This window comes from Halomonas rhizosphaerae (assembly GCF_030010555.1).
Lineage (GTDB): Bacteria > Pseudomonadota > Gammaproteobacteria > Pseudomonadales > Halomonadaceae > Halomonas > Halomonas rhizosphaerae.
Genome location: NZ_JASCQP010000046.1, coordinates 1 through 57,318, shown reverse-complemented (window position 1 = coordinate 57,318; position 57,318 = coordinate 1). Strand labels below are relative to the sequence as shown.

The window sequence follows — 57,318 nt, the reverse complement described above, 5'->3', positions numbered from 1 at the left end:
GCCGGTATCTCACAGGCCCAGGCCCAGTTCGCGCGCAGCGAGCGCTTCGTCGATGCCGACGGCGACCTGGTGGCCGACATTCCCGAGGATGCGTCCCAGTGGCTCGACCCGGACACTCTGGTCTTCGCCTACACCCCGGTAGAAGATCCCGCCGTCTATGCCGAGGTATGGGACGGTTTCCTCGAGCACATGGAAGAGGTCACCGGTAAGGAGGTGCAGTTCTTCCCGGTCCAGTCCAATTCTGCCCAGATCGAGGCCATGCGGGCCGGGCGTCTCCACGTGGCTGGCTTCAATACCGGTTCCAACCCCCTGGCCGTGGCCTGTGCGGGCTATCGTCCCTTCACCATGATGGCCGCCGAGGACGGCAGCTTCGGCTACGAGATGGAAATCATCACCCACCCGGGTTCCGGCATCGAGGAGGTCGAGGATATCCGCGGACGCACCCTGACCCACACCTCCGAGACCTCCAACTCCGGCTTCAAGGCGCCCACCGCCCTGATGGCCTCGGAGTTCAGCATGGTCTCCGGCGAGGACTACGAGGTGGACTTCTCGGGCAAGCACGACAACTCCGTGCTGGGCGTGGCCAACCAGGACTACGCGGTGGCCACCGTCGCCAACTCCGTGAAGTGGCGTATGGTCGATCGTGGCGTGGTCGACGCCGACCAGCTCGAGGTGATCTACCAGTCGGACACCTTCCCCACCACCAGCTATGGCACCGTCCACAACCTGGCCCCTGAGCTGCAGGAGGCCATTCAGGAAGCCTTCTTCTCCTTCGAATGGGAAGGCAGCGCGCTCGAGGAGGAGTTCGGGCGCAACGGGGAGGAGCAGTTCATCCCCATCACCTTCGAGGAGCACTGGGCGGTGATTCGCCAGATCGATGAGGCCAACGGGGTCGAATACGACTGCAACTAAGCGTCGTGCCATGGAAGGTGCGGGCGACATGTCGCCCGCGCCTTCGCGTCGTTGAGACGTATTCGAGACGTAGGAGAGAACCTGCAACGTGCTTACCATCGACCAGCTGACCAAGACCTATGCAGCCGGCGACACCGCCCTGCGTGATGTCACCTTTCGGGTACCACAGGGCCAGGTCGTGGGCTTGATCGGCCCTTCGGGAGCCGGCAAGTCGACCCTGATTCGCTGCATCAACCGCCTGGTGGAACCCTCCAGCGGCACGATTCATCTGGGCGAGACCGACCTGGTCAACCTGGGCAGTCGCAAACTGCGCCAGGCGCGGCGGCGCATCGGCATGATCTTCCAGGAGTATGCCCTGGTGGAGCGGCTGACCGTGATGGAGAACGTGCTCTCCGGGCGGCTGGGCTATGTGCCCTTCTGGCGCAGTTTCACGCGGCGCTTCCCGGGCCGCGACATCGAGAACGCCTACCGCCTGCTCGACCGGGTGGGCCTGATCGATCACGCCGACAAGCGTGCCGACGCCCTCTCGGGCGGCCAGCGACAGCGCGTCGGCATCGCCCGAGCCCTGGCGCAGGAGCCGGAACTGCTGCTGGTCGACGAGCCCACAGCGAGCCTCGATCCCAGGACCAGCCGTCAGATCATGCGACTGATCACCGAGATCTGCGCCGAGCGCCAGCTGCCCGCCATCGTCAACATCCATGATGTTCCGCTGGCCCAGCAGTTTGTCGACCGCCTGATAGGCCTGCGCGCCGGCCGCATGGTCGTCGACGATGCCCCGGAGCGCCTCGACGAGGCCATGCTGACCGAGATCTACGGTGCCGAGGACTGGAGCGCCACCGACCAGGACGACGACGACCCTGATCCCGACGGCGAGGCACAGGGCACATTGCGGCTGGTAGGGACAGCGACATGACGCCGAATGCTTCCTATCCGCGCCGCTGGAAACGCCCGCCGCAGCTGGTCACGACCCGACGCTGGCGACTGGCCCTGCCGCTGCTGATACTGGCCTACCTGATCCTGGCCGTCGGCTCACTGGAGGTCGACGTCAACCGCGTTGTCGAGGGCCTGGAACGGGGTGCGCGCTTCGTCCAGGGATTCCTGCAGCCGGACTTCACCAGCCGCTGGGGCGACATCCGCCAGGGGCTGATCGAGAGCCTGACCATGACCCTGACCGCCACCGTGGTGGGCGTGCTGATCTCGATCCCCATCGGCATCGGGGCGGCGCGCAACCTGTCACCCCGACCGGTCTATCTGGTGTGCCGGGCGATCGTCGCCGTCAGCCGTTCGCTGCAGGAGATCATCATCGCCATCTTCCTGGTGGCCATGTTCGGTTTCGGCCCCTTCGCCGGCTTTCTTACCCTGGCATTCGCCTCCATCGGTTTTCTCGCCAAGCTGCTGGCCGACGACATCGAGGAAGCCAACGCCAGCCAGATCGAAGCGATCCGGGCCACGGGCGCCAGCGGGTGGCAGCTGATCCACTACGCCGTGCAGCCCCAGGTCATGCCGCGGTTGATCGGCCTGTCGCTCTATCGTCTGGACATCAACTTCCGCGAGAGCTCGGTGATCGGCATCGTCGGCGCCGGGGGCATCGGTGCCACCCTCAATACCGCGATCGACCGCTACGAGTACGACAGCGCCGGCGCCATCCTGCTGATCGTCATCGCCATAGTGATGCTGACGGAATACGGCTCCAGCTATCTGAGGAAATTCCTGCAATGAGTGCTCTCGACACACGCTCCGGCGAGCCGACCCACTATTCACAGATCTGGACCTTTCGCACACCGCGTGCGCGCCTGGCACTGTGGGCCGGCTGGCTGGCCCTGGTGGCACTTTTCGTGTGGTGCTGGCAGGTGATGAACGAAGGCACGCTGTGGATCTTCGTCGCCGATGCACCCGACCAGGCCGTGGACATCGGCAGCCGCATGTTTCCGCCAAAGCTGGCCTACCTCCCCGAGCTGCTGATGCCGCTGTGGGACACCCTCAACATCGCCACCCTGGGGACTCTGGGCGGCGTCATCCTGGCGGTGCCGGTGGCCTTCCTGGCGGCGCGGAACACCACGCCATCAGCGCTGCTGGTTCGCCCCGTGGCGCTGTTCGTCATCGTGACCTCGCGCTCGATCAACTCGCTGATCTGGGCCCTGCTGCTGGTGGCGATCATCGGCCCGGGGCTGTTGGCCGGCATCGTCGCCATCGCCCTGCGTTCCATCGGCTTCGTCGGCAAGCTGTTGTATGAAGCCATCGAGGAGACCGAGGCGGGTCAGGTCGAGGCGGTGACCGCCACCGGCGCCGGCCGGGCCCAGGTGATCCACTACGCCGTCGTGCCGCAGGTGCTGCCCGCCTTCTGGGGCATCTCGATGTTCCGCTGGGACATCAATATCCGCGAGAGCACCATCCTGGGGCTGGTCGGCGCAGGCGGCATCGGCATGAAGCTGCAGTCCTCCATCGACACCCTGGCCTGGTCCCAGGTGGCCACCATCCTGATCCTGATCCTGGGCACGGTAGTGGTCAGCGAAGTGCTCTCGGCGCGGGTGCGACGCGCGCTGATCTGACCCGCGAGACCTCCATGGCAGGGATGCCAGCAGGCTCGCTCTCCTGAGGTGACTGCTATAGCGTGGCGGCATCATCCGATCACGCCTGAGGAGGTCAAACCATGTCCCATTTCCTGGTGTTCCTGGGCACCGCCCGCGACAGTACCCCGCCCGCACCCGCCCGTCTCGGCCTGCGGGTGGCGCGCGCCTGTGTGCGGCTGCTCGAGGCCGACGGCGCCACGGTCGAGCTGATCGACCCGCTGGACATCGAACTGGGCGCCGTCTTCAAGCCGCACTTCGCCTACACGAAATCCCAGGTTCCTGAGCCATTGGACGCCCTTGCCGAGAAGGTCGCGGCCGCCGACGGCTACGTGATGGTCAGCCCGGAGTACAACCACGCCATGAGCCCGGCACTTGCCCACCTCCTCAACCACTTCGGCAGCTCGCTCTACGCCTTCAAGCCCAGTGCCATCGTCACCTACTCGGCCGGCCAGTGGGGTGGCGGCCGCGCGGCGGTCAACCTGCGTACCTTCCTTTCGGAACTGGGCTGCCTGCCGGTCTCGGCAATGGTCCACGTACCGAAGGCCCAGGAGGCCCTCGACGAGGACGGCCGCTTCCACGAGGACCCGGACCGCTGGGCCGGCTACTTCGGGCGCACCCTGGGCCAGCTCGGCTGGTGGGCCGAGGCCGCCGCACGCCATCGCGACGTCCAGGACCCGACCCGGGTATCGCCGGCCTTCCAGCGTGCGCCCACCCAGCGCAATGCGCCCGGCCGGGAATAAACGGCCGCCGCGCAGTGGCCAGACCCCGTCGTTACCCTTAAAATATACGCAATTCCATATATTTTCCGGCCAAAGGGACGAGGTTCATGACCGCACACCAGGACGCTACGTCGCCCGACCACGCCGAGGGCATGGGGCTTTTCGAACGCTTTCTCTCGCTGTGGGTGGCGCTGGCCATGGTCGCCGGGGTGCTGCTCGGCCAGTTCGCCCCGGCGGTGCCCGAGACGCTGTCGCGCTTCGAATACGCCCAGGTGTCGATCCCGGTGGCGATCCTGATCTGGGCGATGATATTTCCCATGATGGCGCAGATCGACTTTTCCGCCGTGCTCGGTGTGCGGCGCCAACCCAAGGGGCTGATCATCACCACCACGGTGAACTGGCTGATCAAGCCTTTCACCATGTTCGCCATCGCCTGGTTCTTCCTGATGGTGGTGTTCCAGCCCCTGATCCCCGAGCCCCTGGCCAGCCAGTACCTTGCCGGTGCCATCCTGCTCGGCGCCGCACCCTGCACCGCCATGGTCTTCGTGTGGAGCTACCTGACCCGCGGCGATGCCGCCTACACCCTGGTGCAGGTGGCGCTCAACGACCTGATCATGCTGTTCGCCTTCGCGCCCATCGTGGTCTTCCTGCTCGGCGTCTCCAACATCCCGATACCCTGGGATACCGTCGCGCTGTCGGTGGTGCTCTACATCGTCATCCCGCTCACCGCGGGCTACCTGACCCGGCGAACCCTGATCGCCCGCCGCGGCAGCGAGTGGTACGACAACGTCTTCATGAAAAAGGTGGGACCGATCACGCCCATCGGCCTGATCATCACCCTGGTGCTGCTGTTCGCCTTCCAGGGCGAGGTGATCCTGGAGGCGCCGCTGCATATCGTACTGATCGCCATCCCGCTGATTCTCCAGACCTTCCTGATCTTCTTCATCGCCTACGGCTGGGCCAAGGCGTGGAAGGTGCCCCACAACGTCGCCGCCCCGGGGGCGATGATCGGCGCCAGCAACTTCTTCGAGCTCGCCGTGGCCGCCGCCATCGCCCTGTTCGGCCTGCAGTCCGGCGCGGCGCTGGCCACGGTGGTGGGCGTACTGGTGGAGGTGCCGCTGATGCTGGCGCTGGTGCGCATCGCCAACAACACCCGTGATCACTTCCCGGCGGCCGGCCCCGAGGCCAGGGGCTGAGTCATGGCCATCGACGTCACGCCCCGGGCCCGTGAGTGGCTGCGCAGGAAGGGAGGCGTCGTTACGCTGCGGCTCTCGCCCCGCCACGGCTGCTGCGGCGGGGGAGCCGATGTCACGGTGGCCGAAGCGAGGGCACCGGATGAACCCGAGCGCTATACACGCCTCGAATTCGAAGACGTGACGCTGCATATCGACCCGAGCCTGGTCGACCAGGAGCTGAGGGTCGACGTCGACGGCTTCCTCGGCCTCAGGCATCTCTTCGTGGAGGGTACCTCCCCTACCCGTGCCAGGAAGTAAGGGCAAGATCAGGCAGTGTGGGGTTCCGCACGAGTCGCCTCTCCTGAGCCGAGACAACGCCCATGACGATCAATGCTCGAGAGGGAGACCTGCCATGCGCGAGGAGATGGAACGTTACCAGTCCTGGATCTACCTGCTGTGCATCGTGGCGGGACTGGGGCTCGGCCTCGCCACCCCCGACCTTGCCAGCCTGCTCGAGGGTAGCCTCTGGCCGCTGCTGGGAGGGCTGCTGTATGCCACCTTCGCCCAGATTCCGCTGGTCCGCATCGCCGACGGCTTTCGGGACTGGCGTTTCCTCTCCGCCCTGCTGATCGGGAACTTCCTGGTGATCCCGCTGGCAGTAGGCGGGGTGGTATCGGGACTGCCGCTGACGCCGGCCATCCAGGCCGGGATATTGCTGGTGCTGCTGGTGCCCTGTACCGACTGGTTCATCAGTTTTACCCACCTCGGCAAGGGAGATGCCGCCCGGGCCATCACTGCCGCGCCCCTGCTGCTCCTGGGCCAGCTGCTTGCCCTGCCGCTCTACCTGTGGCTGTTCCTCGGGGACGCCTGGCTGCAGCTTGCCGTCGGCTCCCACTTGATCAGCGCCTTCGCCGGCCTCATCCTCGCCCCCCTGCTGATGGCATGGGTCACCGAGCGCCTGGCCGCACGGCACCGGCAGGCGAGGCGACTGATCCATGGCCTTGGCGTCCTGCCGGTGCCGCTTCTGGCCCTGGTGGTGCTGGTGATTGCGGCCTCGCAGATATCCTCCGTGATCGAGCTCTCGGACGTCCTGCTTCAGGTCCTGGCGGTGTTCGCTGCCTACCTGCTCTTCGCGGCCTGCCTGGGCAAGCTCCTCGGCCAGCTGTTTCGGGTCGAGGTCTTCCAGGCCCGCACCCTGGCCTTCAGCTTCGGCACCCGCAACTCCTTCGTTATGCTGCCGCTGGCCCTGACGCTGCCGGATGCCCTGCAGGCCGCGGTGGTGGTCATCGTCTTCCAGTCGCTGGTCGAGCTGTTCGGCATGGTGGCCTACCTGGCCTGGGTGCCGAGCAAGCTGATGCCGGAGCCCCCTGGTGCATGACGGAACCAGCTTCCGTTTATACACCCCACCTTGCCAGGGAGCGCGAAGACAGCAACCCTAGCGGAATGACTCGTCTCCTGCAGCGCCATCCCCTGGTCGTCATCGTCCTTGCCCAGCTGTGCGGCACGTCGCTGTGGTTCTCCGTCAACGGCGTAGGGCTGTCACTGTCGCGCAACCTGGGCCTCTCCGAGGCCGACCTGGGCCGTCTGACCCTGACCGTGCAGGCAGGCTTCATCGCCGGCACCCTGTTCATCGCCACCACCGGCCTGGCCGACCGCTTCCGCGCCAGCCGAATCTTCGCTGTCTCCTGCCTCGCCGGCGCCCTGGCCAATGCCATCTTCGTGCTGGCAGCGGCTCATCCTCCCCTCGACCTGCTGCTGCGCTTCGCCACCGGGCTCTGTCTCGCCGGCATCTATCCGCTGGGCATGAAGCTGGTGATCGGCTGGACACCCCGGCATACCGGTGCGGCACTGGCCTGGCTGGTGGGCATGCTCACCCTGGGCACCGCCCTGCCCCACCTCCTTCGCGGCACTACCCTGGGCCTGCCCTGGGAGTGGTCGCTGCTGGGCGCCTCCGTCCTTGCCCTAGTCGGCGGGCTGATCATCGTCGTCCTGGGCGATGGCCCGCACCTGCCACCGTCGAGCGGCAAGGCACGGCTGCTCGACGGGCTGGCCGCCTTGCGTGAGCCCCGCTTCCGTGCCGTGGCCGGTGGCTACTTCGGCCACTGCTGGGAACTCTATGCCTTCTGGACGCTCACCCCCTTCCTGGTGGCTCGCGAAGTGGCTCGACTCGACGCCCCCGAAGCCTGGATTCCCTGGCTGTCATTCTTCGTCATCGCGCTGGGGCTGGCGGGCTGCGTGGGCGGCGGCAGGTTGAGCCGCCGACTGGGCAGCCTCTGGGTCGCACGTCGAGCCCTGACCGCCTCTGGCCTGATCTGCCTGGCCTACCCGCTGGCGACCTGGCTGCCGCCTGCTGTGCTGCTGGGACTGCTGGCCCTCTGGGGGATGACCGTCATCGCCGACTCGCCTCAGTTCTCGGCGCTGGCCGCGGCCAGCGCTCCCCGGGAACGCGTGGGCTCGACCCTGGCGGTCATGAACGCCGTGGGCTTCGCGCTCACCATCCCGGCCATTTCGCTCACCACCGCACTATGGTCACTCCAGGCCACCTGGGTGGTGTGGTGGCTGCTGCCCGGGCCGCTGCTGGGCCTCTGGGCAATGCGCGGCGTATCCACCGCACCGCCCGACACGCACGAAGCTCCGCAATCTCCGCGACTACGGAAGACGGGCGCCATTCGTCCCCCCTCTTCCTGATCCTCCCGATACGAGACCTCGCATGTCGGCCTCCAGGCCAGCTTCCCCCTCTTCTATCGCTCGCTTGCGGGACCTCACCAGGCGAGAGCGCTGGAGTCCGGGCTTCACCTCATATCGACCCGGCGCTGGTTGGCCAGGGAGTCGAGAACCGATGTCGAGGCCATCGCCTGCGCTGCCCACTGCCCCGCGCTGTTGGTTCCCGAGGCATAGGCTTTACAGCGGCGAACACCCATGTTCGATGCCTATCAGGGACGCATCGCCAACTCCGTGCTATAGGTGACATGACCCGAAGGGTGGCCAATTCCGCCACCTGTCCGCACGACAAGAGGAGAACACTCATGTCAACCCGCGACGTTGTCATCTGCCATCCCGTTCGTACCGCCATCGGCACCTATGGCGGCAGCCTCAAGGACACCCCTGCAACCGACCTGGGCGCGCGGGTCATTCAGGAAACCCTGTCTCGATCCGGCCTCGCCGCCGACAAGGTGCAGTCGCTGGTGATGGGTCACGTCATCCAGGCAGGCTGCCGCATGAACTCCGCCCGTCAGGCCGGCATCGGCGGCGGGCTGCCGGTGGAGGTTCCGGCGCTCACCATCAACCGGGTGTGCGGTTCGGGCGCCCAAGCCGTGGCCAGCACCGCTCTGGAGATCTGGAGCGGCATGGCCGACTGCGCCATCGCCGGCGGCATGGAGAACATGGACCGCGCCCCCTATGTGCTCCCCCAGGGCCGCTGGGGCGCCCGCATGGGCGATGTGACCATGTTCGACAGCATGCTGCTCGATGGTCTCAACGACGCCTTCAGCAACAAGCATGCGGGCTGGCACACCGAGGACCTGGTCGCACGCTACAACGTCTCCAGGGACGATCAGGACGCCTGGGCGCTGCGCTCCCAGCTGAACTTCTCCAAGGCCCAGGAGGCCGGCCACTTCGACGCCGAGATCGCCGGCGTGGAGCTCACCAGCCGCAAGGGCACCACGACCTTCGCCCGCGACGAGCACAACCGCGGCGACACCACCCCGGAGTCCCTCGCGAAGCTCAAGCCCGCCTTCCGCAAGGAGGGCACCATCACCGCGGGTAATGCGCCGGGGCTCAACAGCGGTGCCTCGGCGATGATCGTCGCCGAGCGCGACTGGGCCGAAAGGCAGGGCCTCGCGCCCATGGCAAGGCTGGTGGCCTTCGGCGTCGGTGCCGTGGACCCCGACTACTTCGGCATCGGCCCGGTGCCGGCGGTCAGGCAGGCGCTCGAGCGCGCCGGCTGGTCGGTGGGCGACCTGGATCGGGTGGAGATCAACGAGGCCTTCGCCGCCATCGCCCTGGCCTGCCAGCGCGAACTCGGGCTGCCGGAAGAGATCGTCAACGTGGAGGGCGGCGCCATCGCCCACGGCCACCCCATCGGCGCCAGCGGGGCGGTGCTGACCACCCGCCTGCTGCATGCCATGCAGCGCAACGGCGAGCGCCGTGGCATCGTCACCCTGTGCATCGGCGGCGGCCAGGGCATCGCCCTGGCGCTGGAAACCCTCTGACTCCACCCCGCCCAACCTCCTGCAACGTCCTCCAGCCGCCGGGAACTTGATGCCTCTCAAGCTCTCGGCGCATTGAGGTAGATAACATATGGATAAGCATATATTCTGATCGACAAATCTCCTCCTGCTTGTCGCGAGGCTTTCCATGTCGGAATCCAACCCCGCTTCCTCCTCCTTCTCCGGACGCCTGATCGACCTTGCCAGGGAGCACCCCGACCAGATTCGCTGGCTCGGTGCCGTAGTGGGCATCTTCCTGCTGATCTACTTCCTGCCGGCCGGCACGGCGCGCTTCGACAACGCCGTGCTGGAGGGCATCCGGCTGACCCACTGGTACGCCCAGGAGCATGTGATCCTCTGCCTGCTGCCGGCCTTCCTGATCGCCGGCGCCATGGCCGCCTACCTGAGCCAGGGCGCGGTGATGCGCTACCTGGGCCCGGCGGCGCCCAAGCCGGTGGCCTTCGGCATGGCCTCGGTGTCGGGGATGCTGCTGGCGGTCTGCTCCTGCACCGTGCTGCCGCTGTTCGGTGGCATCTACCGGCGCGGCGCGGGCCTGGGACCGGCGGTGGCCTTCCTCTACTCGGGGCCGGCGATCAACGTCATGGCGGTGGTGGTCACCGCCAAGGTACTGGGCCTGGAACTGGGCCTGGCGAGGGCCATCGGCGCCATCGTCTTCGCGGTGGTGATCGGCGTGATCATGCACCTGATCTATCGCCGCGAGGAGCTGGCGCGCAGCCAGCAAAATGCTCGCGGCTTCGACGCCGACGACGACGGTCGCCCGCTGGGCCAGGTAGTGGCCTTCTTCGGCCTGATGATAGGCATCCTGGTATTCGCCAACTGGGCCGCGGCCGACAGCCCTACCTGGATGGCTATCCACGCCTGGAAGTGGCAGATCACCGCGGTGCTTGGCGGGCTCTTCGCCCTGCTGCTGATGCGCCGCTGGGGCTGGCCGCTGCGCCAGGTGGCGGTGCTGGTCGGCGCCGTGGTGCTGGCCGCCCTGCTGGTGCCCAACGTACCGGAGCTGGCCTTCGCGGTGGGCATCATCGGCATCATGCTGATCGCCACCCTGCGCGACGACGACCGCGAGTGGGCCGAGCAGAGCTGGGACTTCACCAAGCAGATCATGCCGCTGCTGCTGGTCGGTGTGTTCGTGGCCGGCCTGCTGCTGGGGCGTCCCGGCGAGGAGGGACTGATCCCCTCCGAGTGGGTGGTGATGGCGGTGGGCGACAACGGTTTCCCGTCCACCTTCCTGGCCTCGCTGCTGGGCGGCTTCATGTACTTCTCGACCCTCACCGAGGTGCCGATCGTCCAGGGGCTGATCGGCAACGGCATGGGCAAAGGCCCGGCGCTGGCGCTACTGCTGGCCGGCCCCGCGCTGTCGCTGCCCAACATGCTGGTCATCCGTACCATCATGGGTACCCAGAAGACCCTGGTCTACTGCACGCTGGTGGTGGTCATGGCGACCCTGACCGGCTATCTCTACGGCCAGCTGTGGCCTTGACGCCCAGCATTCCCCAACTCGACGACTCCCGCAGGAGAGCACCATGAAACTGAGCATCTACGGCAAGGGCTGCAAGAAGTGCGAGCAGCTGACCGCCAACGCCCAGCAGGCCGCCGAGGCCCTGGGCCTCGCGGTGGAGATCGAGAAGGTCACCGACATGAACGCCATCATCGACAAGGGGGTGATGCGCACCCCGGCACTGGGCATCGACGGCGAGGTGGTACTCGAAGGCAAGGTCGCCAGCCCCGAGGAGCTCGAGGCACTGCTGAAGGCCTGAGCCCGCTAGCCTTCGAGAATCGACCGGCAGCGGACTGCCTGACCTGTGTGAGGTGCCGGCCCCTTGACCCGGGCGGCGGCGCCATCTCACCTTTCAGGCGGTGCTGGGTCATCCACCAGTCCCGCGGCCCGCAGCCGCTCCCTCAGGCGCTGGTTCTCCTCGATCAGGTCGGCGGCCAGGGCGGCGAGTTCGGGCGCTGCCTCGAAGTCACGTTCCAGCTGACGCATCCGTCGGGCACGGGTCAGGTCACGACTGGTAAAGCGCCAACTCGCCACATAGGGCGAACCATCGGCCAGCAGGCCGCTCTCGATGCGCTCGACCACCCAATCGGTTTCCACCGAGCAGGCGCGCGCCAGGTCCTCGAGGGTCAGGGTCGCCTCGTCGATCAGTTCGCCGCTGACGATACGCTGCTGCGCCATCTCCTAGCCTCCCCTCCGTTGGCGCGGATCGAACGCGAGTTCATGCGCCATGGTCTTGTAGAGTTCCCGTGCCTTGTCGGTATCGGCCGGGGGCAGCACCACCTCGAGCTCCACATACAGATCCCCCGGCTCCGGCCCAGGAATACCCCGCCCCTTCAGGCGCAAGCGGCGACCGGTCTGTGACCCGGCAGGCACCTTGAGCTTCACCGCCCCCGAGGGAGTCGGGGTTTCGATGCTGGCTCCCAGAGCGGCCTCCCAGGGGGTCACCGGCACCGTTTGATACACATCCCGCCCCTCGACCCGATAACGCGAATCCGGCGTGAAGTGGATCTCCAGATAGAGGTCACCCGCCGGGCCACCGCCGACACCCGGGCTGCCCTGCCCCGAGAGGCGGATGTGCTGGCCCTCCTTCACGCCCCTGGGGATACGCACGCTCAGGGTGTGGTCCCGGGAGACCACACGTCCTTGCGCGTCGACCTGGGGCACTTGCAGGGTGATCGCCCGGGTCGCGCCCTGGAAGGCGTCCGCCAGGTCGATGAAGACCTTGGCGTGGCGATCCTCCCCGCGCATCTGATAGCCGCGTCTGCCTCGCCCTGCCCGGCCACCCTGGCCGAACAGGTTGGCGAAGAAGTCGCTGAACTCACCGAGGTCGGCCTCCTCGAAACCACGACCGCTGTATTCGAAGCCCGCATCCCAGTCCGGCGGCGGCTGGAAATCCTGGCCCGACCGATACTGCTGAGCCAACTGGTCATAGGCGAGACGCTTCTCCGGATCGGTCAGCACCGCCTTGGCCTCATTAATCTCCTGCATACGCTGTTCGGCTTCGGGCTCCTTGCTGACATCGGGATGAAACTTGCGCGCCAGCTTGCGGTAGGCCTTCTTGATTTCCTCGGCCGTCGCGGTCTTCGCCACCCCGAGCACCTGGTAGTAATCCTTGAATTCCACTGATGAAAGCTCCGACAGATGCCATGACCTTTCACAAGCGCGATGACACGGGGGTCACACTTGAAAGGCTCCAGCAGTATGATGCAAGGCTAGTCGAAAATGGCCGAGAAAAATGGAAAGCCCGTCGTGGAAGGAAGAGTGAACGCCGGCTTCGCCTCAACACATGGCCAGGCGACGATCGGGCCGATTGCCCATGCCGGCCAGACGATGCTGTAAAAGGGCCAGGCGATCGGCGTGGCCCTGCTGAGCGGCCTTCAGCACGTTCTCTATCCAGTCGGGCAGCGCCGACGCCAGGCGGTAGTAGACCCACTGACCTTCTCGGCGGTCGCTGAGCAGGCCGCAGTTACGCAATTGGGCCAGGTGACGCGATACCTTGGGCTGGGATTCCTCCAGGGCATGGGTCATCTCGCAGACGCACAGTTCCTCCTCGCAGCGAATCAGCAGCGTCAGCGTCAGGCGGGTGTCGTCGCCCAGGCACTTGAACAATCGAGCAGGATCAAGCTGAGTCAATGGCGTTATCCTTCGTGATCAAAACCCTACTCACTTTACGTCAAAGCGCAGCATGTCGACAGCGGCCGGGGGCTGGGTGGTCCCCAGCGTCAGGGTCAACCCGCGCAGGGGATATCGGCGCCTCATCACCTCACCGTCCCGTCGCCTCCCGCGGCAGCGCCAGGGCCATCAGCGCGCTGGCCGCCACCAGGGCGGACGAGATCCACAGGCAGGCGGTCAGGCCGTAGACCTGATAGACCCAGCCGGAGAGCAGGGTCCCCAGCAGGCGCCCCATGGCGTTGGCCATGTAGTAGAAGCCCACGTCCATGGAAACGCCGTCGGCGCGCGCGTAGTGAACAATCAGGTAGCTGTGCCAGCTGGAGTTGATGGCGAACAGCACGCCGAAGGCCAGCAGGCCCGCCACCAGCCAGCCGACCTCGGCCAGGGGCAGCAGCGCCAGCAGCGCCGGCAGGCCGGCAAGCGCCAGGGCCCAGGCCACAGTGACGCCCCGTGCCCCGCCCTTGACCAGGCCGGTGAGGCGCGGCGCCTGGGTCTGCACGCCGCCGTAGCCGATCACCCACACGGCCAGCAGGCCGCCCACCGTCCAGTGGCTCCAGCCGTGCTGGTCGTAGAGAAACACCGGCAGCGCCACCACGAACCAGACGTCCCGTGAGGCGAACAGGCACAGCCTTGCCGCCGAGAGCACGTTGATGGCCCGCGACTTCGAGAACACCTCGCTGAACCTGGGCTTGCGCTTCTGGCGGCCCAGGTCGGCCTTGAGCCGGGCCAGCGACAGGGCGAGTACCGCCACCAGCATCACCGCCATGGCGATCACCGCACCACGGAAGCCGATCAGCGACAGCAACACCCCGCCGAGGAAGAAGCCCGCCCCCTTGAGGGCGTTCTTGGACCCGGTGAGGATCGCCACCCAGCGGTAGAGGGCACTGCCGGCGCTGGGACTGTCCCTGGGCACCAGCACCTTGACCGCGCTCTTGGCGCTCATCTTGTTGAGGTCCTTGGCAATGCCCGAGAGTGCCTGGGCCGCCATCACCCAGGGCACGGTCAGCGCCGCGGCGGGCACCATCAGCATGCAAAGCGCCACGATCTGCAGCGCAAGCCCCGCGTTCATGGTGCGGTTGAGCCCCAGGCGGGCGCCCAGCCACCCCCCCACCAGGTTGGTGACCACCCCGAAGGCCTCGTAGAAGAGGAACAGCAGCGCCACCTCGAGCGGCGAGTAGCCCAGCTGGTGGAAGTGGAGCACCACCAGCATGCGCAGGGCGCCGTCGGTCAGGGTGAAGGCCCAGTAATTGCCGGTGATCAGCAGGTACTGACGTACCTCGAAGGGCAGCGACTTGAGTCGTGTGCTGAGCGATTCAACCACGCCCCACCTTCATGGCCAGCTCGGCGGTGCGGTTGGCGTAGCCCCATTCGTTGTCGTACCAGGCGTAGAGCTTGAGCTGGGTGCCGTTGATCACCATGGTGGAGAGCGCATCGATGATCGCGCTGCGCGGGTCGGTGCGGTAGTCGATGGAGACCAGCGGGCGCTCTTCATAGCCCAGGATGCCGGCAAGCTCGCCCTCGGCGGCGGCCTTGAGCGTCGCGTTGACCTCCTCCACGGTCACCTCACGCTCGAGCTCGAAGACCATGTCGGTGAGCGAGGCGTTGGCCAGCGGCACGCGGATGGCGTGGCCATTCAGTTTGCCAGTAAGCTCCGGGAAGATGGCGGTGATCGCCTTGGCCGAGCCGGTGGTGGTGGGGATCAGGCTCATGCCGCAGGCGCGGGCCCGGCGCAGGTCCTTGTGCGGGGCATCGAGGATCGTCTGGGTGTTGGTGATGTCGTGCACCGTGGTCATGGAGCCGTGGCGGATGCCGTAGGTCTCGTGGATCACCTTGACCACCGGGGCCAGGCAGTTGGTGGTGCAACTTGCGGCGGTGACGATGCGATGGAGGTCCGGGTCGTACTTGTCGTCGTTGACGCCCACCACCACGTTGAGCACGCCCTCCTCCTTCACCGGCGCGCTGACCACCACCCGCTCGACGCCCTGGTCCAGGTAGGCCTGAAGCGCCTCCGTTGTCTTCATCTTGCCGGAGCACTCGATGGCCACCTGACAGCCGGACCAGTCGCCCTCGTCCAGCGCCCTGTGCGCGCTGAAGGCGATGCGGTGGCCATCGATGACGATGGCATCGGCCTCGGCCTGGATGCCCTGCCCCGGCGACCACTGGCCGTGGACCGAGTCAAACTCCAGCAGGTGGGCGAAGGTGGCGGCATCACCGCCCGGGTCATTGATGCGCGAAAGCTCGACCTCGCCCGCCGCGACGCGGGGCCAGAGGCTGCGCAGCACCAGGCGGCCGATGCGCCCGAAGCCGTTGATGCCGATACGTAGGGTCATGTTGCTCTCCGGATGAAAGAAAATGGGGGGGTTGCCGACCCCTCAGGCCTGATCGTCGCGGGCCTTGATCTGCAGCCACAGCGAGAGGCGGTGACGAATCTCGTTGAGGGCCTGCTCGTAGGCATCGGCACGACCGATCAGGCGCGGGTCGCGAATATCCCAGTAGAGGTGCTCGTCGCTTTCGCCCTGCCAGTCGCGGCAGGCCTGCTGGGCCTTGTCGCACAGCACGACGACGGCGTTGAAATGTTCGCCGGCGAAGTCGTCCAGTGACTGGCTGGCCAGCCCCTCGGTGGAAATCCCCTGCTTCTTCAATGCCGCCAGGGTCATCGCGGCGGGGGTATCAGGCTCACTGCCCGCGCTGTAAGCCTCGAACCGGTCGCCGGCCATATGGCGCAGCAGCGCCTCGCCCATCAGCGAGCGGGCAGCATTGGCATTGCAGAGAAAGAGCACGCGCTGTTTGGCCATGGAAGAGGCTCCTGAATATATGGAATTTCATATATAACAGCGCCAGATGTCAATCTGGTGACAGCCATCAAGGGGCGATAAAGACGCCCGACACGGCCAGCAGCGCCACCACGGCCCAGGCGGGCAGCTGCCAGCGCACCAGCAGCAGGAAGCCAGCCAGGGCCAGGGCGAACTGCTCGGGCCCGAGGATGACGCCGGTCCAGAGCGGGTCGTAGAGCGCGACGCCCAGGATGCCCACCACGGCGGCATTGGCGCCGCGCATCGCCGATTGGGCGCTAGCCCGGTGGCGCAAGGTCTCCCAGAACGGCATCACGGCCACCAGCAACAGCAATCCCGGCACGAAGATGGTGACCAGTGCCAGGGCGGCGCCAGGGAGCCCGCCGGGTCCGACGCCCATCACGCTGCCCAGATAGGCCGCGAAGGTGAACAAGGGGCCAGGCACCGCCTGGGCGGCGCCATAACCGGCCAGGAAGGACGCCGGCGAGACCCAGCCCGACTGCACCACCTCGGCCTCGAGCAGCGGCAGCACCACGTGCCCCCCGCCGAACACCAGGGCCCCGGCCCGGTAGAAGGCATCCAGCAGGTCGAGCGTCGACGAGGCGGTGGCGAGGGCCAGCAGCGGCAATCCCCCCAGCAGCAACAGGAAGACCACCAGGGCAAGGCCACCGACCCGATGGGACACCGGCAGCGCCAGCGGCGCTGGAGGAGTATCCCCGCCGCCGCGGCGACACAGCGCCAGGCCGGCCAGCGCCCCCGCCAGGATCGCCATCACCTGGCCCAGGGGACCACCCACCAGCACCACGCTGAAGACCGCGGCCAGCGCGATGCCCGCGCGACGCCGGTCCGGGCAGAGGCCCTGCGCCATGCCCCAGACGGCCTGGGCGACGATGGCCACCGCCGCCACCTTAAGGCCGTGGACCAGCCCCGCGCCAACGGGGCCGTCGAACAGGCTCGCGCCCAGGGCGAAGGCCACCAGCAGCAACGCCGACGGGAGGGTGAAGGCCAGCCAGGCCAGGGCGGCGCCCCAGGGCCCGGCCCGCAGCAGGCCGAGGGCGAAACCCACCTGGCTGCTGGCCGGCCCGGGCAAGAACTGGCAGAGCGCCACCAGGTCGGCATAGTCCCGCTGGCCGAGCCAGTGCCGACGCGTCACGAACTCGTGGCGAAAGTAGCCCAGGTGCGCGACGGGGCCACCGAACGAGGTCAGGCCCAGCAGCAGGAAGGCCTGGAAGACCTCCCGGCGTCGGCCTCCATGGGCTGGCGAGCGGGTCATGGCCGGGGCTCGTCCACGCTCAGCCGTAGCGGCCGGTGATGTAGTCTTCCGCCTTCTTGGTGGCCGGGTTGGCGAACATCGTCCGGGTGTCGTTGTACTCGATGATCTCGCCGAGGTGGAAGAAGGCCGTGTAGTCGGCCACCCGCGCCGCCTGCTGCATGTTGTGGGTCACGGTGATGATGGTGAACTGCTGCTTGAGCTTGTCCATCAGGTCCTCAATGGTCGCCGTGGAGATCGGGTCCAGCGCCGAGGTGGGCTCGTCCATGAGGATCACGTCGGGCTGCACGGCGATGGCGCGGGCGATGCACAGGCGCTGCTGCTGGCCACCGGAGAGCGACGTGCCCGGCTGGTGCAGCTTGTCCTTGACCTCCTCCCACAGGCCGGCGTCGCGCAGCGCCTTCTCCACCAGTTCGTCCTGCTCCGGCTTGCGGCTCACCAGGTCGTGCATGCGCGGCGCATAGACGACATTGTCGTAGATCGACTTGGGAAAGGGATTGGGCTTCTGGAAGACCATGCCCACCCGGCGGCGCAGGGCCACCTCGTCCATCTTGGCGGCATTGACGTCGCGGCCGTCCATTTCCACCAGCCCCTCGATTCGCACGCTGGGGATCAGGTCGTTCATGCGATTCAGGCAGCGCAGGAAGGTGGACTTGCCGCAGCCCGAGGGCCCGATCAGGGCCGTGATGTTCTTCTGGTAGACATCGATGTTGATGTTCTTCAACGCCTGGCTCTGGCCGTACCAGAGGCTGAGGTCGCGGACGCGAATGCTCAGCTCGTGGTGGGCGTCGGTATTGCGGGTCACCGGCTGGCCGGGTTCGGGACGGGAGCTTTCGTGACGTGACATCGGCGCGGTACTCCGCTCGGCAACGTGAATGTTCATCTGTGGATACCCTGTAACGTAGCGTGGCCTACCAGCGGCGCTCGAACTTCTTGCGCAGGACGACGGCGGTGGCGTTGAGGAAGATCAGGATCGCCAGCAGCACCAGGATCCCCCCGGCGGTCTTCTCGACGAAGGCCTGCTCCGGCTCCCCCGCCCAGGTGAAGACCTGCGCTGGCAGCACGGTGGCGGCCTGGGTGAAGGAGGCGCCCACGTCGGGGATGAAGGCCACCATGCCGACGATGATCAGCGGTGCGGTCTCGCCCATGGCCTGGGCCAGGCCGATGATCGAGCCGGTCATGATCCCCGGCATGGCCAGCGGCAGCACGTGGTCACGCACCACCTGCCAGCGCGAGCAGCCGACGCCGAAGGCGGCGTGGCGAATCGAGTCCGGCACGCTGCGCAGCGCCGTGCGGGTGGCGATGATGATCACCGGCAGGGTCATCAGCGCCAGGGTCATGCCGCCCACCAGCGGCGAGGAGCGCGGCACCCCGAAGAAGTTGATGAAGATCGCCAGGCCCAGCAGGCCGAACAGGATCGAAGGGATCGCCGCCAGGTTGTTGATGTTGATCTCGATGATCTGGGTCAGGCGGTTGTCCGGGGCGAACTCCTCCAGGTAGACCGCCGTCATCACGCCGATGGGAAAGGCGATCGCCAGCGTCACCAGCATGGTCATCACCGTGCCCACGGCGGCGGCCATGATGCCGGCACGCTCGGACATCTTGGAGTCACCCTCGGTGAAGAAGGTGGTATTGAACTTCAGGGCCACCTGGCCGCTCTCGACCTTCTCGTCGACCGCTTGCCGTTCGGCCTCGCTGAGCTTGTTGCGGTTGCCCTTGAGGTACTGGTCCACCTCGCCGTTGGCCAGTACCCAGCGGGTCTCGGTGGTGCCCAGCAGGTCGGGGTCGTCACGCAGCATGCCCGGTATCAGGCGCTCGAAGCTGCGGCTGACGATCTTGGCATCCTCGGGCTCCATGGCGGCACGCCCCATGCGGGTCGCGTCCTCGTTGTACGTCAGTTCCACTTCCACATAGGTCTGCTGGAAGGCCGGCAGCCCCTTGTTGAGCATGTCGGCGAAGAACAGTACCAGGAACAGGCCGGCGAGCCCCAGGGCCCCCATGGAGATCCACTTCAGCCGCGACGACTGGCGGTGGCGGCGGCGCAGCTGGGCGCTGATGTCGTCGAAGGATTGACTCATCTCGGCGATTCCTCGGCGTTACAGGTTGTTGACGCGATACTTCTCGCGGAAGCGGCGGATCATGAGCACCGACACCAGGTTCAGGCTCAGCGTGACGGTAAACAGCACCAGGCCCAGGGCGAAGGCGGAGAGGGTCTCGGCACTCTCGAACTCCAGGTCGCCGGTCAGCGCCGCGACGATGCGCACCGTCACCGTGGTCATGTCCTCCAGCGGGTTGGCGGTCAGGTTGGGCCGCATGCCCGCCGCCATCACCACGATCATCGTCTCGCCCAGCGCCCGCGAGACCGCCAGCAGCGAGGCGGAGATGATCCCCGGCAGGGCCGCGGGAATGACCACGTCGCGGATGGTCTCGCCCTTGGTCATGCCCAGCGCCAGGGAACCCTGACGCATGCTGTCCGGCACCGCATTGATCACGTCGTCGGAGAGCGAGGAGATGAAGGGGATGATCATGATGCCCATCACCAGCCCGGGCGCCACGGCATTGTTGAAGGAGGCATCCAGCCCGAAGAAGCCGGCGACGTCGACGATGATCGGCGCCACCGTGATGGCGGCGAAGAAGCCATAGACCACGGTGGGAATGCCGGCCAGCACCTCGAGGGTCGGCTTGGCCAGGGTGCGCACCCGACGGGGGGCGAACTCCGCCATGTAGATGGCCGAGAGCAGGCCCACAGGGATCGCCACCAGCATGGCGATGGCCGTGATCATGAAGGTGCCGGCGAACAGCGGCACCGAGCCGAACTGCGCGGCGCTGCCCGCTTCGTCGCCTCGCCCGGCGGCGGCCAGGAAGCTGGCGCCGGGGTTCCAGACGGTCCCGGTGATGAAGTCCCAGAAGCTGTGCATCTGGAAGAAGCGCAGCGCCTCGAAGACGATGGAGAAGAGGATGCCGAAGGTGGTGAAGATCGAGATCATCGCCGCGGCGACCAGCACCCAGCGAATCACCCGCTCGATGGCCTGGCGGGCGTGAAAGTCGGGCTTCACCTGGCTCATGCCCACCAACAGGCCGATGGCGGCGATCACCAGACTGCCGGCCAGCAGGTAGAGGGTGGGGATATCGGCGCCCAGCAGCAGCATCAGCAAGGCCCCGATGGCGCCCACGGTGATCGCCGGGCCGGCGGTGGCGAGCACGGCGAACCAGGCATACTGATCGGGCTGGGCATACATGGCCGTGCCCGTGGCGCGCACCCGCGCGGCCTTGGCACGACCCAGGAAGAAGGCTATCAGACCCAGCAGCAGCAGGACGCCGCTGAACATGGCGAGGAGTTGGTTGGTCTGCATAGGTCTCTCTCGGTGGATAACGACGGCAGCGTGCCTGCCGGAACGTGCGACGGCCGGCAGCCTTGGGCTGCCGGCCGGATCAGGCGTCCGTGCCCAACGGGGTGTTACTTGAGGTCGCTGACCTCGAGCTTAGCCCGATTTTCAACCTTTTCACGGGTCTGCTCGCGCTCGGCTTCCGGCAGCGGGATCAGGCCCAGGTCACCCAGATAGCCACCCTCGCCGATCATGGTCTCGGAGACGAACATGTCCACGTAGTCGTACAGCGGCGGTACCTCCTCGGCGTGCTGGTTCTTGACGTAGAACCACAGCGAGCGGGCGATCGGGTAGTCCCCGGCGCTGATCGCCTCGGACTCCGGCTCCACGCCATCGATGGCGGTGCCGACCAGGGTATCGGGATTCTCGACCAGGAAGGAGTAGCCGAAGATGCCGAAGGCATCGGTGTCTTCGCTCAGGCGCTGGACGATCAGGTTGTCGTTCTCGCCGGCATCGATATAGACGCCGTCGGAACGAATGTCAGTGTAGGCCTCGCCACCGTAGGCCTCCATTTCCTCCGACGGGACTTCCATGGCGAGCTCCTCGAAGGCGTCACGGGTACCGGAGGTGCTGGGCGGGCCGTAGATGGAGATCTCGCGATCCGGCAGGGAGGCGTCGATCTCGCTCCAGTTGGTGTAGGGGTTGTCGACCAGCTCGCCATCGACCGGCACCTTGGCCGCCACGGCCAGGAACAGCTGCTCGAGGGTCAGCTCGATGGCCTCGTTGGTGCTGGACTGGGCGAAGACGATGCCGTCGGAACCGATCTTGACCTCGGTGACATCGGTCACGCCGTTCTCGAGGCAGCGCTCCAGCTCGGAGGCCTTGATGCGGCGGGAAGCATTGGAGATGTCCGGAGTGCCCTCGCCCACGCCGTTACAGAACAGGCGGATACCGCCGCCAGAGCCGGTAGACTCGATGACCGGCGTCGGATACTCGGTCACCGCGCCGAACTCCTCGGTCACATAGCTGGCGAACGGGTAGACGGTGCTGGAACCGACGATACGGATCTGGTCGCGGGCGTGGGCCACGGTGGCCACGCCCATGACGGCGGCGGCGATAGCAGTGGTCTTGAGGATGCGATTCATGGAGCGGTCTCCTGATGAGGACAGTGTGCAACCTTCACGGGTGACACCTTGCCCCAGACAGATGACAGCTTCATGACAGCCACACAGCCGCTTCCCATCTGCCGAGCAGGATGCACCCGCTACGATGCATACCCTGCCCCAGGGAGATGACACCCGCGTGACAGGATTCTTCCGCTGGACGACGCGGGAAAGCGTCGGGATGACGCTCAGGACTCGCTATCGTCTGCGGCCGCGTCAGGCGTGGCCTCTCGCCCCGCCAGTAGACGGATGCCCAGATTGGCCGCCAGCGAGGCGCCGAGCATGGTGCCCACCATCGGCCAGGCGCTGTCCACCTCGAAGGCGCCGACCAGCACCCCGGCCAGGGCGCCGCTGGAGAATTGCAGGCTGCCCTGCAGGGCGGCGGCGGTGGCGCTCATATGGTGGAAACGGTCGAGCAGCGAGGTGATGGCATTGGGGGCAATCAGGCCGATGGTCCCGGCGAACAGCATGATCAGTGGCACCATGGTGGCGAGCGACTCGAGCCCGGTGGCCACCACCAGCGCGAGTCCGATTCCGGCGGCCAGTTGGATACCCAGCCCCAGGCGCAGGTTCTGCAGGGGGGTGCGCCACCTCAGCAGGCGGATATTGAGGCGATTGGCGGCCACCATGACCACCACGTTGACGCCGAACACCAGCGGATAGAGCGACGGCGTCAGGCCGAAGTGCTCCAGATAGAGGAACGGCGAGGCGGTGACGAAGGCGAACAGCCCGGCGAAGGACATCGAGGCGGCGGCGATGAAGCCCATGGCCCGACGATCTCGAAGCACGCTGGCATAGTTGGCCAGCACTCGGGCCGGCGTTGCCGCGGAACGGCCGGGCGGTCGCGTCTCGGGCAGCCGGGTGCCCAGCAGCCACATCAGGAAACCGGCATAGGCGGCAAGGAACACGAAGATCAGCCACCAGTCGGCGAGATAGAGCAGCCCGCTGCCCACCACCGGCGCCACCAGTGGCGCCATCAGCATGATGATGGCCATGGTCGACATCACCTTGGCGGCTTCCCGGCCCTTGAAACAGTCGCGCACGATGGCCGCCGAGTTGACGACGGTAGCGCCACCGCCCAGCGCCTGGACGAAGCGCCAGCCCAGCAGCTCCCACAGCGAACTCGAGGTGGTGATCACCAGGCTGGCCAGCAGGAAGACCACCAGCCCACCCAGAAGCACCGGCTTTCGCCCCACCCGATCGGATACCGGGCCGAACACCAGCTGGCCCAGGGCAAAGCCGGCCAGGAAGGTGGAGAGCGACAGCTCCGTGTGATGGATGCTCGCGCCGATATGCTCGGCGATCGCCGACATGGCCGGCAGGTAGGCATCGATGGCGAAGGGCGCCAGGGCCGTATTGGCGGCCACCAGCAGCGCCACGCGTCGGGGGTTCAGGGTCAAGGCACCTCCATGGCAGGAACCGGTCAAACAGATAGTGGGCTAATGATACCCGAAACCCCGGCCCCTGCCTCGGCCGTCTATATTCGGCCACCTGGCCTTGCTAGAGTGACCCCCACGACAACCGGAGGGATCCCGCCATGGCAGATGACCTGCTTTCACAACTCAAGACCATGACCACCGTGGTCGCCGACACCGGTGACCTCGAGGCGATTCGCCGCTTCGAACCCACCGATGCCACCACCAACCCGTCTCTTATCCTCCAGGCGGCCCAGCAGGAGGCACGCCGTGCGCGGCTGGCCGAGATTGCCCGCCATGCGACCGACATCGACGATGCGCTGGACGCGGTGGCCGTGGAGATCGGCAGCGAAGTCAGCGCCCTGATCCCGGGCTTTGTCTCCACCGAGGTCAGCGCTCGCCTCTCCTTCGACACCGACGCCACCCTGGCGCGGGCCCGCTCGCTGATCGAGCGCTACGGGCGACACGGCGTCGGTCCCGAGCGCATCCTGATCAAGGTGGCGGCCACCTGGGAAGGCATCCGTGCCGCCCGGATCCTCGAGCGCGAAGGCATCCACACCAACCTCACCCTGCTGTTCAGCTTCGCCCAGGCCCGGGCCTGCGCGGATGCCGGCGTCACTCTGGTCTCACCCTTCGTCGGCCGGATCCTCGACTGGCACAAGGCGCATGAGCCCGACGCCGACTTCAGCGGCGACCGCGACCCGGGCGTGCAGTCCGTCAGGCGCATCTACGAGCACTTCAAGGGGCATGGCTACGACACCATCGTGATGGGCGCGAGCTTCCGCAACGCCGGCGAGATCATCGCCCTGGCCGGCTGTGACCGCCTGACCATCTCGCCCAAGCTGCTGGAAGAGCTGGCCGGCACCACCGGCAACCTGGAGCGTCGGCTCACGCCGCTGGATGCCGAGACCGGCGCCCCGGAGCCCCAGGACGAGGCGGAGTTCCGCTGGGAGATGAACGAGGATGCCATGGCCACCGAGAAGCTGGCGGAGGGCATCCGCAAGTTCATGGCCGACCAGCGCAAGCTGGAGGCGCTGCTGGGAGAACTTCGGAAGGGCTGACGGACCGGCACCGGCGAGGCCCCGGTCAGTGGTCGTGCGAGGCGGCCTCCTGGGCCTCGAGCATCTCGACGAGCGGCTGGAACTCCTCGCGATTATGCTCGTTCAGGCGCATCAGTATGCGGTGCGCCTCGAGAACCCGCCGGCGGGTCTCTTCGACGTCGGTGGGAACCTCGGGGAGGTCGCAGAGCTCACAGGTCTCGGTGATCGGTGTCTCCACCAGGGTGAAAATGCGCGAGAATCCCATGACGTCGAGCATCCGCCGGACATCCGGATTGTCGGCGATGATGGTCGGTCGCTCGGTGACACGCCCCTGCACCGCCATCGCCACCTTGGCGAGAAAGCCCAGGGCGGTGGAATCCACGTTGGTGGTATCGCGCAGGTCGATGATCAGCGTCTCGAGGCCCGGGGTCTCGGCCAGCTGCGTGGCCTGGCGGTCCAGGGTGGCACAGAGCGTCAGGCGCACGTCCCCGCACAGCTTCAGGACGAAGACCCCGGAATCGAACGCCGCCTTGATGCGGCCTTCATGATTTATCATTGCCAAATCCGCTCACCATCATGATCGTCAGGTCGTCTGGCAGTTCCTCGTGCCCCGGGGCGCTCTCGGCGACGCTTTCATCATCGTCCGCCAATGCGCCCAGTGCAAGACTGCCACGTAGGTCCTCCAGCGTCTCGCTGTCCAGGACCCGCCGCTCGAGTTCCCTGAGCCGTAGATCAAGCGTGTCGCCCGGCAGACACTCCAATATTCCATCCGAACACAGCCACAACCGGAAGTTCTCCGGCAGCTCGCAGCCCAGCCGCGGATAGTCGACTCCCGGAAAGAGACCGACCGGCATGCCCTCACCGGGCAGCGGCGTCACCTCCCCGTCGGTCACCAGCAGGGGCATGGGCAACTGAGCGCCCAGCGAATAGTGGAGATAACGACGTTGATGGTCAATGACCCCGACGAAGAGGGTCGCATGCTTGCCGATGCCGGCATCCAGCAGTTCGCGGTTGAGCGCCGCCAGCCAGCGTGGCGCCAGATCTTCGGGATCCTCGCCGTCCCACTCGTGCTGCCAGTGATTGGAGAGATACTTCAGCAGCACGGTGACGAAGGCCGAGGACGCGCCGTGCCCCGAGACATCGGCAAAATAGAACAGGCTGTAGCGCTCATTGAAGGCCTGGAAATCGAGGAAATCCCCGGAGAGGTAGAGCGAAGGCGCCAGCCAGTAGTCGAACGTGACATCGTTCAGGGTCTGCGGCCTCGGCGGCAGCAGCTTGCGCTGGATCTGCCCGCCGGCCTGCTGATCGAGGCGCAGCATCGCCAGGTGGGTCTCGAGGCTCTCGTTGAGCTCCTCCAGGTCCTCGTTGAGCTGGGCCAGGCGAGCGCGGTCATGCTCCCGTTCCGCGGCCAGGCGATGGACCTCGATGGCCTTGCCGATCATTCGCCGCAGCAGGGACCCATGGCGCAGCGGGTCGATGATGTAGTCCACCAGGCCGGCATCGACAGCGCGCAGCAGGTCGGCATCCTGGCGCTCGTCACTGACCACCAGCGTCGGCAGGCGTTCGGCGAGCCGCGTCCACTCGCCGCGGGGCACCGCCCTGGCATGGGCCACGATAAGGGCAGTGTCCGGGGGGAGTCCCTCGATGCTGTCGGCGGCATACACCGCCAGGCCGTCACGGGCGATGGTCTCGGCCAGGGCATCGCGCTCCGGCCCCGGTACGTCGATCACCCCGATCAGTTGCTTGGCTGGTGGCATGCTGTCATGGCCTCATTCGGCGAAGGCGTCATCGAAGTCGGCATCATCGAAGTCGAACTCCTCGCTGGCGAAGGGATCCTCGCCCTGTTCACCATCGCTGACCTCGAAGCGGCGCTGCTGCAGCCAGGTATCGCGGATGAAGCTGTAGCGGTCGCCGCGGATCAGCGCCTCCTGGTCGAGCAGCCCGGCCCGGGCATCGATCACCCTCAGGGCGGTGAGGCTCATGCGCACCTCGTCATCCTCCACGTAGGTGGTCGGATAGGTGTACATGTCCACCGGCAGGCCGGCGGTATCGCGCACCGTGCTCGGGCCGAGCAGCGGCAGCACCAGGTAGGCCCCTTCTCCCACGCCCCAGGTACCGAGCGTCTGGCCGAAGTCCTCCTCGCGCCCGGTGACCTCCATCCGCGAGGCGACATCGAACAGCCCGCCGATGCCGACCGTGCTGTTGATCAGGAAGCGACCGGTGGCCACGCTGGCATTGGTGCCCTTGCCCTGCAGCAGGCTGTTGAGCGCGGTGCGCGGCTCCCCCAGGTTGGAGAAGAAATTGCCGACGCCGGTCTCCACCGGGTCCGGGGTGATGAAGCGATAGCCCCGGGCGAGCGGCTTGAGCGCGTAGCGGTCGACCACGTCGTTGAAGGCGAACACCTTGCGGTTGAACCCCTCCCAGGGGTCATCGGGGTTTCGCTCGCGCACCTCGCCGCTGGAGGCGCATCCTGCGGTGGCCACCAGCAACAACGCCAGCGCCCCGCGCCCGACCCATCTCGTCAGACCCTGTTTCATCGGCTTGCTCGCCTCCCAGCGGTTCCCTGTCATGACGCTCATTGGCGACGCACCACCACACTGCCGGCACTGTATCCCGCGCCGAAGGAACAGACCACCCCGAGTGCGCCGCGTGGCAGGTCGTCCCGATGCAGGTGGAAGGCGATGATCGAGCCCGCCGAGCTGGTGTTGGCGTAGCGATCGAGGATGATCGGCGCCTGTTCGGAGCTCGGATCATGGCCCAGCACGCGCCGGGCGATGAGGTCGTTCATGTGGCGGTTGGCCTGGTGCAGCCAGAGTCGCGACAGGTCGCCGCCGGTAAGCTCGAGGCTCGCCAGGTGATCGGTGATCAGCGCGGCCACCAGCGGACAGACCTCCTTGAAGACCCGCCGGCCCTCCTGGACGAAGAGCTTGTCGATGGCCTGCGGGTCGCTGTCGGTGACCCGGTTGAGGAAGCCGGCGTTGTTGCGGATGGCGTTCGAGAAGCGCGTCACCAGGCGCGTGCCGAGGATCTCGAAGCGTTCCTCGGCCGTGGCCACCTCCTCGCTCTCCAGCACGATGGCGGTGCAGGCATCACCGAAGATGAAGTGGCTGTCGCGATCCCGGAAGTTGAGGTGCGCCGAGCAGATCTCCGGGTCGACCACCAGTGCACGCTTGACGCTGCCGGCGCGAATGGCATTGGCGGCGGTCTCGATGGCAAAGGTCGCCGAGCTGCAGGCGACGTTCATGTCGAAGGCGTAGCCGCCCGCACCGAGCGCATCCTGGAGTTCCACCGCGACGGCCGGATAGGGCCGCTCCAGGTTGGAACAGGCGACGATGACCAGCTCGATATCCGTGGCCTCGACGCCCGCCGCATCGAGGGCGTCGCGCGACGCGGCCAGGCCCATCTCGCACTGGAGGGAGGGCACGTCATTGCCGCGCTGCGGCAGCCGGGGACGCATCCGCGCGGGATCGAGGATACCCTCGGCATCGAGCACGTAACGGCTGTGGATGCCCGAGGCCTTGACGATGAACTCGGTACTGGAGTGCGGCAGTGGCTCACGCTCACCGGCGGCGATGGCGTCGGCATGGCGCGCGTTCTCGGCGTCCACCCAGGCGTTGAACGAGGCCACCAGGGCCGCGTTGTCGATGGCGTGCGGCGGGGTGAAGAGCCCCGTGCCGGTGATCACCACTTGGCTCATGCGTGTCTCCCTGTGAGTTCTGTCCAGCGCTTCTCGAGGCGCTTGGTGGAGACCGGGAACTTCGTGCCCAGCTGCTGGGCGAAGAGCGAGACCCGCAGCTCCTCGATCCACCAGCCGAACGCCACCAGCGCCGGGTCCTCCACGCCGCCGCGTCGCTCGCTCTCGCGGCGCGCGGCCAGGCGGGCCTCGAAGTCCTGGACCTCCTGCATGTGCATCTGGTCGCGCATGCGCTCCCTCGGCGCCTTCTCCAGGCGGGTCAGCGCCGCTTCCATGTAGCGGGGGTACTCCTCGAGCCACTCCCCGGCCTCGCTGACGAAACCGGGATGCACCAGCCGCTGCATCTGGGCCTTGAGGTCACTGTAGACCAGCGCCAGGGCCAGGTTCAGCTGTCCCTTGAGCGCCTTGGTCACGGCCAGGTGCCCCTTGAGCGCCTGCTCCAGCGTAGTCACCAGGGTCTCCGCCCGGGGCAGCAGTGCATCACGCTGTGCCTCGAGGCGCTGTTCAAGCTCGTTTCGAGAGCGCGGCAGCGGGTCGGTGGCCACCACCTGGCGGAACACCGCTGCCACCACGTCCTCGACGAGCTCTCGCTTGCTGCCGACCCTGGCGAACAGCAGCGCACAGGTCTCGAGGCCCTTGAGGCGTTCGATGGCCCGCACCTGGTCGGGCAGGCGCTCCATGGCCGCCCTGACCACGCCGCGGCGATGGGCCTCGCGGGCCTTGTCGGGATGGTCGAAGAGCTCGACCCGGAAGGCCTCCTTGGCGGGCACCAGCGCCGGGTAGGCCTCCACCCGGATGCCGGCCTGGGTGGTGACCCGGGACTCGGGCAATGGCGTCTCGGGCAGGGCCTCGAGCTCGCCTTCGCTGCTGGCCTGCTCGGCCAGGGCTCGGGCGCCCTCCCCCGCGGCGGCCTCGAAGCGGCGCTCCAGTTCGCGAGCATCGCGGCCCTGGCCCAGGGTACGGCCCTGGTGGTCCACCACCCGCAGGTTCATCACCAGGTGCGGTTCCAGCTGGTCGAGGCGCCAGTCATCGGGGTGGAGGCGCACCCCGGTCCGGCGGCGAAGGAACTCGCCCAGCGCCTCGGTGAGCGGCACGTCGTCCGGCGTCATGGTCTCGAGGGCGGCGTCGACCCAGTCGGGAATCGGCACCACCTGGCGGCGTACCGCCTTGGGCAGCGACTTCATCAACGCGATGCACTTCTCGCGCAGCAGGCCCGGGACCAGCCACTCGAGCCGCGCCAGGGGCAGCTGGGGCAACATGGCCGCCGGCACGGTGAGCGTCACGCCATCGTCTGCCGCCCCGGGCTCGAAGTGGTAGGAAAGCGGATAGCGCACCCCACCCAGCACCAGCTCGTCAGGGTAGTCGGCCTCGGTGACCTCCCCGGCCTCCCGGGCCAGCAGGGCCGCGCGGTCGAACTTCAGGATGTCGGGGTTCTCGCGCTCGGCCTTCCGACGCCAGGCCTCGAAGCCCTTGCCGTTGACGATCTCCTCGGGGATGCGCTCATCGTAGAAGGCGAACAGGGTCTCCTCGTCGACCAGGATATCGCGCTTGCGGGCGCGGTCCTCGAGGTCCTCGACCTCCTCCACCAGTGCCCGGTTGTGGGCGAAGAACGCGCCACGGGTCTTGAATTCGCCCTCCACCAGCGCCCGGCGGATAAAGAGCTCTCTCGACTGTGCCGGATCGATCGGACCGAAATGTACCTTGCGTCCGGCGACGATCGGCAGGCCGAAGAGCGTGACCTGTTCGGTGGCGACCACCTGGGCGCGCTTCTTCTCCCAGTGCGGTTCGGCATAGGCACGCTTCACCAGATGGCCGGCCAGCGGCTCGATCCACTGGGGCTCGATCCTGGCCACGGTACGGGCGAAGAGCCGGCTGGTCTCGACAAGCTCGAAGGCCATCAGCCACTTGGGGGACTTCTTGGCCAGCCCCGACCCCGGATGGATGACGAACTTGCGGTTGCGGGCCCCCAGGTACTCGCGATTCTCGGTGGCGAGCCCCAGGTGCGAGAGCAGCCCGGTGAGCAGGGCCTGATGCAGAGCCACGGCACTCTCGCGGCGGGCCTCCTGGCGGGCCTTGTCGTCCCTGTCCGGCTCATCGGCGGCCGGCCGCGGGGCCGGCGGGGGCACCTCGATCTCCATGTCGCGCAGCAGCTGGCGCAGCTGGCGAAAGGTGTCGTGCCACTCGCGCAGGCGCAGGTAGTTGAGGTAGTGCTCCTTGCACCAGCGCCGCAGCCGATTGCCGGAGAGCGCCTCCCGGGCGGCCTCGAAGCCGTTCCAGAGGTTGAGCAGGGCCACGAAGTCGGAGTCCGGGTCCTGCCAGCGGCGGTGGGCCTGGTCGGCGGCCTGGCGCTTGTCGGCCGGCCGGTCGCGGGGGTCTTGCACCGCCAGGCCGGCGACCACGATCAGCACCTCGCGCAGCCCCCCCTGCTCGGCGCCCGCCAGCACCATGCGCGCCAGGCGAGGGTCGATGGGCAGCCGCGCCAGCTTGCGCCCCAGCGGGGTCAGGCGACTGTTTCCGTCCACCGCGCCCAGTTCGAACAGCAGCCGGAAGCCATCGGTGACGAAGCGCGAATCCGGCGGATCGACGAAGGGGAAGGCCTCGATGTCACCGAGCTTCAGCGACAGCATCGAGAGGATCACCGAGGCCAGGTTGGTACGGCGGATCTCGGGGTCGGTGAACGCGGGCCGGGCGAGGAAGTCCTCCTCGTCGTAGAGGCGGATGCAGACCCCTTCGGCTACGCGCCCGCAGCGGCCCTTCCGCTGGTTGGCGCTGGCCTGGCTGACCGGCTCCACCGGCAGGCGCTGGATCTTGGCCTTGTAGCTGTAGCGACTGAGACGCACGAGCCCCGGGTCGATGACGTAGCGGATCCCCGGCACGGTGAGCGAGGTCTCCGCCACATTGGTGGAGAGCACGATGCGCCGCCCCGCATGGGGGGCGAAGACGCGGTTCTGCTCGGCATTGGAGAGTCGCGCGTAGAGCGGCAGGATCTCGGTGCCCGTGAGGTCGGCGCGGCGCAGGGTATCGGCAGTCTCGCGGATCTCGCGCTCGCCGGGCAGGAACACCAGGATGTCGCGTGGGCCATGGAACCAGCGCTGGTCCCGCTCGACCTGCTCGATCTCCTCCACGGCGTGGAGGATCCCCTCCTGCAGGGTACGATCCTCCTCGTCATCATCATCGCGCACCAGCGGCCGGTACCGCACCTCGACCGGGTAGGTGCGCCCGGAGACCTCCACCACCGGCGCCGGCCGGACTCGCCCCTGATCGTCCGGGCGCCCGAAGTGCTCGGCGAAGCGGGCCACGTCGATGGTCGCCGAGGTGATGATCACCTTGAGGTCGGGACGCCGTGCAGTGAGGCGCTTGAGGTAGCCGAGCAGGAAGTCGATGTTGAGGCTACGTTCGTGGGCCTCGTCGATGATGATGGCCTCGTAGCCCATCAGGTCCGGGTCGTGGCGGGTCTCGGCGAGCAGGATACCGTCGGTCATCAGCTTGATCAGGGTGTCGTCGCTGCTCTGGTCGGTGAAGCGCACCTGGTAGCCCACCTGCTCGCCCAGCGGTACCTGGAGCTCCTCGGCGAGGCGACTGGCCACCGAGCGAGCCGCCAGGCGCCGCGGCTGGGTGTGACCGATCAGCCCGCGGCGCCCCAGGCCCAGCTCCAGGCAGAGCTTGGGCAACTGGGTGGTCTTGCCCGAGCCGGTTTCGCCGGCCACCACCACCACCTGATGCTCGCGCAGGGCCTCGAGGATGTCCTCCCGACGCTCCGCCACCGGCAGCGATGGCGGGTACTCGAGGGTCACCGGCCGCGCCCGGCGACGTTCCACCTGCTGCCGCGAACGCTCGAGCGCGCGTCGCACCTCGGCTAGGCCGCGATCCACGGGCTTGCCCTCCCTCAGGCGACGGCGCAGCCCGCGCAGGCGCTTGTCCAGGGTCGGGACGTCGCGGCGCAGGGCGTCGGCGAGGTCGCGGGTCAGGGCGTCTAGCTCGGCGGCATGCTGGACATTCGCCGCGGGGGCCTGGCGGGTCTCGGCGGTCACGGTCTCGACAATCGTCTCCGGGTCACGGTCATCAACAAAACGGCCCGCCCGGGACTCCCGGAGCGGGCCGTGCATTGTAACGCCGAGGTCACGGCGGCGCCTAATCGGGACCATCAAGCGTGCCTATCAGGTTGCAAGAAGGAAGCTATCGTATTTCACGCTTTTTCGCTGAACATGACAGCGTCTGTGGCCGCCGGGATCATTCACCGGTCTTCTCGCGCTCCTCGTCGCGCAACTGGCGACGCAGGACCTTGCCCACGTTCGTCTTGGGCAACTCGTCGCGGAACTCCACGTGCCTGGGTACCTTGTAGCCGGAGAGATCCTTCTTGCACCAGGCCCGCAGGGTCTCGGCATCGAGGGACTCGTCCCGGGCGACGACGAACAGCTTGATCGCCTCACCGCTGGTCTCGTCGGGCACCCCCACGGCCGCGGACTCGATCACGCCCGGATGGGCCGCCACCACGTCCTCGATCTCGTTGGGGTACACGTTGAAGCCGGAGACCAGGATCATGTCCTTCTTGCGGTCGACGATGCGGATGTAGCCATCCGCCTGGAGCACGGCAATGTCCCCGGTGTGGAACCAGCCCTGGTCGTCGATCACCCGCGCGGTCTCCTCGTCACGGCTCCAGTAGCCTTTCATCACCTGGGGCCCCCTGACGCAGAGCTCCCCGGCGGTATCGAGGGGCGCATCCTGGCCATCGGCGTCCACCACCTTCACCTCGGTCCCGGCCACCGGCTTGCCGATGGTGCCGAGTTGGATGGCATCCACCGGATTGAAGCTGACGATGGGCGAGGTCTCGGTCAGGCCGTAGCCCTCGGCCACCGGACAGCCGGTGACCTCCTCCCAGCGCTGCGCGGCCGCCCGGGTCAGGGCCATGCCGCCGGAGATCGTCAGGTGCAGCCGGGAGAAGTCGAGACGGCGGAAGTCCTCGCGGTTGCACAGAGCATTGAAGAGGGTGTTGAGCCCGATGAAGCCGGTGAAGGAGAGCCCCTTGAGGGTCTTGACGAACGTATCCAGGTCACGGGGATTGGTGATCAGCACCGAGTGGTTGCCGGTCTCCATCATGAACAGGCAGTTCACCGTGAAGGTGTAGATATGGTAGACGGGCAGCGGCGCGATGATGGTCTCCGCACCGTCGGTCAGCGCCGGGCCAATGGCCTGGCGGGCCTGGAGCATGTTGGCCACCAGGTTGCGATGGGTCAGCATGGCGCCCTTGGCCAGCCCTGTGGTGCCGCCGGTGTACTGGAGTGCGGCGATGTCGTCGGGGCCGCGTGTCACCTCCTGGTGACGACGCCCGGCGCCCACCCGGAGAGCCTGTCTCATCGGCGTGGCACCGGGCAGCGAGTAGGCGGGCACCATCTTCTTGACGTGCTTGACCACGGCATTGATCAACTGGCGCTTCGGGAAGCCGTGCAGGTCGCCAAGCTCCGTCACCACCACATGCTGGATATCGGTGCGCTCGAGGATCCGTTCGAGCTTGTCGGCCATGTTGGCCAGGATGACGATGGCGCGGACCCCGGAGTCCTTGAACTGGTGGGCCATCTCTCGCTCGGTATAGAGCGGGTTGGTGTTGACCACCACCAACCCTGCCCGCAGGGCACCGAAGACCGCCACCGGGAATTGCAGCACATTGGGCAGCTGGATGGCGATGCGATCCCCCGGCTGCAGGGTGGTCTCGTGCTGGAGCCAGGCGGCAAAGTCACCGGAGAGACGATCGAGCTCTGCATAGGTCAGCACCCGATCCATGCAGCTGAACGCCGGTTTGTCGGCAAAGCGCGCCACGGAGGAGTGGAAGACATCCATCACCGAGGCGTAGTCGTCGAGTCCCTCCAGGGGCTGACCGGTCAGGATGGCGGGCTTGGCGTTCTCGCTCATGGGTGGTCTCCACGCTGCGGCTGATCTCATCAGCGGACTTGTTGTTCTGTGCGCCTACCTTATACCAGCGGCTTCGCGACTGTAAAACAAACGATTGAAACTTACGTTTTAAATCGTGCCTGTATCAGGCCACCCTTCCAGACCAGCAGCTCGCCGGGGTCCATGCGCACCCACTCCTCGTTATCGGTGAGCGGCTCGGTGGCAATTACCGAGACCACATCGTCGGGCGTGGTGTGCTCGGCGAAGTTGACCGTCAACTCGGCATCCGAGAGGCTTGCCCGGCCGAAGGGCGCCCGCCGCGTGATGTGGGCCAGCTTGGTGGAACAGTAGGTGTAGAGGCAGTCGCCATCGGCCAGCAGCAGGTTGAAGACCCCCAGGCCACGAAGCCGTTCACAGAGCCCGTGGAGGGTCCCCCAGAAGGCGTGGCGCTGGGCGTCATCCTCCGGCGGGTCGGGGAAGGCGCCGCGCAGCTCGCCGAGCAGCCAGCAGAAGGCATGCTCGCTGTCGGTGCTGCCCACCGGGCGATAGTACGAGTGCGGCAAGGCCTGCCAGTCGGCGAGCTGGCCATTGTGGGCGTAGCACCAGGGGCGCCCCCACATCTCGCGGACGAAGGGGTGAGTATTGGCCAGGCGTACCTGGCCGACATTGGCCTGTCGGATATGGCTGATGACGATGTTCGACTTGATCGGGTAATCGCAGATCAGCCGGGCGATGGGGGAGTGTACCGAAGGATGGGGATCGCGGAAGTCCCGATAGCCACCCTCCTCGTAGAAGGCGATGCCCCAGCCGTCACGGTGTGGCCCGGTCCCCCCACCACGGTGCAGGAAGCCGGTGAAGCTGAAGCAGATGTCGGTGGGCACGTTGGCGCTCATCCCCATAAGCTCACACATGGGGTTCCTCCCGGCGGACGGGGCGTCGCGCATGGCGACGCCGGATCAGGCTGATCACCAGCCACACAAGCACAAACAGCGCCACGGCGCCCCACAGTCGCGGGTCGCGGCGATGCGCCTCCCACAGCCGCTGCAGGCCCGGTACCCCCGCCTGCCACAGGTCATGCGCCTGCTCGGTCACCCCATTGACCCATGCGACGAAGCGGTCGGCGGCATGTTCGGCCGTGGTTTCGGGGGGCGGCAGTGAGGGTTCGCTGCGCTCCCCGTCCTCGACGCGCTCGGTGCCGAGGGTCGGCCCGGCCACGTCCGCCAGATCGATGCCGATGCGCCCTTCGGGATTGAGCATCAGGCGCGGCAGGGTCAACTCGCGGGTCTCGCCATCCAGCGTGATGGTAGCATCAAGCAGCAGGGGCTGACTCAGCGCCTCGTCGAGCTCGGGCAGCTCGAGATGCCAGCGCGAGGCCCCGACCGCTCGGGCCTCGAGACGCTCTCCCTGCAACTCGCCATGGATCTCGGTATTGTCGCGATTCAGCCGGGGATGCTCGGCGGCCAGCACCACCCGTCCCTCCCGGGGTCGATGCACCGCCCCGATGGCCGGCAGCACGTTCACCGCCTGCACCCGCTGGCGGTGGAACCCCTCCCCTTCGGCCCGGAACACCAGGCGCGCATTGCCGATCAGCGCCGGTGCCGGCAGGCGGCCACGGAAGCGCCCCTCCTCGGCCTGTAGCGTGACCCGGGACTGTACCTCGCCCTCCGCATCCTGCAGCGAGACCGAGAGGGTGGGTTCCTCGTCCTCCTCGCCGAGGGGGTCACCGTCTCGCTCCACCCAGGCCTCCACCGGCACCTCGAAGCCCAGATAGAGGGTGGTCGGCAGATCGGCGGTACGCAGATGAAGAGACGAGGCGACGTTGATGCGACTGCCCTCGCCCACCGGCCCCTCCAGGCGCCACTCGCCGACCTGGGGGTCAGGCACCCGGATCAGGTCGAAGCGCGGCTCCACCTGCCAGCGAATGTCGTCCGGCGCCTCGTCGGCCCGGTAGCGCGTGCCGTCCGGTGCGACCAGGCTCAGGGGGCCATCATCGGGCTCATGGAAGACCAGCGCCGAGAAGGTTTCCACGCTGTCGTCGATGACGAAGCGCCCCTCCTCCAGCGGCACCTGGTCGGCGGGGAAGATACGCTCGACGATGTCGAGGAAGGCGCCCAGCAGCCTCTCGGGATTCTCCGCGAGTGCCGCCAGGCCGCCGGTGGACTGGGCCAGTCGCTCCACCAGGGCCAGGTCGGCCTGGTCCGAGAAGGCGATGGCATGGATGGTCACCCCATGGTCGGCCAGTTCGGCGGCCAGTTCGTCCACCAGTCGACGACGCGAGGCATCGTCGACCTCCGGCTTGGCGCCCCGGGCCGGTGACAGGTCGATCACGCCATCGGTGAGCAGCACCAGGTGACGCCAGCCGTTGGCCTCGGCCCTTGCCGCCTCACGAAGGGCCACTTCGATATCGGTGTACTGCTGGTAATCCTGCAGGGCCGGCGGCAGGGTCAGAGCCCTGTCGCGCCAGGCCGCATCCACCTCGCCCAGCGGCAGGGGGTTGTCGACCGTCTCACCGAAGGTCCAGACCCCCGCCGTGGCGCCGTTGGGTAGCAGCGCTACCAGCATGTCCAGGGCACTGAGCGACAGACGGTCGGGATCGTTCTCCTTCATGCTGCCGGAGACATCGACCACCACCCGCACGTCAGGTCGCTCCTCGCCGCCGACCTGTGCCGACGCCAGGCTCGCCCACATCCACAAGGCGAGGCCGATTGCAAGCACCCAGGTCAGCCGGCTGCAGGGCCTTTCCATGCCATACCCGCCCATCGGGGCTCCTTAGCCGATCATCGGCTCCTGGCGCTCGCCCCGGCCACCTCGGCGGCGGCCGGCGGGCGCCTCGTCATCCATCTCCACGTAGTCATCGTCATCGAGGGTGTCGCGATGACGGCCACGCCACCACAGCAGCAGCCCCACCAGGACACCCAGCGCGGCCCCCACCGCAACCAGCAGGGCAGCCGGCATGAAGGCCGCGCCGTTGCCCTCGAGGGAGGCCACGGCCGCCACCACCACCGCCGGAGCGAAGCCGGTGTAGAACTCGCCCTCCTCCAGCAGCGGCAGGCGGAAATGGGCCGGCGTCCACATCACGCCGGCCACCAGCCAGGTGATCACCAGCCGCGGCAACCGCGGCAGGAAGGCCAGCCCCAGGTAGCCGGTCAGCAGCACCACCAGCGACAACACGACATAGACCAGCCATAGTAGGGATATCGAATCCGAAATCAGCATCACGACCTCGCGACCTGTGCGTCCACGACGCACGTTCTTGAAAATACACTGAGTATGGTACATCTCGCGCAATGAAAGCACAGCCGCCACGTGACCAGGCCCCCGAGACGCCTGCCGACGACCCCGTCACCCGCTTCCGCCACGCCGACGACCCGGCGTGGCACTGGCTGGAGAACCGCGATGATCCGGCGGTCGCCGATTTCCTGGAGGCGGCCAATCAGGCGTCGCGCCGCTGGTTCGCCCCCCTCGACGACCTGGTCGAGCGCCTCTACCACGGCCACCTGGCCCGCCGCGAACTGGCCGTCCACGGGCTGAGGACCCCGCTTGACCACTACACGGTGTGGAGCGAGACGGCGGTGGACGCCGACTACCCGGTCTGGTGGCGCCATCCCAATGGCGACCCCGATGGCGCGGAGTGCTTCCTCGACCTGCAGGCCAGGGCCAGCGAGCACGACTTCCTCGAGGTGGGTGACATGGCCCTCTCTCCGGACGAGGCCTGGCTGGCCTGGACCGAGGACACCCGCGGCGACGAGACCTACACGCTCTACCTCAAGCACCTGCCCGGCGGTGAGCCCGGGGTGCTGCTCGAGGAGATCGGCCCCGAGATCGGCTGGGCCGAGGACAACGCCACCCTGCTCTTCACCCGCTATGATGCCACCCAGCGCCCCGAGAGCATCTGGCGCCTGCCCCTGGAGGCCGGCAGGGCAGGCGAGCCGGCACTGGTGCTGCGCGAGGAGGATCCGGAGTTCTGGCTGGGCCTGGGCAAGACCCGCTCCCGTGAGTGGCTGGTCCTGGAGAGCGCTTCCAAGGACACCAGCGAGAGCCACCTGATCCCCGCCCGGGCACCGTCCACCGCGCCGCGCTGCTTCCGCCCCCGGGAAAGCGGGGTGGAGTACGCCCTGGATCACCGCCCGGGCCACTTCTATGTGCTGCACAACCGCGAGGCCACCCACTTCCGGCTGGACGTTCTGGCCGAACCCCGGCTGGGCGAGGCCGACCCCGCCACCGCCTGGCAGCCGCTGATCGCCCATCGCGACGATGACACTCTGGAAGGCGTCGACGCCTTCGACTGGGGGGTGGTGATCACCGAGCGCGACCACCACGAGGCCCAGGTGCACCTGCGCGTCCTCGAGCTGGATCCCGACCACGCCATCACCCGCGACGAACGACTGCCACTGCCGGAGCTGCCCTGCAGCCTGGCACTGGGCGACGCGCCCCACTTCGATACCCGCCGCCTGCGCCTGCGCGAGGAGTCCTTCACCCTGCCGGTGAGCTGGCTCGAACATGACCTGGACAGCGGCCAGCGGCGTATCCTCAAGCAGCAGCCCATCCATGGCGACCTTAGGCCCGAGCAGCTGGTCTGCGAGCGGCTCTGGGCGACCTCGCACGACGGCGAGCGGGTCCCCGTCTCCGTGGTGATGCGCGCGGACCTGGCCGGCCACCCGCTGCCCACCCTGCTCTACGGCTACGGCGCCTACGGCGAGGTGCTCGACCCCTGGTTCTCGGTTGCCCGGCTCGAGCTGCTGGCACGCGGTGCGGCCTTTGCCGTGGCGCATGTGCGCGGCGGCGGCGATCGCGGCGAGCCCTGGTACCTGGCCGGCAAGCTCGAGCACAAGGCGAACAGCTTCCATGACTTCCTCGCCGCTCGGGACGCCCTGGTCGAGAAGGGCTTCAGCGACGGCGAACGCATTGCGGCCTATGGTGCCAGTGCCGGGGGGCTGCTGGTCAGCGCCAGCCTCAACCTGGCCCCGGGGGCCTTCTGTGCCGCGGTCCTCGACGTGCCCTTCGTCGACGTGCTTCGCACCATGGAGAACCCTGACCTGCCTCTCACCACCGCGGAATACACCGAATGGGGCGACCCCCGCGAACCCGAGGCACGACGGCGCATCGGCGACTACTCACCGCTGGACAACCTCTCGGCACAGCCCTGGCCGGCCGTATTCCTGCAGGGCAGCTGGCACGACACCCGGGTGCCCTACTGGGAACCCGCCAAGCTCTATGCCCGCCTCAAGGAACTGGGCCGCGACCAGGCCGGTGAGGACCATACATCGACAGACCGTCCCATCCTGCTGCGTACCGACATGGCCGCCGGGCACGGCGGGGCCTCGGGACGCTTCAAGGCCTGGCACGACAACGCCCGCCAGGATGCCTTCATCCTCTGGGCGCTCGGGCTCGAGGGCAGGGATGCCTGACCCCCTGATCAATGGACCCGGCCGATGCCGGGTCCTGTTCGCGCTGATCAGGATACAGAGGCGTCAACTGCCACCGCCGGCACCACCACCGGCACCGCCGCCTGCACCACCGCCGGAGCCGCCACCGGCACCACCGCCGGAACCGCCACCGGAACCACCGCCGGAACCGCCACCGGAACCACCGCCGGAGCCGCCACCGGAACCACCGCCGGAGCCGCCACCGGAACCACCGCCGGAACCACCGCCGGAGCCGCCACCGGCACCACCACCAGATCCGCCACCGGAACCACCGCCGGAGCCGCCACCGGAACCACCGCCAGAGCCGCCACCGGAACCACCGCCATCACTCCCTCCAAAGAGGTTATCGCCGCCACTACCATCATCGCCGCTGCCGTCATCGCCACTGCTACTACCATCATCGCCGCCGCCATCATCGCCGCTGCCATCATCGCCGGCGCCATCATCGCCGCTGCCATCAGCGCCGCCGCCATCATCGCCGCTGCCATCATCGCCGCTGCCATCATCGCCGGCGCCATCATCGCCGCTGCCATCAGCGCCGCCGCCATCAGCGCCGCTGCCATCAGCGCCGCCGCCATCATCGCCGCCGCCATCACCTGCGACGCCACCACCGGCGACGCCACCACCGGCTCCGCCAGCAGCCACGGTCGCCAAGCCGCCGTCACCTCCGGTGCCTAGACCAGCATTGGCGTCGTTACCAGCCCCGGGCGGGAAAAGCAGCAACAACTCTTCGGGGCTCTGCCGTGTCGGCAGCCACGCCAGGATCTGGTCCATCTCCTGGTCGTCGAGCACCCTGCCCTCGTACATGAGGTCATTGAACATCGCGGCCAGTTCGTCGTCGCTGAGCGGATCCGTACCCCATGGAGACGACTGTGCCGACGCGCCTGATGAGGCAAGGGCTCCCATCGCCACCACCAGCGCAAGCTTCCTGAAGCCTTTCATGATTCTTCCCCTCTGCGTTATCCCATGCTCTCGGGCCTGACCCGTCACACTCGCCGTGAACAACAATTTGTTACACACAGCAAAGCATCGTAGCCGACCATGAACAACGCCATAGGACGGAGACATGAATGAGCGTCACAGAAGGGTGAATCGGAATGCCTACCTGGGTACGAAGGATCTCATGCGTCGAGCCATCGGCAGTCAAGCCGCGTCACATCACGCATCAATGGGCAGGATGGCGATGATGTGCTCCTCGAGTTCCTCTTCGGGAACCTCGCGCTGCGAGACGGCGAAGCTGCGCACGCTGATGCCCTTGCGGTGCATGCGCTCCGGCCCCCCGGCGATCAGCGGGTGCCACGCGGCGAGCTTGCGCCCTTCCGCCACCCGTCGGTAGGCGCAGGACCTCGGCAGCCAGCGGAAATCGTCGATGCGCTCTGGGGTCAATTGCGTGCAGTCGGGCACCCTCGCGAACCGATGGGCATAGTCACTGCAGCGACAGCTGTGGATATCCAGCAGTTCACAGGCGACGTTGAGCACCGCCAGGTCGCCGGAGGCCTCGTCCTGGAACTTGAGCAGGCAGCACTGGCCACAGCCGTCGCACAACGCCTCCCACTCCTCGTCGGTGAGCTCCTCCAGGTCGAAGCGCTCCCAGAACCGGTCTCTCATGATCTCTCCTGCGCGACTGGGGCGCGGCTCGGTGTCGAATAGGATCCCGCGAGTCTCGCGCGGCATCGGGGGCGATAAAAGCGAGTTTCGCGCAGCGTCGGGCGCGATAAAAGCGAATTTCGCGCGGCGGCGGGCGCGATAAACTAGTCGCGTGCCTCGGTGGGGGTGCGATGGAGGTCCAGCAGGTAGTCCTCCTTGGCCGGCGGCATCTGCAGGTAATAGCCCTTCTCGCGGATGGCGGCCATGACGTCCGCTGCCCTGGCCCGCCCCAGCGATTTCTCGGGGGTAAGGATCAGGGTCATGGCCGGCAACGGCTTGCCGAACTGCTCGAGCAACGCCTCGGGCACCTCCACGAGGCCCTGGCGCTTGTCCACGTAGAGATACATCTGCTCCTTGCGCGAGCTCTTGAAGACCTCGCACAGCAGCTTGTTACCGCGCATGCGGTCATCGCTCATCGGGATACCTCCTCGAGGGCCGCCGTCAGGCCCGCATTCAGTCGGTCGCCGCGCCAGCCCCCGGGCAGCGGCAGCGGCTGGCCCGTGAGATCGGCACCCACCAGGGCCTCCAGATCACGCCGTTTCAGCAGCACCTCCGGCGCCACGCCGAGCGTTTCCGCCTCGGCATTCACTACCTTCTTCAGTGCCTTGAGGCGCTGCTTGAATTCGGGGGCCATGGGCGAGAGCGGGGCCGGCGGCAACTCGCTCTCGTCGACGCTCAGCGCCTCGCGTACCAGCCTAAGGAGCTCATCGCCCTCGCGCTTGACCAGGGGCGGCTTGAGGCCCTCGACCCGGGCCAGCTCATAGCGGTTTTCCGGCAACTGCTCGGCGATGGCGTAGAGCAGCCGGTCGGGCACCAGCCACCCCCGAGGCACATCGCGACGTCTGGCTTCCCCCTCGCGCCAGCGGGTCAGGCGTCGGTAGGCCTCCACCTGGCGCGGCAAGAGCCGCCACAGCTGGCGATGGCGCAGGTACCACTGGCCATCGGCGGCGTCGCTGCGGGCCGACTGAGCCACCAGGTCGGCACAGTCCGCCTCGACCCAGGACCGACGGCCCTGGCGCTCCAGCGCCTCCCGCTGGTGCTGCCACACCTGCAGCAGGTAGACCACGTCGAGGGCGGCATAGAGCCGCTGGGTCTCGCTGAGCGGGCGCTTGAGCCAGTCGGAGCGGGTCTCGTCCTTGGGCAGTGTCTCGCCGACCCAGAACTCCACCAGCTTCTGGTAGCCCATGGAGGGCACCTCGCCGAGCAGCGACTGGGCGATCTGGGTATCCACCAGCGGCGCGACCGGCACGCCGGCCCAGTGGGCGAAGACCTCGAGGTCCTCGCTGGAGGCATGCAGCAGCTTGAGGGGGCCGGACGAGAGCAGCCGCCGGAAGGCCTCGGTACAGGCCACCTCCAGGGGGTCCACCAGGAAGGCGGGGCCGCCTGCGGTGAACTGGATCAACGCCGGCACCGGATGGAAGGTACTCTCGCGGAAGAACTCGGTGTCCAGGGCGATGACGTCGGCCGACGCCACCTCGGCGCAGGCGGCATCGAGGGCCTCGGGGGTATCGATCCAGCGAATCTCGGGGGTCAGTGGCATGCAGGATTCCGGCAGGGAAAGGGGCGTCACTCGCCCCTGAAGGGCAGGCGACCATTGAAGGCGCGGCTCAGGGTGCCACCGTCGACGTACTCGAGCTCACCGCCCATGGGGACACCGTAGGCCAGCCGCGAGAGACTTACGCCGAGGGGCGAGAGCTGGGCGGCGATGTAGTGGGCGGTTGCCTCGCCCTCCACGGTGGGGTTGGTGGCAAGCACCACCTCCTCCACGCCCCCCTCGGCGACGCGTGCCTCGAGCTGGTCGAGGCCGATGTCCTCGGGGCCGATGCCGTCCAGCGGCGAGAGGTGGCCATGCAGCACGAAGTAGCGGCCGCGGTAACCGCCGGCCTCCTCGATGGCCAGCTGGTCGGCGGGAGATTCCACCACGCAGAGAACATCATCGTCGCGACGCGCACTGGAGCAGATGCTACAGACGTCTTCCTCGGTGAGGGTCCGGCAGCGTCGGCAATAGCCGACCTGCTCCAGCGCCACGCCCAGCGCCTCCACCAGGCGCCGACCGCCGTCCCGGTCACGCTCGAGCAGGTGCATGGCCATGCGCTGGGCCGTCTTGGGCCCGACACCCGGCAGCACGCGCAACGACTCCATCAGTCTCTCGACCAGCGGGGAAAAGCTCATCGGCGGTCCGTCTCGGCGTCGATCAGAAGGGCATCTTGAAGCCCGGCGGCAGGTTGAGGCCGGCCGTCGCCTCCTCCATCTTGGCCTTGGAACTGGCCTCCACCTTGCGCACCGCGTCGTTCACGGCCGCGGCCAGCAGGTCCTCGAGCAGCTCCTTGTCCTCTTCCATGACGCTGGGGTCGATGTCGACCTTGCTCACGTCATGGCGTCCGTTCATGGTCACCTTGACCATGCCGGCTCCGGCTTCGCCCAGAACCTCGGCCTTGGCGACCTCCTCCTGGACGCGCTGCATCTTCTCCTGCATCTCCTGGGCCTGCTTCATCAGGTTGCCCATTCCACCCTTCATCATGGCGGAGTCCTCTCGTGGTTGGTGTGATCGGTGGCAGCGGTGCGGCTCAACCGCGAGCCTCGGCATCGGCGGGCTTGACCGTGGATTCGATCAGGCGCGCACCGAAGGCCTGCTGCAGTTTCTGTACATGGGGGTCACGGCTCAAGGCTTCAATCGCCTCGGCATGCCGCTGGGCGGCCAGGCGGTCAGCCTGCTGCCTGGGGGTCTCGACCTCCGGGGGCATCGCCCCCGGCTCGAGTGCCAGGCGGCGACCGACCCCGATGGCCGCCAGCGCCTCGCGAATGCGCGTCTCGTGGACCTCGGCCTGCATCGCTTCCTGGGAGGGGTCGAGGCGCAGTGTCAGCAACTCGCCGTCATCGGCCTCGACCACGCAATGGGCGGCCAGGTTGCGGGTGAGCCCACCCAGCCCCAGCGAATCGAAGCAGGCCAGCCAGTCGGCATGACCGAAGTGCCCTTCCGTGGCAGCCGGGGAGTCGGGCGCCTGTGCTCCCGCGCTTGCTGCTTCCGGCACCACCCGCGTGACCGGCGGGACCGGGGTCCCGGGATCGGGCGACGCAGAGGGCGCGGCCATGCCTGGCTCGGGCTCGCCTCTCGACGCGACAGGTGCCGACGCCTCCGCGCCGTTCTCTTCCCGCTCGACCCACGGGGGAGGCACATCGTCCGGTGATGGGGGCGACACGGCCTCGGCAGTCGGCGCCGGAGGGGCGGTGGGAGGCGGGCTGGCCGCCGGGGTCTCGTCGGGAGCCTGGCGCGCCTCGGACGGTGCCTGAGGGGACCGGGATGCGGGGTTTCCTTCGGGGACCGACCCACCCTGTGGGGGCGTTTCGCCACCCGACCCCGCGCCGCCGGGATCACCCTGGCCACGCAGCGGCAGCGGCGTCTGCGCGGGACGCGGCACACCCTGGGGGCGGAAGGCCAGCATGCGCAGCAGGGTCATCTCCAGGGCGGTACGCAGGTCCGGAGCATGTTCCATGTCGCCACGGCCCTGGATGCCGATCTGGTAGTAGAGTTGGATGTCCTCCGCGGTGAAGCGCGCGGCAAGCTGGAGCAGCGCCTCGCGGTCGCCGTGCCCGTTGTCCACGGCATCGGGCACCATCTGGGCGATGGCCAGGCGGTGGAGCACGCCGGTGATGTCGTCCAGCACCGCGGCGAAGTCCGGGCCCTGCTCGGCCAGGGCGGCCACCTCGGCAAGCAGCCGGGGCGCATCCACCGCGGCCAGGGCCTCGACCAGCGCCAGGACATGGCGATGGTCGAGGGTGCCGAGCATCGCCGCCACGTCGGCATGGTGCACCTCGCCCTGGCCGAAGGCGATCGCCTGGTCGGTGAGGCTCATGGCATCGCGCATGGAGCCCTCGGCGGCCTTGCCCAGCAGCCAAAGGGCACTCTCCTCGAAGGGCACCCCCTCGGCCTCCAGCACCTTGGCCAGGTGGCCGACGATGCGCTCGGGGGGCATGTGCTTGAGGGTGAACTGCAGGCAGCGTGACAGCACCGTGGGGGGCAGCTTCTGCGGGTCGGTGGTCGCCAGCAGGAACTTCACATGAGGCGGCGGTTCCTCCAGGGTCTTCAGCAGAGCATTGAAGCTGCTGGTGGAGAGCATGTGCACCTCGTCGATGAGGTACACCTTGTAGCGTCCCTGGGTCGGCGCGTACTGGACATTGTCGAGCAGTTCGCGGGTATCTTCCACCTTGGTGCGCGAGGCCGCGTCGACCTCGATCAGGTCGACGAAGCGCCCCTCGTCGATGGAGCGACAGCTGTCGCACTCGCCGCAGGGCGTCGAGGTCACGCCCGCGTCGCCCTGGCCATTTGCCGTGCAGTTCAGGCACTTGGCCAGGATCCGTGCCAGGGTGGTCTTGCCCACCCCGCGGGTCCCGGTGAACAGGTAGGCGTGGTGCAGACGCCCCTGGTCCAGGGCATTGACCAGCGCGCGCTGGACATGCTCCTGGCCGACCAGTTCATGGAAGGTACGCGGTCGCCACTTGCGGGCCAGAACCTGATAGCTCATGCAGCGCGGGATCCTTGCGGTAAAGCGAACAGCAGCTGTGGGGTGACGGACGCCGGGGCCTGCAATGACCGGGCCCGATGCCCGACTGGAACAAGCCATTCTAGCGACCGGGGCGCCCCGCGGGAAGCGGCACCCGGCTCAGGCCTCGCGAACCAGCCACCCGCCGCCCCAGCGGTGCTCGAACTGCTCGGCCGTAAGTGGCGGACTGAGGTAGTCGCCCTGATAGGCGGGACAGCCCAGGGCCTTCAGGAAGTCCAGCTGCTCGGCGGTCTCCACCCCCTCGGCAATCACGTCCAGCCCCAGGCGCTCGGCGATCGACAGGATGGCGGCGACGATCGTCTCGTCATCAGGATCACCTGGCACATCGGCGACGAAGGACTGGTCGATCTTCAGGCACTGCACCGGCAGGCGCTTGAGGTAGGAGAGCGAGGAGTAGCCGGTACCGAAGTCGTCCACGGCCAGTTCGACGCCCAGCAGGCGCAAGCCGTGAAGCCGCTCGAGTCCCTCGTCGGCATGACCGATCACGAAGCCCTCGGTGATCTCGAGCTCCAGTCGCGAAGGCGACAGCCCGCTCTCGTGCAGCGCGGTCCGCACGTCACCGACGATGTCACCCTGCACCACCTGCAACCCCGAGAGGTTGACCGAGACCCGCAGCGGCAGGCCCCTGAGCTCCCATTGCCGCGCCTGGTGACAGGCCTCCCGCAGCACCCAGCGGCCAATCGCATGAATCAGGCCGGCCTCCTCGGCCAGGGCGATGAAGCGCCCGGGGCCGACCAGCTGGCCCTCGGGGGTCGTCCAGCGCACCAGGGCCTCGGCCCCGAACACCTGGCCTCCCTCCACCCTGGCCTGGGGCTGAAAATGCAGCACCAGCTCGTCACGCTCCAGGGCGCGTCGCAGCCCGGTATCCATGGCGAAGCGCTCGCGGCTCGCCTCGCCGAGCTCGGGGGTGAAGAACGCCCAGGTGTTGCGCTTGAGCGCCTTGGCGCCGTACATGGCGGTGTCGGCGTGCTGGATCAGTTCCTCGGCACTACGCCCGTCACGCGGATAGAGGCTGATGCCGATGGAGGCGCCGATGAAGATCTCGTGCTCGTCGATATCGAAGGGCTGCACCAGGGCATCGATCAGCTTCTGTGCGACCCGGCCAGCATCGGCAGGCTCATGGAGGTGCTCCATCACCAGCAGGAACTCGTCTCCCCCCAGCCGTCCCAGGGCGTCCTCGTCGCGCACCACCCGGACCAGTCGCTGGCCCACCGCCTGGAGCAAGCGATCCCCGAGCGGATGGCCCAGGCTATCGTTGATGCCCTTGAAATGGTCCAGGTCGAGAAACAGCACCGCCAGCTGCCCATGGGCCTCGTCGGCCCGCGCCAGAGCCCTGTCCAGACGCTGGTTGAGATGCGCCCGGTTAGGCAGGCCGGTCAGAGGATCATAGTTGGCCGAGATGCGCAGCCGCCCGGCCTGGTCGGTGATGCGTGACAGCAGCGGACTGATGGTGCGTGCCGTGGCGAAGGCACCCAGCGCCATCAGCACCAGCACCAGGATGGCGGGCCAGAGCAGCTCCTGGTAGACCGAGCCGTAGAACGTCCGGGCGGGAATCTGCACCAGCAGCGCCCAGCCGGGAGAGGCCAGGGGCACATGCACCACTACCCGGTCACCCCGCCAGCCGCCCTCGCGGAACAGCCCGGCACGCCCCCCCTCCAGGGCCTCGAGGACCCGACCCGGCACCAGCGTCGCCGATTCGGCCGGCATCAGCGCCCCCTCTTCACCCTGCGCCAGCAGGGTCTCGCCGGGCGGCCCCAGCAGCCACTGCCGGGAGTCACCACCAAAGCGCGTGGTATCGGCGAGCAGCGCCGTGACGGCCGCCGGGTCGAAATAGAGCACGTCGGTGCCGATGCGCTCGCTGCCTTGGGAAATGATCGGTGCCGCTACCTCCAGCAGCAGTTCATCGTCCTGCCTGACCAGTCGAATGGTGCCGGGGCGAGTGGCCTCCATCACCTCAGGGCTCGGCGACGGCCAGGGCGTGCGGCCGAGCGTCACCAGCGGCTGGCCCGCCGGGCCCAGCCGCACCAGCCCTATCAGACCGGGGGACTGCAGCATGGCATCCACCAGCCGCGGCGTGGTGAAGGCGACCAGCGACTGACGATCCAGTGCCTGCTCGGCATAGCGTGCCAGGCGGCGGCGGATCTCGGTGCGGCTGGTGAACTGCCTGGCCAGGTCCCTGTAGCGTGCCAGCAGGTGCTCCAGGGATTCCGCCTGGGCCGAGGCGCTGACCAGGGTATTGGTCTCAAGCGCCTGGCGGTGGGCCTGGAACAGCGGCCAGGCGGTGGCAAGGCCCACCAGGGTACCGGTGACCAGGATGCCGAGCATGGCCAGCAGCACGATGCGCCGCTGCGATCGCCGCATCACTGCGGGCCACCCGGGAGAGAATCGCCAGCAATCCGTGCGAACCGCATACCGGCTTCGCACCTCGCCCGAACGGCATCGTTATACCCTGGATCGTCGTGCATGCTTCTTTCCTGGCCGCTTCGGGCCCTAGTGTGGCCTCACGCTGGTTAAACGCCAAGCCCGCCGACGGCTGCCATGGCGGTTGAGACGCTACTGCACGCTCTCCTGCTCGCCGAAACGCCCCTCGGAGAGCGCCGAAGAGAGGTAGCGTTCGGCGCTGTCGTGGGGGATGACGACGATGTCCCTGCCCTGAAAATGCGGCAGATGGTCGAGGTGAACCGCGGCCACCAGAGCGGCACCGCAGAGGATGCCCTCCCCTTACAATGGGCATGCCATCAGTGAAGGCCGGAGCGTCTCAGTCCCCCTCGAAACCGCTTAGCACGTTTACCGCATTGAGGCCGATCTCGGCCACGGCGTAACCGCCCTCGAGCAGGAAGACGGTGGGCAGGCCCAGTTGCCTCAGCCGACGCCCGACGTCGGTGAAATCGTCGCTGGCGAGCCGGAAGGCACTGATGGGGTCGTGTTCGAAGGCATCCACGCCCAGGGAGACCACCAGCAGCTCGCAGCCGGCATCGAGCATGCGCGCCTTGGCATCCTCCAGCGCCTCCACCCAGCGGGCGTAGCCGGTCCCCGGCGCCATGGGGTAGTTGGCGTTGAAGCCCTCGCCTGCCCCTTCGCCGGTCTCGTCGGCATGCCCCAGGAAGTAGGGGAAGCAGTGCCGTGGGTCGCCATGCAGGGAAAGGAAGAGCACGTCGTCGCGCGCGTAGAAGATCTGCTGGGTACCGTTGCCATGGTGGAAGTCGATGTCCAGTACCGCGACTCGCGACCGGCCGGCGTCGAGCGCACGCTGGGCGGCGATGGCGGCGTTGTTGAAGAAACAGTAGCCACCGAACTGGTCGGTCGCGGCATGGTGGCCCGGCGGACGGCACAGGCCGAAGGCCGGCTCGCCGGTCGCCAGCACGTGGTCTACCGCGGAGAGCGCGATGTCCTTGCTGGCCATGGCCGCCTCGAAGGTGCCCTCGCAGATCGAGGTATCGGCTCCCAGCGCATAGTGGCCGAGCCGACCGTCGATGTGCTCGGGGATGACCCGTCCCGGCATGGTCCGGGTGGGCCAGATCCAGGCAATCGCCTCGCCCTGACGACCGGCAGCGACCCAGTCCGTCCAGCAGTGTTCGAGGAACTCGACATACCCTCGATCATGGACCGCCAGCACGGGCTCGAGTCCATGAACGACCGGCTCGCGTACCTCGCCGAGACCGGTCTCCCGGACCCGCTGCAGCACCAGGTCGACGCGCTCGGGGCACTCGTAGGGGGTCACCAGCTGGCCGCCATCCAGTTCCGTGCGGGCTCTGCGGCGCTTGGTCAGTTCGCTGTGGAAGGTATGCATGATGCTCGTGAAACCTCGTCGGATGGGAGGCTGAGGGCGGTGCTGCCACAGCCGGCATGATATCCCGGAAGGGCATAACGGCGGACCTCAACCGGGATAGTCCCGCAGCAGGTCGCGACCACAGCCGCGGATGAAGTCCAGGGCCCGGGCATGCTTCCAGTCCTCGCGATAGACCAGTCCGAAACTGAAGTCGATCTCGGGGGTAAAGGGCAGCATCACCACCCCGTCCCGCGGAGAGAGCTGGTCGCTGGCGGTGATGGGATTCATCACGCTGAGACCGACGCCATTGGCCACCAGGGCTGTGATGGCCCCGATATTGGCCTCGGTCTTGCCGGCGATATGGATGCCATGGGTGGTGGCCAGGTTGAGCAGCGGGTCGGCCCCGACGTTGGGCTGGTTGCTGATCACCAGATACTCGTCCTTGAGATCCCCGACGGTCACCGTTGTCCGGGACTCCAGGGGATGCCCCCTGGGGATCAGGCAGCGGGCCTGGGTGGTCAGCCACTCCTCGACCCGCAGCACACGAGAGCTGGCCGGCAGCGTCACGAAGCCGATATCGGCATGGCCGGACTCCACCTCCCTGAGCACATCGTGGCTCGACATCATGTCAAAGCTGATGCTGAAGCCGCGGTTGTCCTCGAGCAGCGCGGCGATCAGCCGCGGCACGAAGCCGAACGCCAGCCCCGGAATGGCCGCGATACGCAGCCGCGAGGTGCCGAACTCCTTGAGCGCCAGCACGCTGTGGCGCAGTTCATCGATATTGCCCATCAGTCGCAAGATCTCCTCATAGAGCTCCCGCGCCTCGGGGGTGGCAACCAGGCGGTTCTTCTCGCGCAGGAACAGCTCAAGCCCCAGATTCTGTTCCAGCTGGGACAGGGAACGACTGACCCCCGACTGGGTGATGCCCAGGGTCCTGGCCGCCTGCGAGGCGGAGCCCGCCTCGAACAGCGTCTTGAAGATGGCAAGCGCCTTGAGGGAGTGGATGTTGACGTCGGCCATGACTGAAACTCATCGTATTCGTTAAAAACATCATATATTGAAATGAGTTGTCGATGCTACCTAGACTGACGACATCCCGACTACACAACCACAACGGATCGACACGATGACGACCTCTCCCCTGTTCTACCAGGCCGGACCCGCCATGCCGGAAGTCAGTCACGGCCACGGCGTCTTCCTGTGGGACACCCAAGGCAAGGAATACCTCGACGGCTGCGCCGGCGCCATCTCCTGCAACCTCGGCCACGGCCGGCAGGATATCCGTAATGCCATGCTGGCCCAGTTGGACCGGGTCGCCTTCACCTACCGCACCCAGTTCGAGAATGCGCCCGCCGTGGCACTGGCCGAGGCACTGGTCGAGATGACCGAGGGCGAGCTGGAGAAGGTGTTCTTCGTCTCGAGCGGCTCCGAGGCCGTCGAGTCGGCCATCAAGCTGGCCCGACAGTACTACGTCGCGCGAGGCGAGTCGCAGCGCCGCCACTTCGTGTCGCTGCGTCCCTCCTATCATGGCAGCACCCTGGGAGCGCTGGGCCTGACCGGCTATCAGCCCTTGGAGGCGCCCTTCGTCAGCATCACATCCGGTTCCATCAAGGTGCCCGGGCCGGACTTCTATCGCCAGACGGACGGCGGCCGTGACGCCTATATCCGCCGCGTCCTCGACGAAACCCGCGCGGCGATCGAGGTGGCCGGCGGCGATACCATCATCGCCATCGTGATCGAGCCCGTCGGCGGCGCCAGCACCGGGGCACGCCTGGTCGACAAGGACTACCTGGAAGGTATTCGCCGACTGTGCGACGAGTTCGGCTGCCTGCTCATCTTCGACGAGGTGCTGTGTGGCGTGGGGCGAACGGGCACCTGGTTCGCCTACCAGCAGTGGGGCGTGGCGCCCGACCTCCTGACCACTGCCAAGGGGCTGGGGGCCGGCTACTACCCGGTGGGGGCACTGCTGTGCCGCGAGGCCATCGTCGAGACGGTGATGGCCAACGGCGGCTTCCAGCACGGCCATACCTATGCCGGCAACCCCCTGGCCTGTGCCACCGGGCTGGCCGCCGTCGAGGCCATCCGTCGTGAAGGCTTGCTGGACAACGTCCAGGCTCGGGGCGCCCAGCTCAGGCAGGGCCTGGAAGCGCTTCAGTCACGCTATCCCTGGATCGGTGATGTGCGAGGTCTCGGCCTGCTGTGGGGCGTGGAGCTGGTCATGGATCCCGTGGAGAAGACGCCCTTCCCCGCCGAGGCCAACCTCTACGCCAGAGTGACGGCCCTGGCCAAGGCGGAAGGGCTGCTGATCTACCCCCGGCGCACACTGAACGGCCTGGCCGGCGACCACTTCCTGGTCAGCCCGCCCTTCACCATCAGCGAGAGCGAGACGGAGCTGCTGCTCGAGCGGCTCGCCCGTGCCCTCGACCGGCTCGACCGGGAGGTGGTGGCATCGCTGATCGCGGACATCGCCGCCGCTACCGCCAACGGAATCACAGGCTGAGACCCCATGACACTGCTCAACCAGAAACACGCCACGATCGAGGCGGCCATCGCCACCATCCCCGATGGGGCCTCGATCATGGTCGGCGGCTTCGGCTCGCCTGGCACCCCCTTCGCGCTGCTCGACGAGCTTCTGGCCCAGGGCCAGAAGCACCTGACGCTGATCAAGAACGATGCCAACGAGCCGGATATCGGCATCGGCCGGCTGATCCGCGCCGGCCGTGTCGACCGCCTGATCACCTCGCATATCGGTCTCAACCGGGTCGCCATCGAGGAGATGAACCAGGGCCGCCTGGCGGTGGAGATGCACCCCCAGGGCCTGCTGGCCGAGAAGATCCGCTGTGCCGGTGCCGGCCACTACGGCTTTCTGACCGATATCGGCCTGGGCACCGAGATCGCCGAGGGGCGCCGCGAGATCGAATGCGATGGCCAGACATGGGCCATCGAGCCCGCCATCCGGGCCGACCTGGCCCTGGTCCATGCCGACCTGGCGGATGCCTACGGCAATCTCGTCTACCGCGGCACCGCCATCAACTTCAACCCGCTGATGGCCATGGCGGCCGACCGGGTGATCGCCCAGGCCTTCCGGGTCGAGGCTCCCGGCCACCTGCCCCCCGAGACCATCCATACGCCCTGCGCCTTCGTGAGCCAGGTCGTGCGGGTCGATGAAGCCACCAGCGAGCAGGGGAGGCGCGCCCATGTCATCTGATCAGGAAAGGATCCTCGCCCGGGCCGCCCGTGAGGTGGCTCCCGGCCAGATCGTCAACCTCGGCATCGGCCTGCCCACCCGGCTCTTCCATTACCTGCCGCCGGAGATGGAGGTACTGGTGCACTCCGAGAACGGTGTGCTGGGCTGCCAGCCCCTCGTTGCCGGTGGCGAGCCCGACCTCGAGATGATCGACTCGGGCGGCGCCTACATCGGCGCGCGCCCCGGCGCCAGCGTCTTCGATAGCGCGCTCTCCTTCGCGATGATCCGTCGCAGCCGGGTGGACGTCACCTTCATGGGCGCCTTCGAGGTCGATCAGCAGGGCAACCTGGCCAACTGGAAGATCCCCGGCAAGTTCTCCCCGGGCATCGGCGGCGCCATGGAACTCGCCCAGAAGGTCGAGACCCTGGTGGTGCTCTGCTCGCACAACGACAAGCACGGCCAGCCCAAGATCCTGCGGCAATGTCGGCTGCCGCTGACGGCGCCGCGCTGCGTCACGCTCATCATCACCGAGAAGGCCGTGATGCAGGTGACCGATGCCGGACTCGAGGTGCTGGACATCGCCGAGGGCCTCGACGTGGCCACGCTGCGCGCGGCCACCGAGGCCGACCTGATCATCGACGAAGAGCGGCTGGGGAGGTTCTGATGCTCAACGCCACGGAAGAACGCATCCTCGCGCGCTGCGAGGCCCTGATGGACGACACCCTGATGCTGACGCGGGACCTGGTCCGCGGCTACAGCGTGCTGGGCCAGGAGCACGGGGCGCTGGCCACCATGGAGCAGTGGCTGAAGCGCCTCGACCTGCCGGTGGAGCGCGTGGCCCTCGATGCGCCGGGCTTTGCCGACCACCCTCACCGGGTCCCGACCCGCTGGTCGACCGAGGGTCGCCACAACGTGGTCTCCCGGCTCAACCCGGGCGCCGAAGGGCCCCACCTGGTGTTCAACGGCCACCTGGACGTGGTGCCGGCCGAACCCACCGACATGTGGTCACGCCCCCCCTGGGAACCCTGGGAGCAGGATGGCTGGCTGTATGGCCGCGGCGCCGGGGACATGAAGGCGGGCATCGCCGCCATGGTGATGGCCGTGCAGGCCGTGCGCGAGGCCGGCGTGGAGATCGACTTCCCGCTGACCCTGCAGACCGTGATCGAGGAGGAGTGCACCGGCAACGGCGCCCTGGCCTGCCTGCACCAGGGCTACAGCGGCGACTTCGTGCTGATCCCAGAGCCCTTCGGCACGCAGATCTACAGCGGCCAGGTGGGGGTGCTGTGGTTTCGCATGCGCATCGACGGCGTGCCCGCCCACGTGCTCGACACCCGCGCCGGCAGCAACGCCATCGAGACCCTGCAGGGCTACCTGCCGGCCTTCAAGGCACTGGAAGCCGAGATCAATGCCCTGCCCCGCCCCGCGCCCTACGCGGCCCTGGACCACCCCTTCAACCTCAGTATCGGCAGGATCGAGGGCGGCAATTGGGCCTCCAGCGTGCCGGCCCACGCCATTCTCGAGGGCCGAGTCGGCTTCCCGCCGGGCATCAGTCCCGACGAGGTCATGGCGCGCGTCCGCCAGGTGATCGACGACCATCACCAGGCGATGGACGACGGCTCGCCCGCACCCCGGGTCGAGTTCCATGGCTTCCGCTCCGAGGGCCACCTGGTCGACCTGGAGACCCCCGGCATCCGACTGCTGTCGCGCTGCCACGAGGACCTGGTCGGTGAGCCGCCGGCTCACTACCTCTCGACCTGCACCACCGACCTGCGCGCCTTCCATGTGTCCGGCGGCATCAACGGCACCTGCTATGGCCCGGTCGCCCAGCGCATCCACGGAGTCGACGAATGCGTCGAGATCGACTCCATCCGCCGGGTGCTGACCACCTATGCCCTGTTCATCAGCCGCTGGGGCAGCGGCGATGCCCCCCCTAGGAGCGCCTCATGAACGCCGCCTATCTCGTCGACTATGCGCGCAGCGCCTTCACCCGCGCCCATCCCCGCAAGCCCGAAGTCGATGCCTGGTCGGGCCAGCGCGGCGACGCCCTGCTCGCCCAGGTGATCGATGCCCTGCTGACCCGTCGCGGGATCGAGGGCGACCTGATCGAGGACCTGGGCGTGGGCTGCGCGCTGCCGGTGAAGGAGCAGTGGAGCTTCGGCGGACGCTATCCGCAGTGGCTCTCTCGCCTGGGGGTTGGCTGCGCCTCGCGGCAGATCGACCAGCAGTGTGGCTCGAGCCTGGCGGCCCTGCGCGGCACGGTGCGCGAGATCCAGGCCGGCGCCATCCAGGCCGGCGTGGCCGGCGGCGTCGAGAACATGTCGCGGGTGCCGATGGGCCCGAGCCTCTTTCAGGAAGGCGTGCTGACGGTCCCCGAGGCCCTCCAGAGCACCGCCGAACTGGACCTGAGCGTGGCCATGAACATGGGCCTGACCGCCGAGCGCCTGGCCCGGGAAAGCGGCATCACCCGGGAGGCCATGGATGCCTTCGCGCTGCGTTCCCACCAGCGGGCCGCCCGGGCCGAAGCGGCCGGCTGGTTCGATGGCGAGCGCCTGGCCCTGACCAACCTGGCCGGCGAGGTGGTCGCCGCCGACGCCAACATCCGCCCCGATACCAGCCTGGAACGCCTGGCCGGTCTCGATCCGGCCTTCGTCGAAGGCGGCCGGGTCACCGCCGGCAACAGCTCGCCGCTGACCTCGGGCGCCGGGGCCGCGCTGGTGATGTCCGAGGACGCCCTCGCCCGGCACGGGCTCTCGCCGCTGGCGCGGGTGGTCGAGGTGGTCGACTGCGGGGTGACGCCCGAGCGCATGGGCGCCGGCGCGGCAGCCGCCATCGAGCGGGTGCTCGGCGCCGCCGGACTGGGCATCGATGACATCGATGCCTGGGAGATCAACGAGGCCTTCAGCGCCGTGCCGCTCTACGCCATGCAAACCCTGGGTCTCGACCCCGAGCGCGTGAATGTCTTCGGCGGCGCACTGGCCCTCGGGCACCCGCTGGGAGCCACCGGCATCCGCCTCGCGGGAACCCTGGCCCGGACCCTGCAGCACCGGCAGGGGCGCTATGGTTGTGCCGCCGCCTGCATCGGCGGAGGACAGGGGATCGCGATGATCCTGGAACGCTGCTGAGCATCGCCGCGCCTCCACCGAGAAAGAAGAGGATTCCACCATGCCATCGCCAGCCGACTTCTCCTGCGCACCAGGCCCGCCACTATCCGGCAAGCGGCGCCGAGCCCCATCGCCATAAGCGCCACGCGTGCGGCCCGAAGGACAGGGTCATCACGCCAGGGCGGCGGCCCCTCACGGCGCCAACGGTCACCACACGAGAACTCGCGTCACGCCGATCCCGATATCGGCCAGTGATGCCCCACTCCTGAAAGGAGCACCACATGCCAAATACAACAACCAACGATACGTCCATACGCCCCTCGTTCCTGGGGGCGGTGAGCTGTATCGGCTTTCTCTGCTTCATGATGTTCGCCCAGATCTTCATCCTCGGTGAAGACTGGGTCACCCATATCTCGCTGATCTTCGCCATCGCGGTCACTGCCGTCATCGCCCTGGTGTCGGGGTTCACCTGGCACGATATCCAGAAGGGCATCCTGTATGGCTGCGAGATCGCCATGCTGCCGATGCTGATCCTGATGATGGTCGGGGTCCTCGTCGCCAGCTGGATCGCCTCGGGCACCATCCCGTCGCTGGTGTATTACGGCCTGCAGCTGATCAACCCTGCCTACTTCCTGTTCACCGCCGTGATCGTGTGTGCCATTGCCTCGCTGGTCACGGGCAGTTCCTGGACCACCGCCGCGACCTTCGGCGTCGCCTTCATGGGCATCGGCACGGGCCTCGACGTCCCCGCCGCCATGACCGCGGGGGCCGTCATCTCTGGCGCCATCTTCGGCGACAAGATCTCGCCGGTCTCCGACTCCACCAACCTGGCGGCGGGGGTCGCCGAGGCCGACCTGTTCGATCACATCCGCTCCATGTTCTATACCACCGGTCCCGCGCTGGTCATTTCGGCGGCGCTGTTCTTCTTCATCGGCATGGGCTTCGACAGCGGCGGCGTCGACACCTCAAGAACCGACCGCCTGCTTCAGGGCATCCAGGAGAACTACTCGGTCGGCCTGCTCGCCTTCCTGCCGCCCCTGGTGGTGCTCGTGCTGGCCTATCGCCGGGTCAGTGCCTTGGCCGTCATGGTCATCGGCAGCCTGGTGGGGGGCGCCATGGCGGTCGCGATCCAGGGGGTGGGGATCGGCGACATGATGAACTTCATGAACTACGGCTATGTCTCCGAAACCGGTGTCGAGTCGGTGGACAGCCTGCTGAGCCGCGGTGGCCTGCAGGAGATGATGTGGACCATCTCGCTGGGCTTCATTGGCCTCAGCCTCGGCGGCCTGCTGGAAAAGACCCGCATGCTGGAGGTGCTGCTCGAGCGGATGGGCAAGCTGGTGAGCAACGCGCGGGGGCTGATCGTGACACACGTCTTCGCCGCTCTCGCCACCAACCTGTTCTCCGCGAGCCAGTACATCGCCATCATCATTCCCGGTCGCATGCTGGTGCCGGCCTATCGCAAGCTCAAGATCCTGCCGTCCGTGTGCTCGCGCACCTGCGAGGACTCCGCCACCGTGACGTCCCCCCTCGTGCCCTGGGGCCTGGGCGGCGCCTACTACATGGGCGTGCTGGACGTGTCGGCCTGGGACTACATGGGATGGACCTTCCTGGCCCTGATCACCCCGGTCATCGCCGTGCTCTACGCCATGTTCAACCTCTTCATCTGGCGTGAGGGGGAGCGCAACGACGTCAACACCTACCGCCAGCAGGAAGTGCAGCTCGGCTGACCGACACTCGCACCATGCACAAGAAGGGGGCGCCG

52 protein-coding genes (1 of these 52 only partly in view) are annotated in these 57,318 nt (G+C 67.5%); 21 read left to right on the top strand and 31 right to left on the bottom strand.

What is annotated here, in order from left to right; translation table 11 throughout:
- From phnD to QLQ83_RS19355, 12 genes are all read left to right on the top strand, one after another.
- Positions 1-912 carry the 3' portion of a phosphate/phosphite/phosphonate ABC transporter substrate-binding protein gene (gene phnD, locus QLQ83_RS19410; protein WP_282737127.1) on the top strand. Its footprint begins 57 nt before the window's first position, so 912 of the gene's 969 nt are visible here — the last part of the coding sequence; its start codon lies beyond the left edge, outside the window; it ends in the stop codon at positions 910-912.
- Positions 913-1,000: 88 nt separating this feature from the next.
- Positions 1,001-1,825, top strand: a complete 825-nt coding sequence (phnC, locus tag QLQ83_RS19405; protein WP_282737126.1) for a phosphonate ABC transporter ATP-binding protein — start codon at positions 1,001-1,003, stop codon at positions 1,823-1,825.
- Positions 1,822-2,631 (top strand): phosphonate ABC transporter, permease protein PhnE, encoded by an 810-nt coding sequence (gene phnE / locus QLQ83_RS19400; protein ID WP_282737125.1) that lies wholly within the window; start codon positions 1,822-1,824, stop codon positions 2,629-2,631. The genes phnC and phnE (QLQ83_RS19400) overlap by 4 nt, the downstream gene beginning before the upstream one ends.
- Positions 2,628-3,461 (top strand): phosphonate ABC transporter, permease protein PhnE, encoded by an 834-nt coding sequence (gene phnE / locus QLQ83_RS19395; protein WP_282737124.1) that lies wholly within the window; start codon positions 2,628-2,630, stop codon positions 3,459-3,461. Before phnE (QLQ83_RS19400) ends, phnE (QLQ83_RS19395) begins: the two co-directional genes overlap by 4 nt.
- A gap of 101 nt (positions 3,462-3,562) precedes the next feature.
- The gene (locus tag QLQ83_RS19390) at positions 3,563-4,222 is read left to right on the top strand and encodes an NADPH-dependent FMN reductase (protein WP_282737123.1); all 660 of its coding nucleotides are present in this window, start codon (positions 3,563-3,565) and stop codon (positions 4,220-4,222) included.
- A gap of 86 nt (positions 4,223-4,308) precedes the next feature.
- Positions 4,309-5,397 (top strand): ACR3 family arsenite efflux transporter, encoded by a 1,089-nt coding sequence (arsB, locus tag QLQ83_RS19385; RefSeq protein WP_282737122.1) that lies wholly within the window; start codon positions 4,309-4,311, stop codon positions 5,395-5,397.
- A gap of 3 nt (positions 5,398-5,400) precedes the next feature.
- Complete coding sequence (locus QLQ83_RS19380) at positions 5,401-5,694, top strand: CC/Se motif family (seleno)protein (protein WP_282737121.1); 294 nt, start codon at positions 5,401-5,403, stop codon at positions 5,692-5,694.
- A 94-nt stretch (positions 5,695-5,788) separates the two neighbouring features.
- Positions 5,789-6,754 (top strand): arsenic resistance protein, encoded by a 966-nt coding sequence (locus QLQ83_RS19375; RefSeq protein ID WP_282737120.1) that lies wholly within the window; start codon positions 5,789-5,791, stop codon positions 6,752-6,754.
- Positions 6,755-6,819: 65 nt separating this feature from the next.
- Complete coding sequence (locus QLQ83_RS19370) at positions 6,820-8,064, top strand: MFS transporter (protein WP_282737119.1); 1,245 nt, start codon at positions 6,820-6,822, stop codon at positions 8,062-8,064.
- A 338-nt stretch (positions 8,065-8,402) separates the two neighbouring features.
- On the top strand, positions 8,403-9,587 hold the full coding sequence (locus QLQ83_RS19365) for a thiolase family protein (protein ID WP_282737118.1): 1,185 nt from the start codon (positions 8,403-8,405) through the stop codon (positions 9,585-9,587).
- 145 nt (positions 9,588-9,732) lie between these two features.
- The gene (locus QLQ83_RS19360; RefSeq protein ID WP_282737117.1) at positions 9,733-11,085 is read left to right on the top strand and encodes a permease; all 1,353 of its coding nucleotides are present in this window, start codon (positions 9,733-9,735) and stop codon (positions 11,083-11,085) included.
- Between the two features lie 43 nt (positions 11,086-11,128).
- Positions 11,129-11,362, top strand: a complete 234-nt coding sequence (locus QLQ83_RS19355) for a thioredoxin family protein (protein WP_282737116.1) — start codon at positions 11,129-11,131, stop codon at positions 11,360-11,362.
- An 86-nt stretch (positions 11,363-11,448) separates the two neighbouring features.
- Here QLQ83_RS19355 and QLQ83_RS19350 read toward each other — a convergent pair whose 3' ends face one another.
- The 12 genes from QLQ83_RS19350 to QLQ83_RS19295 form a co-directional block, all read right to left on the bottom strand.
- Positions 11,449-11,781: a chaperone modulator CbpM gene (locus tag QLQ83_RS19350; RefSeq protein WP_282737115.1), complete on the bottom strand. Its 333-nt coding sequence runs from the start codon at positions 11,779-11,781 to the stop codon at positions 11,449-11,451.
- 3 nt (positions 11,782-11,784) lie between these two features.
- Positions 11,785-12,726, bottom strand: coding sequence for a DnaJ C-terminal domain-containing protein (locus QLQ83_RS19345; protein WP_282737114.1), 942 nt, complete (start codon positions 12,724-12,726; stop codon positions 11,785-11,787).
- Between the two features lie 156 nt (positions 12,727-12,882).
- Entirely contained in the window at positions 12,883-13,245 is a 363-nt protein-coding gene (locus QLQ83_RS19340; protein WP_407650078.1) for a metalloregulator ArsR/SmtB family transcription factor, read from the bottom strand.
- Between the two features lie 121 nt (positions 13,246-13,366).
- Positions 13,367-14,596 (bottom strand): organoarsenical effux MFS transporter ArsJ, encoded by a 1,230-nt coding sequence (gene arsJ, locus QLQ83_RS19335; protein WP_282737112.1) that lies wholly within the window; start codon positions 14,594-14,596, stop codon positions 13,367-13,369.
- Complete coding sequence (locus tag QLQ83_RS19330) at positions 14,589-15,605, bottom strand: ArsJ-associated glyceraldehyde-3-phosphate dehydrogenase (RefSeq protein ID WP_282737111.1); 1,017 nt, start codon at positions 15,603-15,605, stop codon at positions 14,589-14,591. Before QLQ83_RS19330 ends, arsJ begins: the two co-directional genes overlap by 8 nt.
- 42 nt (positions 15,606-15,647) lie before the next feature.
- Positions 15,648-16,070 carry an arsenate reductase ArsC gene (locus tag QLQ83_RS19325; protein WP_282737110.1) on the bottom strand — a complete coding sequence of 141 codons (423 nt, stop codon included), beginning with the start codon at positions 16,068-16,070 and terminating at the stop codon, positions 15,648-15,650.
- Between the two features lie 67 nt (positions 16,071-16,137).
- On the bottom strand, positions 16,138-17,340 hold the full coding sequence (gene chrA, locus QLQ83_RS19320; RefSeq protein ID WP_282737109.1) for a chromate efflux transporter: 1,203 nt from the start codon (positions 17,338-17,340) through the stop codon (positions 16,138-16,140).
- Between the two features lie 19 nt (positions 17,341-17,359).
- Positions 17,360-18,184, bottom strand: coding sequence for a phosphate ABC transporter ATP-binding protein PstB (gene pstB, locus QLQ83_RS19315; protein WP_407650075.1), 825 nt, complete (start codon positions 18,182-18,184; stop codon positions 17,360-17,362).
- 64 nt (positions 18,185-18,248) lie between these two features.
- Positions 18,249-19,415, bottom strand: coding sequence for a phosphate ABC transporter permease PstA (gene pstA, locus QLQ83_RS19310; RefSeq protein WP_282737108.1), 1,167 nt, complete (start codon positions 19,413-19,415; stop codon positions 18,249-18,251).
- An 18-nt stretch (positions 19,416-19,433) separates the two neighbouring features.
- Positions 19,434-20,690: a phosphate ABC transporter permease subunit PstC gene (gene pstC / locus QLQ83_RS19305; protein WP_282737107.1), complete on the bottom strand. Its 1,257-nt coding sequence runs from the start codon at positions 20,688-20,690 to the stop codon at positions 19,434-19,436.
- 104 nt (positions 20,691-20,794) lie between these two features.
- Complete coding sequence (locus tag QLQ83_RS19300; protein ID WP_282737106.1) at positions 20,795-21,808, bottom strand: substrate-binding domain-containing protein; 1,014 nt, start codon at positions 21,806-21,808, stop codon at positions 20,795-20,797.
- A 206-nt stretch (positions 21,809-22,014) separates the two neighbouring features.
- A complete protein-coding gene (locus QLQ83_RS19295; RefSeq protein ID WP_282737105.1) occupies positions 22,015-23,226 on the bottom strand; it encodes a Bcr/CflA family multidrug efflux MFS transporter in 1,212 nt (403 codons plus the stop codon).
- A gap of 137 nt (positions 23,227-23,363) precedes the next feature.
- Between QLQ83_RS19295 and tal the strand changes: the two genes are divergently transcribed.
- Positions 23,364-24,302: a transaldolase gene (tal, locus tag QLQ83_RS19290; protein ID WP_282737104.1), complete on the top strand. Its 939-nt coding sequence runs from the start codon at positions 23,364-23,366 to the stop codon at positions 24,300-24,302.
- Between the two features lie 25 nt (positions 24,303-24,327).
- Here tal and QLQ83_RS19285 read toward each other — a convergent pair whose 3' ends face one another.
- The 9 genes from QLQ83_RS19285 to QLQ83_RS19245 all read right to left on the bottom strand — a co-directional run bounded on the left by QLQ83_RS19285 (position 24,328) and on the right by QLQ83_RS19245 (position 37,077).
- Positions 24,328-24,837 (bottom strand): STAS domain-containing protein, encoded by a 510-nt coding sequence (locus QLQ83_RS19285; protein ID WP_282737103.1) that lies wholly within the window; start codon positions 24,835-24,837, stop codon positions 24,328-24,330.
- The gene (locus QLQ83_RS19280) at positions 24,824-26,038 is read right to left on the bottom strand and encodes a PP2C family protein-serine/threonine phosphatase (RefSeq protein WP_282737102.1); all 1,215 of its coding nucleotides are present in this window, start codon (positions 26,036-26,038) and stop codon (positions 24,824-24,826) included. Before QLQ83_RS19280 ends, QLQ83_RS19285 begins: the two co-directional genes overlap by 14 nt.
- A 12-nt stretch (positions 26,039-26,050) precedes the next feature.
- The gene (locus QLQ83_RS19275) at positions 26,051-26,818 is read right to left on the bottom strand and encodes an MlaA family lipoprotein (RefSeq protein ID WP_282737101.1); all 768 of its coding nucleotides are present in this window, start codon (positions 26,816-26,818) and stop codon (positions 26,051-26,053) included.
- Between the two features lie 38 nt (positions 26,819-26,856).
- A complete protein-coding gene (locus QLQ83_RS19270) occupies positions 26,857-27,978 on the bottom strand; it encodes a beta-ketoacyl-ACP synthase III (RefSeq protein WP_282737100.1) in 1,122 nt (373 codons plus the stop codon).
- On the bottom strand, positions 27,975-32,006 hold the full coding sequence (gene hrpA / locus QLQ83_RS19265; protein ID WP_411971145.1) for an ATP-dependent RNA helicase HrpA: 4,032 nt from the start codon (positions 32,004-32,006) through the stop codon (positions 27,975-27,977). The genes QLQ83_RS19270 and hrpA overlap by 4 nt, the downstream gene beginning before the upstream one ends.
- A gap of 199 nt (positions 32,007-32,205) precedes the next feature.
- A complete protein-coding gene (locus QLQ83_RS19260; protein WP_282737099.1) occupies positions 32,206-33,882 on the bottom strand; it encodes an AMP-binding protein in 1,677 nt (558 codons plus the stop codon).
- Positions 33,883-33,983: 101 nt separating this feature from the next.
- Complete coding sequence (locus tag QLQ83_RS19255; RefSeq protein ID WP_282737098.1) at positions 33,984-34,772, bottom strand: class II glutamine amidotransferase; 789 nt, start codon at positions 34,770-34,772, stop codon at positions 33,984-33,986.
- Positions 34,765-36,606 (bottom strand): vWA domain-containing protein, encoded by a 1,842-nt coding sequence (locus tag QLQ83_RS19250; protein WP_282737097.1) that lies wholly within the window; start codon positions 36,604-36,606, stop codon positions 34,765-34,767. The genes QLQ83_RS19255 and QLQ83_RS19250 overlap by 8 nt, the downstream gene beginning before the upstream one ends.
- A gap of 24 nt (positions 36,607-36,630) precedes the next feature.
- Positions 36,631-37,077 carry a hypothetical protein gene (locus QLQ83_RS19245; RefSeq protein ID WP_282737096.1) on the bottom strand — a complete coding sequence of 149 codons (447 nt, stop codon included), beginning with the start codon at positions 37,075-37,077 and terminating at the stop codon, positions 36,631-36,633.
- Positions 37,078-37,148: 71 nt separating this feature from the next.
- Here QLQ83_RS19245 and QLQ83_RS19240 point away from each other — a divergent pair, with 71 nt between their 5' ends.
- Positions 37,149-39,269 carry a S9 family peptidase gene (locus QLQ83_RS19240; protein WP_282737095.1) on the top strand — a complete coding sequence of 707 codons (2,121 nt, stop codon included), beginning with the start codon at positions 37,149-37,151 and terminating at the stop codon, positions 39,267-39,269.
- 24 nt (positions 39,270-39,293) lie between these two features.
- Complete coding sequence (locus QLQ83_RS19235) at positions 39,294-39,965, top strand: hypothetical protein (protein WP_282737094.1); 672 nt, start codon at positions 39,294-39,296, stop codon at positions 39,963-39,965.
- A 480-nt stretch (positions 39,966-40,445) separates the two neighbouring features.
- Here the strand turns inward: QLQ83_RS19235 and QLQ83_RS19230 are convergent, their stop codons facing one another.
- The 10 genes from QLQ83_RS19230 to QLQ83_RS19185 all read right to left on the bottom strand — a co-directional run bounded on the left by QLQ83_RS19230 (position 40,446) and on the right by QLQ83_RS19185 (position 50,285).
- Positions 40,446-40,895, bottom strand: a complete 450-nt coding sequence (locus tag QLQ83_RS19230; protein WP_282737093.1) for a YcgN family cysteine cluster protein — start codon at positions 40,893-40,895, stop codon at positions 40,446-40,448.
- 143 nt (positions 40,896-41,038) lie between these two features.
- Positions 41,039-41,350, bottom strand: coding sequence for a YcgL domain-containing protein (locus QLQ83_RS19225; protein ID WP_282737092.1), 312 nt, complete (start codon positions 41,348-41,350; stop codon positions 41,039-41,041).
- Complete coding sequence (gene rnd, locus QLQ83_RS19220; RefSeq protein ID WP_282737091.1) at positions 41,347-42,474, bottom strand: ribonuclease D; 1,128 nt, start codon at positions 42,472-42,474, stop codon at positions 41,347-41,349. The genes QLQ83_RS19225 and rnd overlap by 4 nt, the downstream gene beginning before the upstream one ends.
- Positions 42,475-42,500: 26 nt before the next feature.
- Positions 42,501-43,106, bottom strand: coding sequence for a recombination mediator RecR (gene recR / locus QLQ83_RS19215; protein WP_282737090.1), 606 nt, complete (start codon positions 43,104-43,106; stop codon positions 42,501-42,503).
- Between the two features lie 22 nt (positions 43,107-43,128).
- Positions 43,129-43,455: a YbaB/EbfC family nucleoid-associated protein gene (locus tag QLQ83_RS19210; RefSeq protein WP_282737089.1), complete on the bottom strand. Its 327-nt coding sequence runs from the start codon at positions 43,453-43,455 to the stop codon at positions 43,129-43,131.
- A gap of 46 nt (positions 43,456-43,501) precedes the next feature.
- Entirely contained in the window at positions 43,502-45,457 is a 1,956-nt protein-coding gene (gene dnaX, locus QLQ83_RS19205) for a DNA polymerase III subunit gamma/tau (protein WP_282737088.1), read from the bottom strand.
- A gap of 138 nt (positions 45,458-45,595) precedes the next feature.
- Positions 45,596-47,857, bottom strand: coding sequence for a putative bifunctional diguanylate cyclase/phosphodiesterase (locus tag QLQ83_RS19200; RefSeq protein WP_282737087.1), 2,262 nt, complete (start codon positions 47,855-47,857; stop codon positions 45,596-45,598).
- Between the two features lie 192 nt (positions 47,858-48,049).
- Positions 48,050-48,187, bottom strand: coding sequence for a hypothetical protein (locus QLQ83_RS19195; RefSeq protein WP_282737086.1), 138 nt, complete (start codon positions 48,185-48,187; stop codon positions 48,050-48,052).
- 67 nt (positions 48,188-48,254) lie between these two features.
- Complete coding sequence (locus tag QLQ83_RS19190; RefSeq protein ID WP_282737085.1) at positions 48,255-49,286, bottom strand: histone deacetylase family protein; 1,032 nt, start codon at positions 49,284-49,286, stop codon at positions 48,255-48,257.
- 87 nt (positions 49,287-49,373) lie between these two features.
- Positions 49,374-50,285 carry a LysR family transcriptional regulator gene (locus QLQ83_RS19185; protein ID WP_282737084.1) on the bottom strand — a complete coding sequence of 304 codons (912 nt, stop codon included), beginning with the start codon at positions 50,283-50,285 and terminating at the stop codon, positions 49,374-49,376.
- 106 nt (positions 50,286-50,391) lie between these two features.
- Here QLQ83_RS19185 and QLQ83_RS19180 point away from each other — a divergent pair, with 106 nt between their 5' ends.
- The 6 genes from QLQ83_RS19180 (at position 50,392) to nhaC (ending at position 57,283) form a co-directional block, all read left to right on the top strand.
- Positions 50,392-51,765, top strand: coding sequence for an aminotransferase family protein (locus tag QLQ83_RS19180; RefSeq protein WP_282737083.1), 1,374 nt, complete (start codon positions 50,392-50,394; stop codon positions 51,763-51,765).
- Between the two features lie 6 nt (positions 51,766-51,771).
- On the top strand, positions 51,772-52,473 hold the full coding sequence (locus tag QLQ83_RS19175) for a CoA transferase subunit A (RefSeq protein WP_282737082.1): 702 nt from the start codon (positions 51,772-51,774) through the stop codon (positions 52,471-52,473).
- Entirely contained in the window at positions 52,463-53,116 is a 654-nt protein-coding gene (locus QLQ83_RS19170) for a 3-oxoacid CoA-transferase subunit B (RefSeq protein ID WP_282737081.1), read from the top strand. Before QLQ83_RS19175 ends, QLQ83_RS19170 begins: the two co-directional genes overlap by 11 nt.
- Complete coding sequence (locus QLQ83_RS19165) at positions 53,116-54,399, top strand: ArgE/DapE family deacylase (protein ID WP_282737080.1); 1,284 nt, start codon at positions 53,116-53,118, stop codon at positions 54,397-54,399. Before QLQ83_RS19170 ends, QLQ83_RS19165 begins: the two co-directional genes overlap by 1 nt.
- Positions 54,396-55,574 (top strand): acetyl-CoA C-acyltransferase, encoded by a 1,179-nt coding sequence (locus QLQ83_RS19160; protein WP_282737079.1) that lies wholly within the window; start codon positions 54,396-54,398, stop codon positions 55,572-55,574. Before QLQ83_RS19165 ends, QLQ83_RS19160 begins: the two co-directional genes overlap by 4 nt.
- 260 nt (positions 55,575-55,834) lie before the next feature.
- Positions 55,835-57,283, top strand: coding sequence for a Na+/H+ antiporter NhaC (gene nhaC, locus QLQ83_RS19155; RefSeq protein WP_282737078.1), 1,449 nt, complete (start codon positions 55,835-55,837; stop codon positions 57,281-57,283).
- The last annotated feature ends 35 nt before the right edge of the window (positions 57,284-57,318 follow it).

Coding starts and splice junctions, on each gene's coding strand:
- QLQ83_RS19390 (WP_282737123.1), top strand. CDS start 3,563: ATGTCCCATTTCCTGGTGTTCCTGGGCACCGCCCGCGACAGTACCCCG.
- arsB (WP_282737122.1), top strand. CDS start 4,309: ATGACCGCACACCAGGACGCTACGTCGCCCGACCACGCCGAGGGCATG.
- QLQ83_RS19230 (WP_282737093.1), bottom strand. CDS start 40,895: ATGAGAGACCGGTTCTGGGAGCGCTTCGACCTGGAGGAGCTCACCGAC.
- QLQ83_RS19350 (WP_282737115.1), bottom strand. CDS start 11,781: ATGGCGCAGCAGCGTATCGTCAGCGGCGAACTGATCGACGAGGCGACC.
- QLQ83_RS19380 (WP_282737121.1), top strand. CDS start 5,401: ATGGCCATCGACGTCACGCCCCGGGCCCGTGAGTGGCTGCGCAGGAAG.
- QLQ83_RS19245 (WP_282737096.1), bottom strand. CDS start 37,077: ATGCTGATTTCGGATTCGATATCCCTACTATGGCTGGTCTATGTCGTG.
- pstC (WP_282737107.1), bottom strand. CDS start 20,690: ATGCAGACCAACCAACTCCTCGCCATGTTCAGCGGCGTCCTGCTGCTG.
- dnaX (WP_282737088.1), bottom strand. CDS start 45,457: ATGAGCTATCAGGTTCTGGCCCGCAAGTGGCGACCGCGTACCTTCCAT.
- QLQ83_RS19360 (WP_282737117.1), top strand. CDS start 9,733: ATGTCGGAATCCAACCCCGCTTCCTCCTCCTTCTCCGGACGCCTGATC.
- QLQ83_RS19285 (WP_282737103.1), bottom strand. CDS start 24,837: ATGATAAATCATGAAGGCCGCATCAAGGCGGCGTTCGATTCCGGGGTC.
- QLQ83_RS19170 (WP_282737081.1), top strand. CDS start 52,463: ATGTCATCTGATCAGGAAAGGATCCTCGCCCGGGCCGCCCGTGAGGTG.
- QLQ83_RS19200 (WP_282737087.1), bottom strand. CDS start 47,857: ATGCGGCGATCGCAGCGGCGCATCGTGCTGCTGGCCATGCTCGGCATC.
- QLQ83_RS19240 (WP_282737095.1), top strand. CDS start 37,149: ATGAAAGCACAGCCGCCACGTGACCAGGCCCCCGAGACGCCTGCCGAC.
- QLQ83_RS19280 (WP_282737102.1), bottom strand. CDS start 26,038: ATGCCACCAGCCAAGCAACTGATCGGGGTGATCGACGTACCGGGGCCG.
- QLQ83_RS19165 (WP_282737080.1), top strand. CDS start 53,116: ATGCTCAACGCCACGGAAGAACGCATCCTCGCGCGCTGCGAGGCCCTG.
- QLQ83_RS19250 (WP_282737097.1), bottom strand. CDS start 36,606: ATGGAAAGGCCCTGCAGCCGGCTGACCTGGGTGCTTGCAATCGGCCTC.
- QLQ83_RS19325 (WP_282737110.1), bottom strand. CDS start 16,070: ATGGCCAAACAGCGCGTGCTCTTTCTCTGCAATGCCAATGCTGCCCGC.
- QLQ83_RS19300 (WP_282737106.1), bottom strand. CDS start 21,808: ATGAATCGCATCCTCAAGACCACTGCTATCGCCGCCGCCGTCATGGGC.
- QLQ83_RS19365 (WP_282737118.1), top strand. CDS start 8,403: ATGTCAACCCGCGACGTTGTCATCTGCCATCCCGTTCGTACCGCCATC.
- QLQ83_RS19180 (WP_282737083.1), top strand. CDS start 50,392: ATGACGACCTCTCCCCTGTTCTACCAGGCCGGACCCGCCATGCCGGAA.
- rnd (WP_282737091.1), bottom strand. CDS start 42,474: ATGCCACTGACCCCCGAGATTCGCTGGATCGATACCCCCGAGGCCCTC.
- QLQ83_RS19210 (WP_282737089.1), bottom strand. CDS start 43,455: ATGATGAAGGGTGGAATGGGCAACCTGATGAAGCAGGCCCAGGAGATG.
- QLQ83_RS19270 (WP_282737100.1), bottom strand. CDS start 27,978: ATGAGCCAAGTGGTGATCACCGGCACGGGGCTCTTCACCCCGCCGCAC.
- QLQ83_RS19255 (WP_282737098.1), bottom strand. CDS start 34,772: ATGTGTGAGCTTATGGGGATGAGCGCCAACGTGCCCACCGACATCTGC.
- QLQ83_RS19185 (WP_282737084.1), bottom strand. CDS start 50,285: ATGGCCGACGTCAACATCCACTCCCTCAAGGCGCTTGCCATCTTCAAG.
- QLQ83_RS19330 (WP_282737111.1), bottom strand. CDS start 15,605: ATGACCCTACGTATCGGCATCAACGGCTTCGGGCGCATCGGCCGCCTG.
- QLQ83_RS19370 (WP_282737119.1), top strand. CDS start 6,820: ATGACTCGTCTCCTGCAGCGCCATCCCCTGGTCGTCATCGTCCTTGCC.
- tal (WP_282737104.1), top strand. CDS start 23,364: ATGGCAGATGACCTGCTTTCACAACTCAAGACCATGACCACCGTGGTC.
- phnE (WP_282737125.1), top strand. CDS start 1,822: ATGACGCCGAATGCTTCCTATCCGCGCCGCTGGAAACGCCCGCCGCAG.
- chrA (WP_282737109.1), bottom strand. CDS start 17,340: ATGACCCGCTCGCCAGCCCATGGAGGCCGACGCCGGGAGGTCTTCCAG.
- pstA (WP_282737108.1), bottom strand. CDS start 19,415: ATGAGTCAATCCTTCGACGACATCAGCGCCCAGCTGCGCCGCCGCCAC.
- nhaC (WP_282737078.1), top strand. CDS start 55,835: ATGCCAAATACAACAACCAACGATACGTCCATACGCCCCTCGTTCCTG.
- QLQ83_RS19375 (WP_282737120.1), top strand. CDS start 5,789: ATGCGCGAGGAGATGGAACGTTACCAGTCCTGGATCTACCTGCTGTGC.
- QLQ83_RS19175 (WP_282737082.1), top strand. CDS start 51,772: ATGACACTGCTCAACCAGAAACACGCCACGATCGAGGCGGCCATCGCC.
- QLQ83_RS19160 (WP_282737079.1), top strand. CDS start 54,396: ATGAACGCCGCCTATCTCGTCGACTATGCGCGCAGCGCCTTCACCCGC.
- recR (WP_282737090.1), bottom strand. CDS start 43,106: ATGAGCTTTTCCCCGCTGGTCGAGAGACTGATGGAGTCGTTGCGCGTG.
- pstB (WP_407650075.1), bottom strand. CDS start 18,184: ATGTCACGTCACGAAAGCTCCCGTCCCGAACCCGGCCAGCCGGTGACC.
- QLQ83_RS19235 (WP_282737094.1), top strand. CDS start 39,294: ATGCCGGGTCCTGTTCGCGCTGATCAGGATACAGAGGCGTCAACTGCC.
- QLQ83_RS19225 (WP_282737092.1), bottom strand. CDS start 41,350: ATGAGCGATGACCGCATGCGCGGTAACAAGCTGCTGTGCGAGGTCTTC.
- QLQ83_RS19355 (WP_282737116.1), top strand. CDS start 11,129: ATGAAACTGAGCATCTACGGCAAGGGCTGCAAGAAGTGCGAGCAGCTG.
- QLQ83_RS19190 (WP_282737085.1), bottom strand. CDS start 49,286: ATGCATACCTTCCACAGCGAACTGACCAAGCGCCGCAGAGCCCGCACG.
- phnE (WP_282737124.1), top strand. CDS start 2,628: ATGAGTGCTCTCGACACACGCTCCGGCGAGCCGACCCACTATTCACAG.
- QLQ83_RS19275 (WP_282737101.1), bottom strand. CDS start 26,818: ATGAAACAGGGTCTGACGAGATGGGTCGGGCGCGGGGCGCTGGCGTTG.
- QLQ83_RS19260 (WP_282737099.1), bottom strand. CDS start 33,882: ATGAGCGAGAACGCCAAGCCCGCCATCCTGACCGGTCAGCCCCTGGAG.